Source organism: Paenibacillus sp. GXUN7292 (assembly GCF_050864975.1).
GTDB lineage: Bacteria > Bacillota > Bacilli > Paenibacillales > Paenibacillaceae > Pristimantibacillus.
In genome coordinates, this window is sequence record NZ_JBOZWO010000036.1 from 1 (window position 1) to 57,671 (window position 57,671).

At 45.4% G+C, this 57,671-nt stretch carries 38 protein-coding genes (1 of these 38 running past the window's edge); 35 read left to right on the forward strand and 3 right to left on the reverse strand.

Translation table 11 applies throughout. The annotated features are described in order from the left end of the window. Positions 1-268 precede the first annotated feature (268 nt). The 16 genes from ACRRU2_RS22490 (at position 269) to ACRRU2_RS22565 (ending at position 27,112) form a co-directional block, all read left to right on the forward strand. Positions 269-400 carry a hypothetical protein gene (locus tag ACRRU2_RS22490; protein ID WP_432505158.1) on the forward strand — a complete coding sequence of 44 codons (132 nt, stop codon included), beginning with the start codon at positions 269-271 and terminating at the stop codon, positions 398-400. Positions 401-799: 399 nt separating this feature from the next. Beyond that, complete coding sequence (locus ACRRU2_RS22495; RefSeq protein ID WP_432505160.1) at positions 800-1,699, forward strand: carbohydrate ABC transporter permease; 900 nt, start codon at positions 800-802, stop codon at positions 1,697-1,699. 11 nt (positions 1,700-1,710) lie between these two features. Next, positions 1,711-2,553 carry a carbohydrate ABC transporter permease gene (locus tag ACRRU2_RS22500; protein WP_432505162.1) on the forward strand — a complete coding sequence of 281 codons (843 nt, stop codon included), beginning with the start codon at positions 1,711-1,713 and terminating at the stop codon, positions 2,551-2,553. Positions 2,554-2,610: 57 nt separating this feature from the next. Then, entirely contained in the window at positions 2,611-3,957 is a 1,347-nt protein-coding gene (locus tag ACRRU2_RS22505) for an ABC transporter substrate-binding protein (protein WP_432505164.1), read from the forward strand. Positions 3,958-3,978: 21 nt separating this feature from the next. Continuing rightward, the gene (locus ACRRU2_RS22510; protein WP_432505166.1) at positions 3,979-7,137 is read left to right on the forward strand and encodes an S-layer homology domain-containing protein; all 3,159 of its coding nucleotides are present in this window, start codon (positions 3,979-3,981) and stop codon (positions 7,135-7,137) included. A gap of 62 nt (positions 7,138-7,199) precedes the next feature. Next, positions 7,200-10,154 (forward strand): hypothetical protein, encoded by a 2,955-nt coding sequence (locus tag ACRRU2_RS22515; protein WP_432505168.1) that lies wholly within the window; start codon positions 7,200-7,202, stop codon positions 10,152-10,154. Positions 10,155-10,226: 72 nt separating this feature from the next. Further along, positions 10,227-12,932 (forward strand): family 78 glycoside hydrolase catalytic domain, encoded by a 2,706-nt coding sequence (locus tag ACRRU2_RS22520; RefSeq protein ID WP_432505170.1) that lies wholly within the window; start codon positions 10,227-10,229, stop codon positions 12,930-12,932. A gap of 339 nt (positions 12,933-13,271) precedes the next feature. Further along, positions 13,272-15,074: a sensor histidine kinase gene (locus ACRRU2_RS22525; protein WP_432505172.1), complete on the forward strand. Its 1,803-nt coding sequence runs from the start codon at positions 13,272-13,274 to the stop codon at positions 15,072-15,074. Further along, entirely contained in the window at positions 15,049-16,647 is a 1,599-nt protein-coding gene (locus ACRRU2_RS22530; protein WP_432505174.1) for a response regulator transcription factor, read from the forward strand. Before ACRRU2_RS22525 ends, ACRRU2_RS22530 begins: the two co-directional genes overlap by 26 nt. Positions 16,648-16,670: 23 nt before the next feature. Further along, complete coding sequence (locus ACRRU2_RS22535; protein WP_432505176.1) at positions 16,671-18,389, forward strand: extracellular solute-binding protein; 1,719 nt, start codon at positions 16,671-16,673, stop codon at positions 18,387-18,389. A gap of 285 nt (positions 18,390-18,674) precedes the next feature. Then, the gene (locus ACRRU2_RS22540) at positions 18,675-20,342 is read left to right on the forward strand and encodes an extracellular solute-binding protein (RefSeq protein ID WP_432505178.1); all 1,668 of its coding nucleotides are present in this window, start codon (positions 18,675-18,677) and stop codon (positions 20,340-20,342) included. A 123-nt stretch (positions 20,343-20,465) separates the two neighbouring features. Next, positions 20,466-21,371 carry an ABC transporter permease gene (locus ACRRU2_RS22545; RefSeq protein ID WP_331698961.1) on the forward strand — a complete coding sequence of 302 codons (906 nt, stop codon included), beginning with the start codon at positions 20,466-20,468 and terminating at the stop codon, positions 21,369-21,371. A gap of 40 nt (positions 21,372-21,411) precedes the next feature. Continuing rightward, positions 21,412-22,296 (forward strand): carbohydrate ABC transporter permease, encoded by an 885-nt coding sequence (locus ACRRU2_RS22550; protein ID WP_331698962.1) that lies wholly within the window; start codon positions 21,412-21,414, stop codon positions 22,294-22,296. A 38-nt stretch (positions 22,297-22,334) separates the two neighbouring features. After that, positions 22,335-24,068: a sensor histidine kinase gene (locus ACRRU2_RS22555; protein WP_432505181.1), complete on the forward strand. Its 1,734-nt coding sequence runs from the start codon at positions 22,335-22,337 to the stop codon at positions 24,066-24,068. Positions 24,069-24,091: 23 nt separating this feature from the next. Next, a complete protein-coding gene (locus ACRRU2_RS22560; RefSeq protein ID WP_432505183.1) occupies positions 24,092-25,765 on the forward strand; it encodes a response regulator transcription factor in 1,674 nt (557 codons plus the stop codon). Between the two features lie 90 nt (positions 25,766-25,855). Next, on the forward strand, positions 25,856-27,112 hold the full coding sequence (locus tag ACRRU2_RS22565) for a Gfo/Idh/MocA family protein (RefSeq protein ID WP_432505185.1): 1,257 nt from the start codon (positions 25,856-25,858) through the stop codon (positions 27,110-27,112). A 1,100-nt stretch (positions 27,113-28,212) separates the two neighbouring features. Here the strand turns inward: ACRRU2_RS22565 and ACRRU2_RS22570 are convergent. Together ACRRU2_RS22570 and ACRRU2_RS22575 are read right to left on the reverse strand one after the other, a co-directional pair. Beyond that, positions 28,213-28,986 carry an endonuclease/exonuclease/phosphatase family protein gene (locus tag ACRRU2_RS22570; RefSeq protein WP_432505187.1) on the reverse strand — a complete coding sequence of 258 codons (774 nt, stop codon included), beginning with the start codon at positions 28,984-28,986 and terminating at the stop codon, positions 28,213-28,215. 1 nt (position 28,987) lies between these two features. Then, positions 28,988-29,845 (reverse strand): metallophosphoesterase family protein, encoded by an 858-nt coding sequence (locus ACRRU2_RS22575; protein ID WP_432505189.1) that lies wholly within the window; start codon positions 29,843-29,845, stop codon positions 28,988-28,990. 275 nt (positions 29,846-30,120) lie between these two features. Here ACRRU2_RS22575 and ACRRU2_RS22580 point away from each other — a divergent pair, with 275 nt between their 5' ends. The 15 genes from ACRRU2_RS22580 (at position 30,121) to ACRRU2_RS22650 (ending at position 53,302) form a co-directional block, all read left to right on the forward strand. Next, positions 30,121-34,674, forward strand: a complete 4,554-nt coding sequence (locus tag ACRRU2_RS22580) for a discoidin domain-containing protein (RefSeq protein WP_432505191.1) — start codon at positions 30,121-30,123, stop codon at positions 34,672-34,674. Positions 34,675-35,615: 941 nt separating this feature from the next. Beyond that, complete coding sequence (locus ACRRU2_RS22585; protein ID WP_432505193.1) at positions 35,616-37,613, forward strand: alpha-L-fucosidase; 1,998 nt, start codon at positions 35,616-35,618, stop codon at positions 37,611-37,613. Next, complete coding sequence (locus ACRRU2_RS22590; protein ID WP_432505195.1) at positions 37,600-38,622, forward strand: glycoside hydrolase family protein; 1,023 nt, start codon at positions 37,600-37,602, stop codon at positions 38,620-38,622. Before ACRRU2_RS22585 ends, ACRRU2_RS22590 begins: the two co-directional genes overlap by 14 nt. Then, complete coding sequence (locus tag ACRRU2_RS22595; RefSeq protein ID WP_432505197.1) at positions 38,606-38,776, forward strand: hypothetical protein; 171 nt, start codon at positions 38,606-38,608, stop codon at positions 38,774-38,776. Before ACRRU2_RS22590 ends, ACRRU2_RS22595 begins: the two co-directional genes overlap by 17 nt. 10 nt (positions 38,777-38,786) lie before the next feature. Further along, positions 38,787-39,239 carry an SGNH/GDSL hydrolase family protein gene (locus ACRRU2_RS22600; protein WP_432505233.1) on the forward strand — a complete coding sequence of 151 codons (453 nt, stop codon included), beginning with the start codon at positions 38,787-38,789 and terminating at the stop codon, positions 39,237-39,239. Between the two features lie 9 nt (positions 39,240-39,248). Continuing rightward, positions 39,249-40,202: an ABC transporter permease gene (locus ACRRU2_RS22605; protein ID WP_331698972.1), complete on the forward strand. Its 954-nt coding sequence runs from the start codon at positions 39,249-39,251 to the stop codon at positions 40,200-40,202. A 16-nt stretch (positions 40,203-40,218) separates the two neighbouring features. Then, complete coding sequence (locus ACRRU2_RS22610) at positions 40,219-41,088, forward strand: carbohydrate ABC transporter permease (protein ID WP_432505199.1); 870 nt, start codon at positions 40,219-40,221, stop codon at positions 41,086-41,088. 112 nt (positions 41,089-41,200) lie between these two features. Further along, positions 41,201-42,805, forward strand: coding sequence for an extracellular solute-binding protein (locus ACRRU2_RS22615; RefSeq protein ID WP_331698974.1), 1,605 nt, complete (start codon positions 41,201-41,203; stop codon positions 42,803-42,805). A 337-nt stretch (positions 42,806-43,142) separates the two neighbouring features. After that, a complete protein-coding gene (locus tag ACRRU2_RS22620) occupies positions 43,143-44,165 on the forward strand; it encodes a response regulator (protein ID WP_432505201.1) in 1,023 nt (340 codons plus the stop codon). Further along, entirely contained in the window at positions 44,162-46,027 is a 1,866-nt protein-coding gene (locus ACRRU2_RS22625) for a cache domain-containing sensor histidine kinase (protein WP_432505203.1), read from the forward strand. The genes ACRRU2_RS22620 and ACRRU2_RS22625 overlap by 4 nt, the downstream gene beginning before the upstream one ends. After that, positions 46,024-46,980, forward strand: coding sequence for an aldo/keto reductase family protein (locus ACRRU2_RS22630; protein WP_331698977.1), 957 nt, complete (start codon positions 46,024-46,026; stop codon positions 46,978-46,980). The genes ACRRU2_RS22625 and ACRRU2_RS22630 overlap by 4 nt, the downstream gene beginning before the upstream one ends. After that, positions 46,977-49,361: a glycoside hydrolase family 95 protein gene (locus ACRRU2_RS22635; RefSeq protein ID WP_432505205.1), complete on the forward strand. Its 2,385-nt coding sequence runs from the start codon at positions 46,977-46,979 to the stop codon at positions 49,359-49,361. The genes ACRRU2_RS22630 and ACRRU2_RS22635 overlap by 4 nt, the downstream gene beginning before the upstream one ends. A gap of 15 nt (positions 49,362-49,376) precedes the next feature. Next, complete coding sequence (locus tag ACRRU2_RS22640) at positions 49,377-51,599, forward strand: alpha-galactosidase (RefSeq protein ID WP_432505207.1); 2,223 nt, start codon at positions 49,377-49,379, stop codon at positions 51,597-51,599. Continuing rightward, complete coding sequence (locus tag ACRRU2_RS22645; RefSeq protein WP_432505209.1) at positions 51,596-52,543, forward strand: Gfo/Idh/MocA family protein; 948 nt, start codon at positions 51,596-51,598, stop codon at positions 52,541-52,543. Before ACRRU2_RS22640 ends, ACRRU2_RS22645 begins: the two co-directional genes overlap by 4 nt. An 81-nt stretch (positions 52,544-52,624) precedes the next feature. After that, positions 52,625-53,302, forward strand: coding sequence for a ThuA domain-containing protein (locus tag ACRRU2_RS22650; protein WP_432505211.1), 678 nt, complete (start codon positions 52,625-52,627; stop codon positions 53,300-53,302). Between the two features lie 458 nt (positions 53,303-53,760). On the opposite strand, the gene ACRRU2_RS22655 is transcribed toward ACRRU2_RS22650, so the two are convergent. Continuing rightward, on the reverse strand, positions 53,761-54,189 hold the full coding sequence (locus tag ACRRU2_RS22655) for an SRPBCC family protein (protein WP_432505213.1): 429 nt from the start codon (positions 54,187-54,189) through the stop codon (positions 53,761-53,763). Positions 54,190-54,549: 360 nt separating this feature from the next. Here ACRRU2_RS22655 and ACRRU2_RS22660 point away from each other — a divergent pair, with 360 nt between their 5' ends. From ACRRU2_RS22660 to ACRRU2_RS22675, 4 genes are all read left to right on the forward strand, one after another. Then, positions 54,550-55,434, forward strand: a complete 885-nt coding sequence (locus tag ACRRU2_RS22660) for a LysR substrate-binding domain-containing protein (RefSeq protein WP_432505215.1) — start codon at positions 54,550-54,552, stop codon at positions 55,432-55,434. A 111-nt stretch (positions 55,435-55,545) separates the two neighbouring features. Then, entirely contained in the window at positions 55,546-56,052 is a 507-nt protein-coding gene (locus ACRRU2_RS22665) for a GNAT family N-acetyltransferase (RefSeq protein WP_432505217.1), read from the forward strand. A gap of 19 nt (positions 56,053-56,071) precedes the next feature. Beyond that, complete coding sequence (locus tag ACRRU2_RS22670; RefSeq protein ID WP_432505219.1) at positions 56,072-56,935, forward strand: transporter substrate-binding domain-containing protein; 864 nt, start codon at positions 56,072-56,074, stop codon at positions 56,933-56,935. A gap of 34 nt (positions 56,936-56,969) precedes the next feature. Then, positions 56,970-57,671, forward strand: the 5' portion of a protein-coding gene (locus tag ACRRU2_RS22675; RefSeq protein ID WP_432505221.1) for an amino acid ABC transporter permease. Its footprint extends 84 nt past the window's final position; 702 of the gene's 786 nt are visible here — the first part of the coding sequence; its start codon is at positions 56,970-56,972; its stop codon lies off the right edge, out of view.

Below are 57,671 nucleotides of genomic sequence, written 5' to 3' on the forward strand. Positions count from 1 at the left end.
CCAAAAAACACAAATGTATATGAAATTTCATACACAATACGCTGAAATGCCCCAAAAAACACAAATGTATATGAAATTTCATACACAATACGCTGAAGTGCCCCAAAAAACACAATTATATATGAAATTTCATACACAATTGGTCGGTGCCACCTCAAATCGGCGCTTCCACAAAATAGAGTTTGCCATCGTTGCAAAGTACTTGTTTCGGTTTTTTAACAGCCTGGAAATATTACCCTTATATCGATTTCATAAAGGATGAGGGGACATGTTTGAATTTTCGATGGAAGCTGAGGGTCAAATGTTATTTAGAGCGACAGCAGCATTTTGTGTGCTGCTTACTTTGGCTCGCGTACTAGGCAGAAAGCAGCTGAGCCAGCTGACTTTTTTTAATATATAAGAAAGTACAAGTTTTTGTAACCTTATATCTGTTCTTATATTTCATCGGTAAACGCGCCTGTCCAAAGGAGGGCGGAGCCGTTTATCCTTGATTATGTGATGGGTATTACGATCGGTTCAATCGCAGCGGATTTAGCCGGCGAAATAGAGCCATCTTTTACGAATGCGATGACCGGGCTCATATGGTGGTCGGTTCTTTCCATAATTTTTGAATATTTCGGCTTAAAGTCAGCTAAAGCAAAAGTGGTGCTTGTCGTTATACATTAATTAAAAAACAAGTAATGAGAAGATAACGAATCTAGAAAATGTGAAATAGAGTATTCATACGGTGTCTCCTATAATTTTTTATATAGACCAGATCAAATTCGTCGCACATCGGATGGCCACGAAAGGAGCACACATGAGAAGCCGATTATCTAACACATTACCCGGGTATCTATTTGTACTGCCTTATTTAATTGGGGCGTGCGCATTATTTATTACACCGGCTGTTATTTCACTCTATTATTCATTTACTAGATTCAAAGTCATTTCCGCTCCAACCTTTAACGGCTTGGACAATTTTCGCATGCTTTTAAAAGATCCTCTATTTATTACCGCCTTCAAAAACACCTGGTATTTCGCTGTCATTTATGTGCCGATTCAAGTTGTTCTAGCTTTAATATTTGCAGCTATGCTGCATAGTGCAGGCACTTATATTAAAGGGAAATCTGCGACGGTTTTAAGAGCGATTTACTATTTTCCGGCCATTCCTTCCTGGTTCATTATTGGCATGGTATGGATTTGGCTGCTGGCTCCCGGTGTCGGCATTTTTAATCTAGTCCTCAAATGGTTCGGGTTATCCGAAATTTCTTTTCTCGGAATCAGTTCCCCTACGCTAATCCCGACGCTAGCGTTTGTAGCGATATGGAAAGGGCTCGGTTATGCCATGTTTATTTATTATATCGGGCTGAGAAATATTCCTGAAAGTTTATATGAATCTGCTGATATAGATGGAGGAAGCAACTGGGCCAAGTTTCGTTATATTACGATGCCGATGCTGTCACCTACAACCTTTCTAATACTAATTATTTCAATTAACAGTGCCTTTCAAAACTTCGACCAGCAATTTACGATGGTGTTCGATCGATACGGAAAATATTCCGAGACACATTTGATGGTTTATCTATATGAAAAAGCTTTCCGTTTTCTTGATATGGGATATGCCTCTCTCATCGCCTGGGTGTCATTTTTAACTATGATCGCTGTAACGCTTATCGTTTTATGGGGTCAAAAAAAATGGGTCCATTACGAGGAATAGGAGAGATAAACTTGATCAACAAACGAAATGGTTGGGAAATCGCAAGTGTGATCGTACTGCTGGCAGGCGCAGCGAGCATGCTGCTGCCGTTCATATGGATGATTCTCGCATCATTAAAAACAAACAGTGAGTTTTTGAATGCTTTTAAATGGCTGCCGGCCAAAGCGCAATGGGAGAATTACCGGGTGCTTCTGTTCCCGGAGAAGGGGCATAGTTTTTTTCTCTATTTTTATAATACGTTCAAAATAACTGCTTTCGGAGTGATCGGAACTGTATTATCCTGCAGTCTCGTCGCATTCGCGCTGGCGCGCATACCGTTTCCAGGCAAAGAACTGATATTCGGATTTGCTGTCATCTCCATTTTTTTACCTTCACAGGTTACGATGATTCCGCAATTTATAATTTTTAAGCATATGGGATGGTTGGGTACGCATTACCCATTGATTGTACCGCCCTTTCTCGCTACCGCCTTCGGTATCGTGCTGTTAAGACAGTTTTACCGCTCCATTCCGAAGGATTTTGACGAAGCAGCGAAAATGGATGGGGCCGGCTGGTTCCGCATTTATTGGAATATTCATTTGCCGCTTATGATATCGCCTATGGTTACATTAGGCATTCTAGTTTTCCAGGAAAAATGGGGCGAAATCCTGTTCCCAATGATATTTATCGGGAAAAACAGCGAGCTGTGGACGATGGTATTACGCATTCTTGATATTTCGACAGGACAATATAATTCGAGGCCAGAGCTGGAAATGGCCGGCAATGTTATTTTGGTGATGCCTGTTATTCTATTGTTTATTTTTGCACAAAAATATTTTGCACAGAGCGTCGTTTCATCTGGTGTTAAAGGCTAACCGCTTACTTGGTTCCTTTAATATATAAAAATTTATAGAATTTGAGGAGGTCACATCATGAAGAAAAGGGTAAGACTGCTCCTGCCCGTTGTTTTGGCAATCGTATTATTATTATCCGCATGCAGCGGCGGCGAAGGAGGCAACAGCGGCAGCAAAGCAAGCAATGACGGGGGCAATAATCAGGAATCTGCTTCGCCGCAGGAAACGGATAAAGGAAAGGACCCAGTCAAGATCAGGGTAGCTTACTATGCTGATGAAACAGCTAGAGAAACATTCAATAAAATTATAGAAAATTTCATGAAGGAATATGACTACATTGAAGTAGAAGATACAGGCACAGACTGGACTAGCCATTACACGAATCTGAAGGTCGACCTGGCAGCGGGTCAAGGACCTACTGTGTTTTTGCTGGATGGCCCTTATATTCCGCAATATGCCAGTGAGAATGCGATTGTTGATTTAACCGATTATTTGAAAGAGATCAGTATGAATGATTATTACGGATTTGAGGAAATCCGCAATCCGCAAGGGCAATATTTTGCAGTGCCGCAAGGGATTCAGGTGAATGCTTTGTACTACAACAAAGATATGTTTGACGCCGCACAGGTTGAATATCCGACGAGTGACTGGACAACAGAGGATGTCTATCAGGCTGCTCAAAAATTGACGAATAAGGAAAAGAAGCAGTATGGCATCGGGCTGGGCAATCATTTCCGCTATGGATGGTATACGATGATCCGTCAATTTGGCGGGGATTTGCTGGATAAGGATAGAAAAATAAGCACTTTTGCAAGCGATCCTAAAGTTAAAGAAGCAGTCGAATATATGAAGAAGTTTTGGGATGAGGGCTTGACGCCGAGCTTTATTGAAATGGAAGGCGAGCTAACTTTAGACCCTGGCTCATGGTTCCCGCGGGGCTATGCGGCTATGTTCTATGATAATTTCTCGAGACGTTTGGCTAACGATAAGGAAGGTATAAATTACGACGTCGCTCTCATGCCGAAAGGGCATAACGGAGGCGTCAACTATAGCGCATTTGTAGCAAACTCATGGGTGCTGAACGACAAGGCTTCAGACAAGGAAAAGGAAGCCGGCTGGCTGTTTATGAAATACTTCTTGGGTGAAGAGCCGCAAAGATTAAACGGAAGCCTTGGTGAAGCGCTTACGGCTAACAAAGCGATTGCCAAAGAAATACTGTCGAGCCATACAGGAAATCCAGAGCATATCTTGGCATTTCTTGATAACTTAGAGCATGCGGGAGATGTAGGGGACAGCCCGGTATGGGAGGAATGGCTGGGCGCGGTTGGCACTGTTTTTGGCGAATATTTTGCCGGCACGATTACCATTGATGAATTGCTGACGAAAGGCGACAAAGCTGCACAAGCTGTCCTTGATAAACAATAAACCGAAGAGGTGAATGGAGAAATGGTGCGAAAACTGGGCACTGCACTAATCGTAATATTTATGCTGCAAGCTTCTCTAAACGCATTGTTTGCAAGTCCGGATTCTGTTGTCCATGCCGATACAATCAAAACTGTATATGAAACTTCTTTCGACGATCCGAGTGATTCGGATTGGCTTATGCACGCGTCATCCTATGATACTGCCGAGAAACGTACAGGAACGCATTCGTTAAAATATATCACGCCGCCTGGACCTAATAATCCTGGTGAGGAGGGAGCAGAACGAGAGGGGCCGTCTATCCGTTTCCCTGCTAATCCTGGTTCCGCTTATGAAGCAAGTATATGGACAAAAACGACCGGGTTAAAAGGGGAATGGGCCGGAGCTATGTTTCGAATCGCGTTTTTTGACGGTAAAGGAAAACGCATTGACAAAGTAAACAACAATCCTCTTAATTCACTAGGTAATTGGCAATTGATAAAGCTGCCTACCCTTGTAGCAAGCGAAGAAGCGAAATGGGTGGAAATTACGTTGTTTGCTTACGGCGGTGAAGGAACGATGTGGTTTGACGATCTCCTCGTAACCGAATCCCAGCCGCCGCTGTTCACATCCAAGCTGGACACGCCTAACTACCGCGGCTATCTTATTCCAGGCGGCAATCCTGAAGTAAAAGTAGTCACTAGAGGTACAGTTGGCATTCCAGCGAGCCTTTATACGACAACGGTCCAGCTAGTTGATGCCAGCGATCAAGTCGTTGAGGAGCAAATATTTGCAGGTCAATTAAGCGTTGGAGCTGTGTTTGATACGTCAGATCTGCCGGTCGGCAAATACGAAGTACTTATTTCAACTGGACGGACTGATGATAGCGAAAATGTTCTCTACTCGGAGCAGTGGTTAATTGAAAAAGTGAGTGATATAGAAAGCTTGCCACAATCTTTTGTAGATGATTTCGGAAGGTTTTGGAAAGACGGAGAATTGCATTTTCCTATTGGAATCTATACGCATCATGTTTTAAAAAATGAAATGGAAGATTTGCTAGGCAGTGCTATTAATATGGTCATGCCTTATAACTATCCGGACACGGAAAGTCTAGATTTAGCTCATGATTATGGAATAAATGTTATTTTTTCATTGAAGGGATTTTTCTATGAAATGCCTGGGACGCCAAGCTTCATTCAATCTGAAGAAGATGAGGTTTATTATATTAAGCAATTTGTTGAACAGTACAAGGATCATCCAGCTCTCTTAGCTTGGTACTTAAGCGATGAGACGTCAATTGACAAACGATTGCCTGCCCATTATAAGGCAGTGGTAGAAACCGATTCGGATCATCCTGCTTATATGGTAGATTACCGAAAGGTAGATCCTTTTATTGTAAATAACGCTGCGGATCTTTATGGAGTAGATATGTATCCCGTCTCTGGAAAAGAAAATGATAATCTTAAAAGAGTAAGTGATATGCAGCAGGCAATGACAGCAGATTTGCTTAATAAGGGACAGTGGGCGGTTGTGCAAGCCCATAATTTAGGAAATTATGAACCGGAATGGGGAGTCAGTAGAGGACCGACTGTTGAGGAAATGCGCAATATGTCCTGGCAGTATATTGCTGAGGGAGCAAAAGGGATTATGTTCTACTCGTTGTTTGATTTAATGGAAGATGTCAGCGGCAAAACATATGAGGAAAATCTCGGCGATGTAAAAGCTGTAGCGCAGGAGCTTGAAAATATGGCGCCTGTCATTCTATCGGTAGATGAAGCACCGCAGGTAGACTATTCCGCTGGGGACTGGCTGAATGTGATGGTAAAAAGCTACAATGGCAATTTGTATATCGTAGCTGTGAACAACAGCAAGCAAGAGCAGTCTGCAACTTTTACGGCAGCAGAGGCAAGCGGCATGCCAATTCAAGTATGGAATGAGGATCGGGCACTTGATTGGAACGGCAATCAGTTCACCGATACTTTCGCACCGCATGCGGTCCATATTTATGAAATTGGTACGGGGGAGTCCATCCCCTTACCTGAAGTGCCGGAATGGGCAGCTGAAAGCTCACTGACGATTTCTGATGTTAGCCAGTCCAGCGTCAAGCTGTCCTGGCCGGAAGCGACAAATGATGCTGCTTCGTATCGCATTTATGTTGATGGCAAGCAAAAAGGCGAAGTGAGCGGTGCCGAGCAGCAATTTGTTGTCAGCGGTCTTACTGCAAATACAACGTACACGTTTACCGTAACGGCAGTAAATACGCATGACAATGAAAGCAGAGGACTGTCCAAGGAAGCAACTACTTTACGGGTTCCGAGCAGCAGCGGGGTCGGCTGGATACCATCAGGAAATGCTGATTTGAAGAGCATTGCAGTAGTTGTTGATGAGAAGGAGCTAACATTGACTCCATCGTTCAGTACAGAAAGAAATGAATACTATGCAGAAACAGAGTCGGATTATGCTGAGATTTCGGCACTTCCATCACATGCCTCAGCAAAAATAACTTTGCAGGGCAAGGAGCTTGAAGCAGGCGGCCGGGTAGAGCTTGTTCCAGGACAAAATAAGTTTGAGCTCGTTGTAGAAGCAGAAGACAAAACTAAAAAATCGTTCTTTATCATTATTAATAGAATAACAAAAGAGAAACCTGATCCGATTCCCGATGATGCTGGGAAGCTTCTATCAGATATTAAAGGGCACTGGGCAGAGGCAGCTATACGACAAGCGGTTCATGCGGGAATCGTAAAAGGATACCCGGATAACAGCTTCAAGCCGAATAGCAGCACAACGCGGGCCGAGTTCATCGTTATGCTCATGAATCAGCTGAAGCACTTTAATCAAGAGGGCAAGCTCGCCTTTACCGATAAGCAGAAGATAGGCGATTGGGCAATACCAGCTATCGCCAGAGCTGTTGATGCCGGCATTATTAACGGTTATGCCGATGGTAGCTTCCGTCCTAATGAAGCAATTACAAGAGCCGAGATGGCTGCTATACTAAGCCGGGCATTGCAATTAACCGAGGCCGAGACGTCTGCCACAGGCTTTGCTGACGACAACGCTATTCCTTCCTGGGCTAAGTCGGCTGTGCAAGCCGTCCAGCAGCTTGGTCTCATAGAAGGCCGTGACGGCAACCGATTTGCGCCAAACGATCGATTAACTCGTGCAGAAAGTGTTGTAGTTCTTTTAAGATTGCTTTCTAATTCATAATAAGCTGTGCTGGATTAAGCTGAATAATAGTGATTGCCATTCGATAAAGAGGTGAAGGTGAAATGATACGAAAAATGAGTATCGCGATTTGCGCAATTTTTATGCTGCAAGCTTCTCTCTATTCCCTGTTTTCGAATCAAGCTCCTGTTGTTTATGCAAGTACGTTTAGCACTTTATATGAAACTTCTTTTGAGAATAGTAATGATTTGGATTGGCTGATGAGCGCTTCATCCTATGATACCAGCCAGATGCACTCCGGAACGCAGTCGCTAAAATATGTTACTCCCCAGGGCCCAAACAACCCCGGGGAGCAGGGCGCTGAAAGATCAGGTCCATCCGTCCGTTTTCCCGTAAACCCTGGAGATGCCTACGATGTCAGCGTCTGGGTAAAAACGACGCAATTATCCGGTCTTTGGGCTGGGGCTATGGTGCGAATAAGTATGCTCGACAGCTCTGGCAATGTGCTGGTGCAGAAAAATAACAATCCGTTTAATTCAGAAGACAAATGGCAGAAGGTGAAGCTTCCTACTGTTATTGCTTCGCAAAGTGCGGCCGAAGTTGAAATTACACTGTTTGCATACGGCGGTCAGGGAACGATCTGGTTCGATGATTTGCTTATCGCAGAAACAGCCCCGCCGCTTGATGCCATCAAGATTGCCTATGAATCCTCTTTCGAGGACAGCAATGACGCTGCTTGGCTCATGGCAGCGTCATCCTATGATACTGGTGAAAAGTATACAGGAGCAAAATCGCTAAAGTATGTGACGCCGCAAGGACCTAACACACCAGGTCAGCCGGGAGCAGAGCGAGAGGGGCCGTCCATTCGTATACCGGCAAAACCGGGCTATGCTTATGATGTCAGCGTCTGGATCAAAACGACGCAGCTGGTCGGAGATTGGTCCGGTGCGATGGTGCGGATAAGCTTTCTGGACAGCAACAATCAAGTCATTGAACAGAAAAATAATAACCCGCTTAACACGCTGGGCAATTGGCAAAACTTGCAGCTGCCATCCCTTACCGCTGCTGAAAATGCAGCGGAGGTTCAAATTACATTGTTTGGATACGGCGGTCAGGGTACGATGTGGTTCGATCATCTGGTCGTTACTGAATCTGTTCCACCGCAGACCAAGACGATTTATTCGACCTCCTTCGAAGATACACAAGACTCGGCTTGGCTGATGTCCGCGACAACTTATGATACTAGTGAGAAGTATACTGGGCTGCGATCCTTGAAGTATGTAACGCCGCAGGGACCTAACAATCCCGGACAGGAAGGCGCCGAAAGAGCAGGCCCGTCGATCCGTTTGCCGGCAAAGCCTGGCTATGCTTATGATGTGAGCGCATGGATCAAAACATCGCAGCTGTCAGGCCTATGGGCTGGAGCAATGGTGCGGATCAGCTTCCTCGACGGGAACGCTAATGTAATCGAGCAAAAAAATAATAATCCGCTTAATACATTAAATAATTGGCAGCATTTAAAGCTTCCGACACTTATAGCGAATGAAAATGCAGTGGAGATTGAAATTACGATTTTTGCATATGGCGGCCAGGGCACGATGTGGTTTGACGATCTGGTTGTCACAGAATCCCGCCCGCCGTTATTTACTTCTAAGCTGGATACGCCCAATTATCGCGGCTACTTGATTCCTGGGGGTAATTCACAGGTTAAAGTGGTGACAAAAGGGGCAACGGGCATACCTGCCGCTTCCTATACGACGGTTGCTCAACTGGTAAATGCAAGTAATCAGGTTGTTGCGGAGCAAGTTTTTTCAGGACAATTAAGCATTCAAGCTGTTTTTAATACGGCTAATTTGCCTGCCGGAAAATATACAGCAGTCATTGCTGCGAAACGAACAGGCGAGAGCAGTTATCGATATTCTGAAAAATGGCCGGTTACGAAAGTAAATACAGTCTCGGAGCTGCCAAAATCTTATATTGATGATCAAGGAAGGTTCTGGAAGGACGGGGAGCTGTTTTTTCCAATAGGCATCTATACGGATCATACGTCTCAATCGGATTTGGATGATTTGCAAGGCAGTGCGATCAATACGATTATGCCTTACGGTTATCCAAATTCAGCGGAGCTTGACCTGGCCCATGATTATGGAATGAATGTCATTTTCTCATTAAAAGACTTCTTTTACAATTTTCCATTTACTCCTTCCTTTATTCAATCGGAGGAGGATGAGGTGCACTTTATTAAACAGCATGTGCAGGACTACAAAGATCATCCGGCGTTGTTAGCCTGGTATTTAAGCGATGAGACGCTGACGGATAATCGTCTGCGGGCCCACTATCAGGCCGTGCTGGAATCAGACCCGAATCACCCGGCCTATGTGGTTGATTTCCGCAAGCCAGATCCTTTTACGATTCATCATACTACCGATATATTTGGGTTTGATTTGTATCCGGTGTATGGGAAGACAACCGACGATTTAAGTGCAGTTGGTTCCATGCAAAAAGAAATAACAGCGGGTTTGTTGAAAAAAGGTCAGTGGGCAGTTGTTCAGGCACATAACCTGGGCAATTACGAACCGGAATGGGGAGCTGTACGACCGCCAACTAAACAAGAAATGCAAAATATGTCCTGGCAGTATATTACGGAAGGGGCAAAGGGGATTTTATTTTACTCGCTGTTTGATTTAAAGCAGGATGCAAGCGGCAAAACTTATGGCGAGCTTTTGGGCAATGTCAAGGCAGTTGCACAGGAGCTGGAAAATATGTCTCCTGTCATACTTTCTGAATCTCAAGCGCCGCAGGTAAGCTATCCGGCACAGAATTGGCTGCATGTGATGACTAAGAACTATAATGGCAATACCTATGTAATCGCCGTGAATAACAGCACGCAATCCCGCCAAGCTGCTTTTACAGCACCAGACATCAGCGGATCGCCAATTCATGTTTGGAATGAGGGACGTTCGCTGTCCTGGTCAGGCAATCAATTCAGCGATACGTTTGCGCCTCTGTCCGTTCATATTTACGAAATTGGAACAGGGAATCCTATACCGATTCCTTAATAAAGAAATAGCCTGAATTTCTAGCAGATGTAGAAATCAGGCTTTCTTTTTTAGTTTAGGAGGCTAATTTAGATGATCATTATAAACTTGCAAACGGAATACTTGACTGAACCGCTTGCTATAGATACGCTCAGTCCAAGGCTAAGCTGGCAGCTGGAGGCAGGATCGGAGGTCCGCCAGAGAGCTTATCAAATTTATGTTGCGACGACTGCCAAGCTGCTGGAGGAAGACTATGCAGATATGTGGAATAGCGGGATAATCGAGTCCTCACGCCACAATCAAATGCCATATAACGGGAAGAAGCTTCAGTCCGCTGCAACGTACTATTGGAAGGTGAAAGTATGGTTTGCGGGCAGCGAGGAGACAGTCTGCAGCGAAATATCCTCATGGACAATGGGGTTGCTTGTGCAGGAAGATTGGCAGGCGAAATGGATAACTGCAGCCGGGGTTTCTGAGAATCTTCATGAAGGTCAAGAGGAAAGGCCAGCTTATGCTGCGCCTTATTTGCGTAAAGCGTTTACGACGATCAGGCCTGTTAAAAAGGCTATAGTCTTCGTTAGCGGATTAGGTTATTACGAGCTTTTTATGAATGGTATAAAAATAGGGGACCATGTCCTGGACCCAGGCGTAACCAACTATGAGAAGACCGTACTATACACGGCATATGATGTGACCGAGGCTTTCGTTGAAAACAGCTATACTGCTGCGACCCAAACCCATGTTATCGGCATGCTGCTCGGCAGAGGCAGGTTCTCGCAGCTGACAAAGGATGTATGGCGGTGGGAGCAATCTCCGTGGCATGATGAGCCGGTGGGCATTGTACAGCTTCATCTCGCATATGCGGATGGAACAACGCAACTGATTGGCAGCGACGAAAGCTGGAAAACAGCAGATAGTCCGCTTCAGTCGGACTGTTTGCTGGCAGGCGAAATTTATGATGCAAGGAAAGAAATAGCGAATTTATGGCAGGCTGGTTTTGATGATTCCTTGTGGAAGCAGGCTCGAATCGCAAGAGAGCCGAGAGGAAGACTGAGCGCACAAATGCTGCCTCCAATTAAAGTAATGAACACCTTTTCTCCATCAGCAATCACCGAATTGGGAGCAGGGCATTACTTAGTTGATTTCGGCCAGATGTTGACAGGCTGGACTGCCTTGCAGGTACAAGGCAGTGCGGGAACGGCGGTTGAATTGTGCTATGGCGAGGAATTGGACGGCAGCGGCCGAATCCATGTCGAGCATCCTGATATCGAAGGGGTGCTGCAGCGGGATAAGTATATATTGCGCGGGGAAGGCGTCGAGAAGTGGGAAGCCAGATTCAGCTACAAAGGCTTCCGCTTTGTAGAGGTGAAGGGATATCCGGGCGAATTAAGGAGTGAAGCATTGACAGCAAAGCATGTTTATTCCTCGGTAGCGCATACCGGGTCGTTCACATGTTCGAATGAAAGATTGAATGCGATTCATCATAACTCGATCATGTCGATCGTTAATAATCTGCACAGTATTCCAACGGATACGCCTGTTTATGAAAAGAACGGCTGGACGGCAGATGCCATGCTCTCTGCGGAGGCTGCCATCTATAATTACGATATGGCCGCTTTTTATACCAAGTGGATGCGCGATATAGAGGAATCGATTACGGAGCAAGGGGAATTGGCCCCGATCGTTCCGACTAGCGGATGGGGATATGAAGAGTCGACCTTTGGCTGGGATTTGGTAAAGGGGCCGGTGCCCGCATGGGATGCTGCTTTTTTTGAAATATGCTGGTACTGCTATGAAAGCTACGGCGATGTCCGAATGATGGAAACACATTTTGCTGCGATGAAACGCTATTTATTATACATGGAAACACATTTGGAGCAAGGCATTATGAAAAAGGGGCTTGGAGATTGGTTCGCTCCGGCAGGCGAGGCTTGTCCAAGCATAGGCAACAGCCCGGAGGGGGCAAGTCTAGTATCGACGGCCTATTGCTTCAAAATGACAGATACGTTCGTAAAGATGGCAGAACTGTTGAATCGAAAAGAGGAACAGACTTATTTTGCCGATCTTCGAGCAAAGCTGAGTACGGCGTTTCATGCTAATTTTTATAATCCACATGCTCAAGTGTATGAGACAGAGATTGCAGCGGGATATCGGCAAACCTCAAATATTTTGCCGCTTGCCTTCGGACTTGTTCCAAATACAGAGAAAGCTGCTGTGCTGCAAAATTTGGTAGATCATATTCAGAATCAATGCAATGGCCATTTGGACACAGGAATTATCGGCACAAAGTTTATTTTGCATGTGCTGTCCGATAATGGTCATCATGAACTGGCCTATGAGATTGCCAATCAGTCTACCTATCCTAGCTGGGGCTATTGGATCGAACAGAGCGCTACTTCGCATTGGGAAACATGGGAGAAGCAGGGACGTTCGCGCAATCATCATATGTTTGGCTCGATAGACGATTGGTTCTACAGGAAGCTTGCTGGCATATCGATGCTGAAGCCGGGCTATTGTAAAGTGCAAATTAAGCCTTATGTGCCTCGCTTGCTGGAAGCCGCCGCCGCCGCTATCCGTATTCCTGCAGGGAAGCTGCATGCAAGCTGGAAGCAGGATAATAGCCGGTTTAAGATGACCGTCCAAATTCCAAGCCATACATTGGCCATTATTTTTGTTCCTAAGCTGTTTGGGCAGGTCGTTGAGTCATCGGCAAGAGCGAATTACGTGAAGGATGAAGACGGCTACGCCGTATTTGAAGCAGGTCCAGGGGTATATAATTTTGTATCTACAGGCGATTAGAATCGGTTTGCCTTTATTTTATGGTATTATATGCACATAAATCATGGTTCAATCTTATAGTCAGCGCTTGACTGATGTCGCGCGATTTCTAACGAAGCAGAGAAGCCTTATTCTACGAAATTCGATCTATTTTAGATTCTAACGAAGACTGGTTTCGTTAGGAGTGCATTTTACTCTCTTCTGAGTGATATTGGGGCAAATAAGGCCATGAGGATTCGTTAGATTTCAAAACGGCACCTTTTAGGGGCTGTAACGAAATCAGGATTCGATAAGCACTGATTTCTGTTTTGAGCCTAAATTATAGTCGGGATAACATTTCAAGACAAGGTGGCCTATACAATGAAGCGTTTCAAGATGAAGGTTCCTGAAATGTCCATTTATACGAAGCTGGTGCTGGCCTTTCTTATTGTTCTTGCGCCTTTATTCACCTTAAGCTTGAGTATGAATTATTCAGGCTCCATTAACGTCCGAAAAGAAATTTCCAATTCGATGCTATCGAGGGTCGAATATTATTTGAGCTCGCTTGAAACCGAGTTTGAGCGTATTAATGGGATTAAGATGGAGTACCTTGAGGATGAGGATTTAGGGAAGCTTTCCATTGCATCTGCCGCTATGTCGGATATCGAGAAAATACAAGCTGTTATTAGAGTGACCAATCGCTTGAAGCTGTTGCAGACATCCAGTGCATATATTGAACAGGCAAGTGCGCATATCCCGGATATCGATCGCTCCATATCCATCTCGTCTACTTCGCGCGAATATTATGACCGGATGCTGCAAGACGAGTATAAGGGGCTGCTCGCTGCAAAAAAGAACGAATTGTCGCCGCTTGTACATTGGGAGGACAAGCTATTTTTAATGGTGTCATCGCCATATCCGGATTCCGTATTTACCGAGAAAACAAAAATGAATTTTATGATCAGTATCGAACTATCAAAAGCACGTATTGTGGAATCACTGCTTAAATTTGTGGGCAGCGGGCAAGGCGGGGCATTTCTGATCAGCGATGACGGCAGCTGGCATGTTTCCAGCGGGCAAGAGGTGATGATTGACCCGTTTACGAAAATGTACACCAAACAGAAAGGGGAGGCAGCAGCATATGATGCCGTTGACTCACTTACTGTTGGCGGAGAAACGTATTTATCTACAGCCAGAATATCGGAAAAATTTGGAGTCGTTTTGATTACTTATGCCCCCGAACGCGAGATTTTAGGTCCTATTAAGCAGTACAATTTATGGTACTGGGCGTTAACCATTTCATCATTATTTGTTATTATCATTTTCTCTTCTTTCATTTACCGAATGATACATAGGCCTCTCAAAAGTCTTCTATTTGCATTTAAGCAGGTTGAGATCGGCAATTTGCGCGTCCATTTGAAATATAACTTTTCCAATGAATTCAACTATTTATATGTCCGGTTTAACGACATGGTCAACCATTTGAATGTTTTAGTTCATGAAGTATATGAGCAGAAATATCGTGCAAGATCCTCTGAGCTGAAGCAGCTGCAATCGCAAATCAATCCTCATTTTTTGTATAACAGCTTTTTTATTATTTATCGGATGGCCAAAATTCAAGATTATGATAATGTGACGCGATTCACCAGATATTTAGGCGAATATTTTCAATATATAACACGCGATCATAATGAGAATGTAAATTTGCAGACTGAAATAAAAATGACGAGAACGTATGGAGAAATTCAAGCGCTGCGCTTCTCGAATCGGATTACTGTGCACATAGAGGAAGTCCCCGATTCCTGCGAGCACTTGATTATTCCGCGGCTAACTCTGCAGCCTATTGTTGAAAATGCATTCAACCATGGTTTGGAGGATAAGCTTGCAGATGGTCAAATTATAGTTTCGTTTACGATGTTCGAGGAATATTTGCAAATTATAGTAGAAGATAATGGGGATGATCTTACCAATCAAGCGATCACAGATATTAACCAGATGCTTCGAACGAATGATGCCGATGCCGCAACAACGGGCATGATCAATGTTCATCGCCGGCTTCAAATCAAATACGGGGAGCAGTGGGGGCTTCAATGTATGCGCAGCAGGCTCGGCGGTTTTCAAGTGAATATCCGTATACCATTGAAAGGTGGAGAGGACCATGTGGCGTCTTTTGATTGTGGATGATGAACCGTATATAGTGGACGGCTTGATTGAACTATTTCATGAAATGCCTGAGCTGGAGCTGGAGCTTTTTAAAGCCTATTCAGCAATAGAAGCAATGGAATGGATGAATCGCACTAAGATCGATATCGTATTATCCGATATACGCATGCCGCATACGAGCGGCATTGAATTGCAGCAGGCTGTAGGGAAGCAATGGCCATACTGCAAATTTATCTTTTTGACAGGCTACGATGATTTTGACTATATCCAGGCCGCACTGCGCAGCGGCAGTGTTGATTATGTACTTAAAACCGAATATGACGAAGCGATTGTCGGTGCAGTAGAGAAAGCAATTGAAGCGCTTAAGGAGGATATGCGCAGCCATCACTTTATGAAGCAGGCGCGTGAGAGGCTGAATATGGCGCTTTCTGTACTGCAGAAAGAATATTTGCTGCCTCATTTGGAAGGAGATATTACAGCAGCCCAGCTGAAGAGCAGCCAAATGCAGGAGCTGCAAATCGAGCTCGATCTGGGCACATCGTATTACCTGGTCATCGGAAGAGTTGATCATTGGGAGGACAAGCTTTCCTATGCGGACCGCACCTTGCTTTTATTTGCCGTACAAAACATTGCAGCAGAATACTTCCAGGGCGCAGCTTCGCAAGTATGCCAGCAGCTCTTAATCGATTCACGAAATTTGCTTTGGTATATCCGAAGCGAACGCTCGGGCCAATTTATGATGGCCATACTGGAAACCATTCAGAATACGTGCAGAGAGCTGCTAGCGCTATCGGTTTCCTTTGTAGTCAGCAGCAAGCCGGTGGAATGGGAGGAGATGCATCTTGTCTATTACCGGTTGAGAAAATTGTTAGGGTTAGGCTTTGGACAGCATCAGGAAATGCTGCTGACGGATGACAGCAGTACGCTAAGTTCATCGGAGCTAACAGATGAGGAAAAGGAAAGTGATGTGCGGAGACAGCTTAAAAAGCTCGCTTTGCTTGCGGATTGTCTGGAGAATGGCCAGCAGCAGCAATTTAATCAAGTCTACTCAGAAATGTTTGCTTTATTTTCATCCAATTTCTCAGGAAAGCTCGAAATGTACTACACAACTTGTTCGTTGCTGCTATCCTATACGAATCGATGGGGACTCGATATAAATCTTGATTTTGCCTTGCTGCACACACGCGAGCCGGAGCTGGATGCAGTCATGCTGGAGCTGCAGCAGGCAGCCAATCAGTTGTTTGAGATGAAGCAAACAGAGCTGGCTGAACGTACAATGGGGGTCGTTGAGAAAATCAATCAATATATTGAGCAGCAGCTTGATGGGGATCTGTCGTTGACGCAGCTTGCTGAGATCGTGCATTTGAATCCATCGTATTTATCCCGGCTCTACAAGATTAGCTCGGGCATCAGTTTGTCTGAATATATTAATGAAGTAAAGCTTAACAAATGCAGAGAGCTGCTTCGTCAGCCCTATTTGAAAATACATGAGGTTGGAAGCGCGGTCGGCTTCTATTCACCACCGTATTTTACGAGATTTATAAAGAAAATGGTCAATATGACGCCGCAGGAATTCCGCGATTCTCTTAAGTAGAACAGGCAGGAGGAGTAAGCATAATGACCTATCGAATCATATCAAGAAATCTCTTTATACTCGCAATTTTAATGTTATTTGTCTTGAATGCCTGCATCAAGGAAGAGAATAAGGAGAAGGAGCCTGACAGGAGTGATCAGGAAGCTGAGCACAACATGGATAATGAGATAAAGACGCCCGACGAAGAACGCAATGGCCCCGCTGATCCATTAGGCAAATATGACCCGCCTATCGAAATATCAACGGTTCGTATTTTGGGGGAAAGTATTGTATTTCCTGAGGGGCAGTCCGTTCATGACAATGTCTGGTATGAGGATTACAAAAATTCGCTTGGCATTAACTTGAAAAATAAATGGGTAGTCAGTCATCATTCCGGAGAGCAGAAGATGAATATATCGATTGCTTCGGGAGATTTGCCTGATTTTTTTGCTGTGAATGCTAATCAGCTCAAACGTTTAATTGAAGCAGACATGATTATGGATTTGACCGAAATATTCGAAAGCTATGCTTCGCCGCTAACGAGAGAGATTTTGGCACAGAATCCAACCTCGCTTCCATCCGCAACCTTTGGCGGCAAGCTGATGGCCATTCCGAATACCCAGTCAGCTATCGACTATGCCCATTTAGTATGGGTGCGTACAGACTGGCTGGAAGAGCTGAAGCTGCCGGAGCCGAAAACAATGGATGATCTCATCAAAATATCAGCAGCTTTCTCAAAATTTGATCCTGATGGAAATAAGCAAACGAATACGGTAGGGCTAATATTAACGAAGGATTTGATCGACGGTTATGGCGGATATGAAGGATTTATGCATGGCTATCATGCCTATCCAATGTTTTGGATTAAAGATGAAAAAGGCAAGCTTGTGTATGGAAGCATTCAGCCGGAAGTAAGAACGGCATTGCTGCAGCTGCAAAAAATGTACAAGCAGGGGCAAATGGATCGGGAATTTGGGGTTAAGGATATGGCGAAGGCGGCGGAAGCTGCAGCAGCAGGAAATAATGGAATTGTTTTTGGGCAAATGTGGAATCCGTTATGGCCGATCTTGTCCAGCAAGGAACACGACAGGACGATTCAGTGGCAGGCGTATCCGCTTGTTTCGGCTGACGGCAAGCCGGCGCGTCCGGGAATTAAAGCGGCAACTACAGAGTATTATGTGGTGAATAAAGGGGCCGCCCATCCAGAAGCGCTTATTAAAATGCTGAATTTGTTTGTAGAACGGATATGGGGCGATCATACAACGTTTGAGCAATTTGAGAAGCTGTATTCCAGCAATGGAATTGAACATCATAACTACGCGGCTGTGCAAGCATGGCCATCACGAAAAAATCTGGACATTTATTTAAAAGTAACGGAAGCGCTGCGAACAAAAGATACATCGAAGCTGAATATGGAGCAATTGCATACCTACAACAGTATTCAAGCTCATCTTAATGGAACAGGCGAAGCGATGGAGTGGGCCTATGAACGTGTATTTGGCGAACAGGGGTCATTTTCAGTCATTAATCAATATCTAAAGGATGATTTACTCGTTTACGACGAGTTTTATGGGTTGCCGACTCCGACGATGGCTGAGAAAAATACAATTTTAGAAAAGATCGAAATCGAAGTGTTTACGAAAATTATTATGGGAGATCCTATCGAAAACTTTGATAAATTTGTTCGCGATTGGTGGGAAATTGGCGGCAGCCAAATCACCAAGGAAGTAAATGAATGGCATGATTCGATGCAAGGATCCTAGAAAAGAAGTGTGTCCGCCAAGGTTGATAAGTCAACCTGGGGGCACGCTTCTTTTTAAATTGTTCTCCAGTCCCAAAACTGCTCTCCGTTACCCTTTTCTTTTGCGTACAGGGCATCAAGCAATATACGTGTGTTTTTGTGTATACTGAAACCGTGTGTCAACAGGTGTATACGAAAGTAAAAACTAGTATCTAGATGAGCCGGGGACTACTTTTTATACTAGAAATATGAAAGGCAGCTGCACAGTTTGCAGCGAAAACTACAACAAACATGATGGAGGGGTAATATGTTGAAGAGCAAAAAGGCACTTGCGATTGTCTCATTGGCGCTGACCTTAGCGCTTACAGGCTGCGGAAGTAAAACAACGCCTGAGTCAAGCAGCACGCCGGGGACTTCCAAGGAGCCGGTTCAAACAACAGATACGGGAAGCAGCAATGAAGTATTAGAGGTTTCAACGGTTTCGCCAAGCGATCCTTACTTGAAGTTTGATGAAGGGGAAAGCTTTGACAAAAACTCGGTTTATGATGCTTACGAAAAAGATATTGGCGTAAAAATTACAAATAAATGGGTGGCCGATATAACCCAATTTAAAGAAAAAGTAAAAATTACAATCGCATCCGATGACCTTCCGGATTTCTTGCTAGTCAATGCTACACAGCTTAAAGAGCTTACTGAAGCTGATATGATCATGGATTTGACAGAGCTTTATAACGAGCATGCAACGGAAGAAACAAAAAAGTTTCTGACGATGGACGGCGGCATGCAAATGAAAACAGCTACTTTTGACGGAAAAATGATGGGGATTCCAAGCTCCTACAATCCATTCCAATATCAAACCTTGTTTGTTCGCACAGATTGGCTGAAGGAGCTTAATCTTCCTGAGCCTAAAACGATGGACGACTTTATGAAAATTGCCGAGACGTTCAAAGCTAAAAACCCTGGCGGTACAAAAGAAGCTTTCGGTATTGCAGTAAGCAAAAATCCATTCAGCAATGAAACTGGCGTAACAGGGCTTAAAGCATTTTTGAACGGTTACCATGCCTACGAAAACATTTGGATGGAAGATGGCAATGGCGGACTGATGAACAGTGATATTCAGCCTGAAACGAAACAAGCGCTTGCAGCTTTGCAGGAGTGGTTTAAAAAAGGCTTGATTGACCCTGAATTCGCAGTAAAAGATGTTGAGAAAGCAGCTGAGCTTATTTACGACGGCAGCATCGGTATGGTATTTGGAGCTTCCTGGACGCCGGCACAGCTGGCGCAAGGCGCAGTTAAAGACGGCAAGGTTGTTCAAGAATGGGGTGCATTCCCGATCCCTTCTGCAGACAATAACCCTACATTAAACCAAATTGGTATTGGCGTTGACGAATATTATGTCATTTCCAAAAAAGCTAAACATCCTGAAGGCGTTATCCGTTTGCTTAACCACTGGGTTCAAATGACTCTAAATCCTACAGAGGATCAGAAAGTTTATGAATATGGCAAAGACCGTGTGGAGAAAGGCGCTAACTACTGGCTGCTCAATCCGCTTCGCGTAGGCAGACAGATTGATAATAACGGTGAAATTTTACCTAAAGCAATTGAGAATAAAGATGAAAGCATTCTTGAAACGACAGATCAAAAAGGACGTTATGCCCGCGCGATGCAATATTTGAACGGCGATGCATCTATGTGGTGGGAAATTTTGATCTCCGGTCCAAAGGGAGCATTCTCGCTTGCGCCAGAAATTCAAAAGAATAAGCAATATTTGCAAAACAAATTCTATGGCGCGCCTACTCCAACGATGGCCGACCGCCAAGAAATTTTAACTAAAAAACGTGATGAAGTATTTTTCAAAATTATAATGAACCAAGTGTCTGTTGACGAATTTGATAAGTTTGTTGAAGAGTGGAAAAAGCTTGGCGGCGATGAAATTACCAAGGAAGTTAACGAGTGGTACAAATCGGTTAAATAGCAGATGACAGAGCCGGGGAGGGATTGGTTTCATGCAATCCCTCCTTTTTTCAAAAAGCAATCTGGCGCGGAGCAACAAAGTAACAAATGCTTAGCATGCAAGTGAATCAGCGAGGTGAAAGGTATGAATGGATTAGCACGCCTATGGAAGAGGGAATGGCCGCTTCATTTGATGCTGCTGCCAGGTTTGGCATTTATTATAATTTTTAGCTATGTGCCGATGTCAGGCATTATCATGGCTTTTCAGAAATATGTACCGAATAGAGGCTTATTCGGATCTCCCTTTATAGGCTGGAAAAACTTTAAGTTATTGATGGATTATCCGGATATCGGCCGTATCTTCTTCAATACGGTATATATTGCTGTTATGAAAATAATTGCGGGGTTGTTCGTACCGATCACAATCGCGATTTTACTTAATGAATTGCGCAGAGAGTGGATTAAAAGGACGTTCCAAACGTTGGTATACTTGCCTCACTTCCTGTCGTGGGTTTTGCTGAGCGGTATTTTGGTTGATATTTTATCCCCGTCTTCGGGTGTTTTTAATCAGCTGCTCGGTTTTTTCGGAATCAAGCCAATCTTCTTTCTGGGAGATAATAACTGGTTTCCTTATGTTATGGTCGCTTCGGATGTATGGAAAGAATTCGGTTTTGGAACGATTGTATATTTGGCGGCATTGACAGGTATTAATCCAACGCTTTATGAAGCGGCACAAATTGACGGTGCTGGACGCCTGAAGCAAACCTTTCATGTGACGCTGCCTGGGATGATGCCGATTATTATTTTGATGCTGACGTTAAATATCGGTAACGTGCTCAACGCCGGCTTTGATCAAATTTTCAACCTGTACAGCGCCCCAGTGTATGAAAGTGCCGATATTATCGATACGTTTGTTTATCGAATGGGTATTCAGCAAGCTCAATTCGGTTTTGCAACAGCTGTCGGCTTATTGAAATCAGTCGTATCCTTTATATTCATTTCCGTATCATACGTAATGGCTTACCGGATAGCGAATTACCGCATATTCTAATCGCGGTTAGAACAGCGGGGCTACAGAAAGGAGAAACATCGTGGCGATTAAACCTACGTTTGGGAGAAAAGTTTTTATAGCTTGCAACTTTTTATTTTTAGCATTTATTTCATTTCTTTGTTTAATGCCTATTATCCATATATTAGCAATTTCATTCAGCTCCGGCCCTGCTGCAGCAGCGGGAAAGGTAGCATTATGGCCGGTTGAATTCACGACGGCTGCTTACGATAACGTGTTCGGGAAGCCTGAATACTTGAAGGCTTTCAGTGTTTCGATTCAGCGTGTAATAATTGGTACTATTTTGAGTATGGCGCTTACCATTATTACAGCGTATCCTTTGTCTAAGGATACGAACGCTTTGCGTATGAGAACGGTTTACGCATGGATTTTTGTATTTACGATTTTGTTTAACGGCGGACTTATTCCGACTTATTTGACTATTAAGAACCTTGGACTTATCGATTCGCTGGGCGCGTTGGTGCTGCCGATTGCGATCAATGTTTTTAACGTCATTTTGCTGTTGAATTTTTATCGTAATTTGCCCAAAGAGCTTGAGGAATCTTCACGGATCGATGGAGCCGGACATTTTACTACACTTTGGAAAATTTATGTACCGCTGTCGTTGCCTGCGCTTGCGACTACAGGACTGTTTACGATGGTAGGGCATTGGAATAGCTGGTTTGACGGTATGCTGTATATGAATCATCCTGAAAATTATCCGCTTCAAACCTTCCTGCAAACGGTTATTATCAAAATGGACTTCCGTTTTATTAAGTCGGAAAATGTAGAGCTGATGCTGAAGCTTTCGGACCGAACAAGCCGGGCGGCGCAAATTTTCGTTGCAGCCTTTCCGATATTGATCGTCTATCCATTTTTACAGCGGTTTTTTATTAAGGGGATTGTAATGGGAAGCGTAAAGGAATAAGATAAAGTTCCCTAACTCTTCGCATAGGAGAATGAGACATGAAAAGTGTATTCTTTTTAACGGACTCCTCTATATTCAAAAAAATTATGGCTGCCTTTTTGGCAGCCTTGCTTCCGCTTATGGCGATCACATGGATGATTAATGAACAGGGAGCAAAAAATATAAGAAATGAAATATCCGGTTCTATTATGAATACGACTCGCTTTTATTTGGATTCCCTAGATAAAGAAGCCGATCGTATTAACCGGTATTTGCCTATTTATGTGATGGACCGTGATTTGATGGAGCTTGCGGCTACAGGTGGAGAGATGAGCTCCTACGAAAGGTCGCGCAAAATATTAGATATACAGCACCGACTGGATTTGATGAAAAACTCAAGTCCTTTTATTCGTGAAGCAAAGGCTTATGTCCCGCTGCTTTCTAGAACGATACTAAGCGCCGGTTACGAACCGTCTATGGACGAGGTTGAATTTGAGGCCATGCAGCCTAACAAAAGGCTTTATACAGAACCGTTTACTTATTGGCATGAAAAAATATTTATTACGATGCAGTATCCTGCCGGCAAAGCGAAGGATCCGCTATATATTGTCGGTGTAGAGCTTTCGGATAATAAAATTAAAGAGACACTTACGCAAATCGGCAACAGCCGGGGCGGACAGACGGCGCTCTTCAATCTGGAGCGCGGCTGGGAAATAAAAAGCGGCTACGATACTGGATTATATGAGCAAATGAAGCAGCTGGCGGAGAGCAAGCAGCTCAAAGAGGATCATGAGGGATATGAAACAGTAACTTATGATGGGAAGCGTTTTCTGACGGTATATAAATATTCAGCGGTATGGAACTCTTATGTCATTACGAGCATTCCAGAGCATATGATACTGGGCTCGCTGCAGGTCTATCAGAAGCTGTTCTGGTGGGCATGCGCGCTGGCTGTGCTAATTGTATTATTTTTTGCTTATTTCTTAATCAGGCTTATCTACCGTCCGCTTATGAGGCTCGTTCATTCCTTCAGAAAAATTCAGCAAAACAGGCTGGAGCCGATTGTAGCCAGTAGCGGCAAGGATGAATTCGGCTATTTGTATCAAGCTTTTAATGATACGGTCAAATCTTTGAAAACACTGATAGAGGAGAATTACGAGCAGCAAATACGCAATCAGCGGTCAGAGCTGAAGCGTCTGCAATCACAAATTAATCCTCATTTTTTATATAATTGCTTTTTTGTACTGTGCCGTCTGATTAAATCCGATAAGCAGAAGGAGAAGGCTTATCAATTTTGTTTATATATCGGGCAATACTTTCAATTTATTACAAGGGATAACGACGATGACATTACGCTTGAGCAGGAGCTCAGCCATTCCCGCACTTATGTAGAGATGCAGCGGATTTGCTACGGTGACCGGATCGATGTACTGTTCGAGGCGGAAGATGGGCCGATTGTAGTGCCGCGCTTAATTTTGCAGCCGATTATTGAAAATGCGTATAAGTACGCGCTTGGTAACATGCTTGGCGCCGGCGAGCTGTGGGTGCACAGTAAACAAGCGGATGATGCATTCTATATTTTTGTAGAAGATAACGGAGAAAGCATGACCGATGAACAGATAGAAGCGCTTGATAAGCGTATTCGTTACGGGGCAAACCAATTGGAAGAGATGACAGGGCTTCTCAATGTGCATCGCAGAATTCAGCTTCGTTATGGAGAGGGATTTGGTATAACTTTGGCACGTTCGGAGCTGGGAGGCTTGCAAGTCATTATAAAGCTGAGCATGAATTGAGCATGAACTGAGGAGGAAATGCCGTGTACAGATTGTTGGTTGTTGATGATTTGCCTGTTATTGTAGACGGTATGCTGGAGCTGTTCGAGCAAACCGAGCATTTGGATTTGGAAGTCATGAAGGCTTATTCTGGTGAGGAAGCACTGGAGCTGCTTGCCTTGTACCGGATTGATGTCGTGCTGTCTGATATTAAAATGACAGGCATCGAGGGCATTGAGCTTTTAGAGGAAATTAAAAAGCAGTGGCCTGCTTGCAAGGTCATTTTCCTGACCGGCTATAATGATTTTTCTTATGCGAAAAGTGCTATAACATTAGGAGCCTTTGATTATTTGCTCAAAGTGGAAAGCGATGACAAAATTGTAGATGCAGTAGAAAGAGCCATTAAAAAGATCGAGGAGGAACAGGATCAGGCGCAAATGATAATACGTGCTCAGTCCAAGATGAGAAAGGCGCTGCCTTCTTTGCAAAAAGAATATATGTGGGGAATGTTTCAGGGCCGCCAGCTTACGGAGGAGCAGCTGCGGGAAGCCTTTGCCGAGATGGACATTCCGCTTGATGTCAATTTGCCTGTATACTTGCTGATCGGCAGAATTGATGCTTGGAAGGAAATGGTCACAGCGCCTGACAAAGCGCTTCTAGCCTATGCTTTTCAAAATGTCGGAGATGAATACTTAAGCGCTCATGTTCGCTCCTTTTCCCTTGTTTTTGAAATGAGCAAGATCGTATGGATTATTCAGCCGAAGGCAGCTCAAGAGCTGTCTGATCATACATCACCAGCATGGGGCCGTACACATCGGTTCACAAGCGGCATACTGGAAACGATTCAATCTACCTGCAGCAGACTGTTAAGTCTGTCGGTATCCTTTATGCTTGGCAGCCAAACTGTGCCGTGGAAGGAGCTTTCTGACCGGTTTTATACACTGAAATACGGGCTGACGCAAGGACATGGCTTGTTTCATGAAGTGATAATGACTGATGCCGATATTAAAAAGTCAGAAACTGCCGACAAAAGCTATAATGACAGTTATTTGCAGGCTCGTATTCAGCTTCTGTCCAGCTGTTTGGAAAACAATCACCATGAGCAATTCAATCAGCTGTTTTCGGAGCTTACACAAATATGGAGCTCTGCTGAAACCTCAAGTGAACGCAAGATGGAGCTGTATCACTCGTTATCGGCTGTATTTTTGTCCTATCTTCATAAAAATAATGAATTGCGCGAATATTTGAATACGCACATGGATTTGGATTTGCTGTTCAGGCAAAGCGATTCAGTCTCATGGGATGAGCTTGTGGATGATTTTTGGCAAATTGCCAACAGTTTTTTGGAATGGCAAACGCTGAAAGGGACAGAGCTGCCTGCAGAAGTCATTAATAAGGTTCATAAATATATTGAAGAAAATATGTCCGGCGATATTTCCTTGACAGCCATTGCCGATCACGTCAGCTTGAATCCTTCTTACCTGTCTCGTTTATACAAGCAAATGACCGGTATAGGCTTATCGAAATATTTGAATGATTATCGTAATGTAATCGCCAAGGATTTGCTGCTTAACAGCTCACTAAAGGTGAATGAAATAGCGTTCAAGCTGGGCTATAACTCAGGGCTGGCCTTTATCCGCTTTTTCAAAAAGCAAAACGAGATGACGCCCCAGGATTTTCGGTCGATGCGCAGCCATGCATCAAGCAAAGGTCAATAATTGTATATGGAATGTAAGCAATGATCTATTTTTCTTCTCTCTGCCCGCAAGTACAATTAATAGTACTACATGTATTTGGAGGGAAACACATTGAAGAAATTGACAGCTGTGCTGCTTGGTGCGGGAAGCAGGGGCAGATTTATTTATGGACCTTATGCCGAGAAGTTTCCTAACGAGCTGCAGTTTGTAGCAGTGGCCGAGCCGGATCAACAACGACGGGAGAGCTTTGCCAAGCTGCATAACATCGATGAACAATTTGTATACGACTCTTGGGATAAAGCTTTCGAGCAAGGAAAGATAGCGGATGTTATGATTATCGCTACCTTGGACAGAATGCACTATATTCCGGCTATGAAGGCGATGAAGCTGGGCTATCATGTCATGCTGGAGAAGCCGATGTCTCCTGATCTTAAGGAATGTGTGGAGCTGGAGCAAGCCTCGCTTCGCCATAAACGGCTGCTTGTTGTTACGCATGTGCTGCGTTACTCTCCGTTTTGGTCGGGCATTAAGAAATGTATCGAGGATGGTGAGCTGGGCAAGGTTGCGACGATTCAGCTTACCGAAAATGTAGGCTATCAGCATATGGCCCATAGCTATGTGCGCGGCAATTGGCGCAAATCCGAGGAATCCAGCCCAATGATTTTGGCAAAATCCTGCCATGATCTTGACATTATTTCTTGGCTAATGGATCAGCCTTGTACGACTGTAAGCTCTTTCGGTTCTTTGATGCACTTTCGGCCCGAAAATGCGCCTGCTGGATCTACTGAACGCTGCATCGACGGCTGTGCGGTGGAGCGGGAGTGTGCTTTTTCTGGCATTAAAATGTATCTGGAGCAGCCGGCGGATAATTGGGCGCGCTACATGACCAGTGATCTTACCCAAGAGGGGATTATCCGCGCGATGAAGGAAGGGCCTTTTGGACGCTGCGTGTACCGCTGCGATAACAATGTGGTGGACCACCAAATTGTTAATATGGAGTTTGCGAACGGTGCCAACGCTTCATTTATTATGTCTGGTCTTACCCAAAGCGGAACACGCCGCGTACAGGTAATGGGAACCGAAGGCGAAATTATCGGGGATATGGATAAGGGAGCATTTACACTCTACCGCTATGTAAGCGGAGAAGAGATCGAAATCAAATGCAGCGTGAAGGGTGACGGCCACGGCGGCGGCGATCATCGCATGGTCCGCTCCTTCCTGCAAAATGTGCGCAAATTCGAGGAAAATCCGGGGCATGGACTCACATCTGCGACCGCTTCCTTGCAAAGTCACTTGATCGCTTTTGCATCAGAGCAGTCCCGTCTTGATTCGGGCAGAAGCATTAAGCTTTCGGAGTTCAATGGATAAGCTTTCGTGAAAGGCAAGCATTTGAGTAGGACAAATTAATTTCTCGTTAGCAGGGTATCCCTTGCGGCCGCTGTTGTCTTCGCCAAATTTTTGTTGAAATCAACAGATTAGCGGATATTTCGCGCAGACAAAGGCGGACGCTTTCGCTCCTCCAGTGGATACCCTGCCCACGTCTATTTGTCCATTCTTCTCTGTGTAGTTTTCTCAAATGTGAAATGCTCCCATGAGGGGAGCATTTTTCATCTCTAGAGCAGAACCGCTATTGGTTCAAACAGCAGAGGTCCAAGTTTCGTAGATACGCGTTCCTCATTCGGCCCCAAACTATCATTTGCCAAGTTTCGCATATGTTACGTTCCACATTCGACCCCGAGTCTCCTATTTTCCAAGTTTCGTGGTCACACGTTCCGCTATTTGCTCCAAAACCGCTGTTTTTCAAGTTTCGCGGACACACGTTCCGCTATTGGCGTATTTGCAGCCCTTTTTTACGAATTTTTCGTGCAATAGCGGAACGTCTGTCACTTTAGTCGGCCAAATGGAGTACTTTAAGCGAAATAGCGGAACCACTGACCAGGTTACTTTTACAGATACACGTTGGATCTATAGCGTTAAGGTTACTTTGCAGATAAACTTCTCATCATTAGCCCCAAGCTACGATTTTCCAAGTTTTGTAGATACACGTTCCACATTCGGCCCCAAACTATCATTTGCCAAGTTTCGCATATGTTACGTTCCACATTCGACCCCGAGTCTCCTATTTTCCAAGTTTCGTGGTCACACGTTCCGCTATTGGCGTATTTGCTGCCCTTTTTTACGAATTTTTCGTGCAATAGCGGAACGTCTGTCACTTTAGTCGACCAAATGGAGCATTTTAAGCGAAATAGCGGAACCACTGACCAGGTTACTTTTACAGTTACACGTTCGATCAATAGCGATAGGGTTACTTTTACAGATACACGTTCGATCAATAGCGTTAGGGTTACTTTTACAGATACATTTCTCGTCATTAGCGTTACTTTTGCAGATACACTTCTCGTCATTAGCGTTACTTTTGCGGACACACTTTTCGTCATTAGCCCCAAGCTTCCGGGTTACTGGCACGCCTAGCTGCTCCAAGTGCACACTATCGGATAATGGTCCGAGATAAGATCAGTTTCTTGATCATAGCAAATGGATGCGGCAGGATTCCGCTGCAAAAGAGCTTTATTGATAAGAACATAGTCAAGCCGCAATTTGGCTGCATGCATTGCATCCTCATTCATTTGAGTCGGAACGGAATGCTGGAAGCCGTGGCTCGTACCCACATCCGTTAGTCCGGAATCGAGCAATATTTGCATCGGCTTATAGTTGATCGTTCCATGATGGCAGAACTTCAAGCTCAGCTTTTCATTGCCATTCAGCAGCTGCAGCATATTCGCTTCCGTATAATACCTGCTGTCATGAGCAGACAATGTATTCATATCTCCCATCAGCAGGGCTGGCTCGTTTTGCATATTGACCATATGAGCGGCTATTGACGCAGCTTCTTTTTCCCTCGACACCGATTCGGCAGGAGACAGATGTGTAATCATAATGTTAATGCCTGCTGTTTTGACGTGGATCACACCGTGCCAAAAATGCTCCGTTAAGCAGCCTTTATACTCAATCGGCGTTTTGGACATAAGGCCTATGCGATATTTGCTGGGCTGGTCTTCAAACAGATAGGAATAGGAAAAGTATGTCTGCTCGGCAAAGTCAGCCAGTGATTCCTTCGTCCAATCATTTAATTCATTAAACCCTACAATGTCCGCTTGCTGATTGGCTATCCAATTTTTAAGCAGGGAAAGCCGCCCGGGCTCCTGGCATCCATCCAGCACATTATACTGTATGATTTTCATTTTAAAACCTCCATGTGCATGCACGATGCTTTTCTTGTCCTTGAACATAGCTTTTTTCTTCATTATAGACAGGCTCAAAGGATACCGGGATGCTGAGCGCCCTCGTTTCGACTGAAAGCGAGTGCTGCGTCAGCTCGACAATTTTATATTCAAAAGGAGTCTCAGAGAAGGCGCTGCCCGTTACAAAAACGCCCTGCTCCGTTTGCTTTAACGTATTGATGTGGTTATGTCCTGACAGCACACCTTTAATGCTAGGAAAACGGCTCAAGCGGCCCAGCACCAACTTTGAAAATTCGTCCGATACACCATGAATGATTTGATCCTTGCCGCTCTGCTCCATCGGTACGCCATAGATCGGATTATGTATGGACAGCAGCTGTGGCTGATGCCTATATTTTTCAAGAGCAGAATCCAATTGCAGCAACTGATCCTCTTCAAAAAATACATCTTGCGCGCTTTTCCAATAGTAGGAATAGCCGGGCTCCCATTGATTAGGAACGACATGAATGAAGCAGTCCCCACCATCGATCGTATACTGCGGTTTGTTGCCGATAAAAAATTGCGGTGTAATACGAAGCCATTTATCCAGCGCATCCTCGCAATCAAGATCATGATTGCCAAGTGAAAGATAGACAGGAACAGGCAAATCGAACAGGCGTGCAGCTTCCTTTAATGTTTCTTCTGTACATTTGTCCACCATATCGCCGCCATGCAGCACAAAATCAATTTCCCCTTGCTCTGCCAGTTTTTTAATTTCCTGTATAAGCTGCTCCATATGCTCCGGGTATGCCGGCTGCTGATGAAAACCAATTGGCGAAGCGCCGATATGAGTATCGGTTAAAAATAAAAACTTGGCCACGTTATATCATCTCCTGTAGTTTATAAGCTGTCATTCTATCAATTTTATCATATCCTCACGAGTATGAAATGTCTTAAACACTTATTTATCTGTTGAAAATAGATTGGTAGACATATTGAACGCGGCACTGCCTAACACGATAGTTGAGATCTCTTTAGCGTAAGTTACAACAGGTGGACCGTAAGTTATTCCATATACTGCATAACAGGTTGTGTCTACAATTTAAAGTAGGGTTGAAAGCGATTCCAAAATACTAGGAAAGGATGTGCTTTATTTTGCAGAGTTACCGATCAAAGTTTTTTGTGATTTGTCTCGTTTTTTTAATAGCAGGACAGCTTGTATCAGCAGGTTTTTCCAGTCAAGCTGCTGCAGCAGAGGAGGGATCAGCAAGCTCAGCTTCACCAGTAAATGTATTGGAAGGGGCGACCATTCACGATAAGAGCAGCGACACTTCAAATGGAAGGGCGGCTAATATATTAAGTGCAGGTACGGAATCTTACTGGTCTGCACTTGCTTCGGATCGATTGGATGATCTGAATGTTTGGATTGCGGTTAAGCTTGAGGCTCCAAAGAAATTCGATAAGGTGAGCATTCATGTAAACAGGGACAGGTATATATCAAATATTAAAATCCAATATTCCAGTAACGGCGAAGATTGGAATGTTGCCTATGACCAAGCCTATTCCGGCTCAAGCAGCACTGCGAAGACAATTGCAGCTGCTTTTGATGAGGTGACAGCTCTGTATATGCGAGTTGATTTTTCAATGGTTCCGAACACTAACGTGGGAAGTGCCCCGAATGATACTCAGTATTATGAGCTGCAAGCCTTTTTAACGGAATCAGAAGAGCCTGGCACAGGCGAACCTGAACCGCAACCGGAACCGCTGACGGGCAATTTGGTGCTGGGGCAAACGAATGTGAAGCGAAGCAGCGATTTGTCATCGGCAAAGGCGGAATATGCTTTTGACGGAAATGCTACGACGGTTTGGCAGCCGCAAAAAACAGACCGCGAAGATGATAAAAATGTTTGGATGAGCGTTGATTTGGGGCAAACCGTTACGTTCAATCATATTGTTATTACTTTTAATGCCGGAGCAATTGACAAGTATCAAATTTTATATTCGAATGATGGCGTGAACTGGCAGGAGGCGTTAGTCCGGGACCGCAATGTCAGACCGATTCAAGGCATTGAGGATGTCATTTTCGATGCTGTGTCCGGATCGCATATTAAGCTGAATGTCGATCTCGCAGCTACATCAAATTTTCAGGTGGCGGAATTTGAAGTGTATCATACAACAGGCGTAGTACCGGCTCCGCAAGATTTGGAGAGCATTTATTTGGTTAAGGAGGATGGGACTCCTTACGCTTTAAATGAGCAAGTTGTACTGCAAAAGGGGCAGGCCTTTGACTTGCAGCTGAAGGGCAAGCTTGCAGGAGGACAGGAGGATGAGCTGACAGGTGTAAGAAGGTCATTCGTAGGTTCTTCAGGCTCAATATCGATTAGCCAGTCAGGAACAGTTACAGCTTTAAAATCAGGAGCCAATCGTGTATATGCCTATATATTGGTAGGCGATCAAATACTGATGACACCAGATTTTTGGGTGGTGGTTGAGGATGAGGAGAAGTTTTTGAAGGAAGCCATCGTTGCTAACACGTCGTTGACGCATCCAACGATGGCGGTCGAAATTGGAGAGCCAGCCGTTATTGCGCCTGGTGCACAGTATCCGGTCGTTTCGGTTCAGTCGAATGTTAATGGGATACTTCATGCACAGCTGCTGCGTGATGGTGCGCCTGTCAATATTGCAATAGATGACATTCAGTTAACGAAGGGGACAACGAATCATACGATTGCAATACCTGGAAATGTTACGGAGAAAGGCAGCTATGAAATTCGCTTGACGATCGAGCCGAACAGCGAAAACAATAATCCGGCATTGCAGCCCGTATATGATTCCTTTTATTTTACCGTTATGGAGGCAGGAGATGTACCGGCGGGTCAAAGCAAAATCGCTTATTTGAACAGTGCTGATAAGCTGGAGTATGTGCCAGACTTCAAAGGCAATCAAATTATTGACTTTTCCAATGTAGGATATAAGGGGCTTGGAGGTACAGCGTTGCCAGATGTACAGGCGAAGGTAGTCGTTGAGCCAGGACCTGGGGATGATACGGCCCGCATTCAAGCAGCCATCGATCAAGTATCGGCTATGCCGCTTGATGCGAATGGCTTCCGCGGTGCTGTTGTTCTGAAGGTAGGAACGTTTGAAATTGCGAGCACGCTTTATATTAATCAAAGTGGCGTCGTGCTGCGTGGAATGGGTGAGGACGAGGATGGCACGATTTTGCTGGGGACAGGAACCAGTCGGAGAAATCTGATTGAAGTAGGCCCTAAATCTGCTCCAGTGTTAGTTGAAAATACTAAGACTGAGATTAGCAATTTGTATGTGCCATCTGGCGCAACTGTTTTCCGTGTAGAGGATGCAAGCCAATATCAGGTTGGCGATACCGTTATGATAAGACGTCAGGGTAATGAAGATTGGATTCACGAAATAGGTATGGATCATATTTATATGCGCCCGGGCACAACGAGCGGAACACTGCAATGGACGCCGTTCAATCTTGATTTTGATCGAGTTATAACAAAGATAGAAGGCAACACGATTACGATTGATGCACCGCTTGCTAATGCGATTGAACGCAAGTGGGGAGGCGGACAGCTTTATAAGTATACGGATGTAAATCGGATCGAAAATATCGGTATCGAAAAGATTAGCGCCGTATCCGAATATGATCCTTCCATTACAGATACTCAAATGGACAACGAGTTTTTAGATGAGCCTTATTTTGCCGATGAAGATCATGCGGAACGTTTTGTTATGCTGAATGCTGTAAAGAATGCATGGGTGCGCAATGTTTCTGGTCACCATCTATCTTACGCGCTAGTCCAAATTGGGCGCGAAGCAAAATGGGTCACGGTACAGGATGCGGAAGTATACGACATGGTCAGCATTATTACCGGCGGCCGCAGGTACAGCTTATTTATTCAAGGACAGCTTAACTTTGTACAGCGTATTTATGCAGAAACGTCTAGACATGCATTTGTGTACGACAGCCGCGTACAAGGACCTAACGTTGTATACGATAGCCTGGCAGTAAAAGAATACAATACAAGTGAGCCCCATCACCGCTGGTCTGTTGGCGGATTATTCGACAACGTCGATGCGAGAATCAACATTCGCGATCGTGCGTGGCTTGGAAGCGGGCATGGCTGGTCAGGCGCCAATTATGTATCGTGGAATACGAAGGGCGGATTAGTATCGCAGCAGCCGCCAACCGCGCAAAACTATGTAATCGGACATGAGCCTCATAATATTGGGAAAGTGGTTGAAGCGCTCGTTCCTAACGAGTATGATCCGCGCCCGCGCAGCAATGGCTATTGGGAATATGCAACCACTAGCGTGAATGGCCCGGAAAGCTTATATGTACAGCAGCTGGCTGAAAAGCTGCAAATCAGCTATGCAGCGACTGAAATCAAAATGGCGAAAAAGGCAGTAGGAGGAGGCTCTCTTGATAATCCGGATGGCATAACTGAAGGGGGGCATCATGGCGGCAACGGTGGCTCGTATGTCGTTACAGAACCGCAAGGCATCGCCCGCAAGCAAGGCGATTATGAGACTACGCTCACATTAAATCAAGAAGCAATTGAAGCATATGCCAAAAAGCATTTGGTTGAAGGCACTTTATCTATCGATGCGTCAGCTGATAAAGGTAACTTAATCATTGAGCTTTCTTCAGCAGTCGTTAAGTATTTGCAAGAAAGAGTTGCCCAGCCGCGTATTCAAGCCATAACGCCGTTTGGTGCAGTAGAGCTGCCAATCGACAGCCGTGCATTGCAGCGAGCTGCAAATGAAATGCAATCGGATAATATTATTTATCAGCTTCGTATTCAAGAAGTATCCGCTGCTGTTCAAGAGCAGATGTCGGCATTTGCGGCCGCAAATCAATTCACTTCTAATAGAAGCTTGCTGCTTGTACAATTCAGCGCTTCTTCTGACGGTCGCAGTATCGATTTGTTAGATAACGGAAGTCTTACAATCTTGCTTGGCGATATTGCACTGGATCCATCTAATTCGACAATTGCAGCATTTGATTCGGCCGCGAACGTGATTAAGTTTAGACCGGCTATATTTGAAAAGACGGATAAAGGCTGGCAGGTACGGATTAGTCGTGCGGACAGCAATAATTACATGCTAATCACACAGAATAAAACATTTGCCGATCTTGCAGGTCATCGCGATGAGCAAGCGATTAGATTACTTGCGAACAAAGGAATACTGCAAGGCAAGTCAGAAAATATATTCGCCCCGGATCATGCTGTGACTCGTGCGCAGCTGGCAGCGCTTGTCGTACGCATGCTCAATCTTAAGATGAGTGAAAACAGCTTGTCGTTTGCAGATGTAGCTGACCAAGCATGGTATGCGGGCGATGTAGCCGCTGCTGCATCCCATAACCTGATCCAAGGCTACAGCAATGGTGATTTCAGGCCAAATCAAGCCGTTACCCAGGAAGAAGCAGCTGTTATTTTACATCGCGCGCTGCTGCTGATGGAAAAAATGAATCAAATCGAGCAGCCCGCCGCATCTAATGCAGCCTGTGCTAGCGGTCAGAACGCGGCTTCATGGGCTAAAGATGCAGTGTGCCAGCTTGGTGCAATCAATGTGCTGGGCAGCGATGCTGCAAATCCGTTCATGGCAAAAAACCATATGAATCGCGGGGAATTTGCGCTAGTTGCTATGCGTCTGCTGGCTTACATGGAATTCATAAATAAATAAAAAATAAATTCATAAAAAAGCACATACCCATCTTAATTATCACTCTACTTGATGACGAATTCGTTCTCCTATAATGAATGTAACGACTGATAGACTGCAAGCTTGTCGGTTCATTACATTCAGGAGAGCGAATTCTTTTTTTTGTACCTAAATAGCTACTTTTACGACTATGACTACTTCCGATGATACTGCTTCTGATGAAACCGTTGCGACTGATGGAATTGCTGAACTGCTGAAATTGATGGAACTTATGAAACTGGTCTACCTGCTGGAATAGCTTTAGCTGATGGATTACTGAAACTGATGAATCTACTGTAATTGCTGAAATTCCAGTAACTATCCCAGTAACAAATGTAACCTCTCCTTAAATACGAGGATGTTGTTTCAATGTGATAACCATTAGTGAACACGACAGCCTTGGACAGCGTCTTAATTTGTTAAAATTGCGCTAACGGTTGCCATTGACGCTATTTCGATTATTTTAGCCCGTTTGAAAATGTAACGGTTGCCATGAGCGTTATTGTACCATTTTTCGAAGAAATCAACGGTTTATTGGGTAATTAAGCACGATAGCAACCGTTAGAAAAATTAATCCGCCATTTTAGCTTGAATAGCGTTCGTAGCAACCGTTAAAAAATAATCATTTGAGAAAAAACGGAGGGCAAGGTTGGAGCTGGAGAAGCGATAGCGTCCGCCTTTGTCTAGCTATTGTAACGTCTAAAGATTTTAATCGAAACAATAGATAGACAACACGGTCATAAGACCAATCTTGCACGCAGTGACTGATCTCATAAGAAATTACCAAGTTATCTTGCACGGAGTTACAACGTTCATAAGAAACTAGCAAAGTTAATGTGCAAAGTGAATACTCTCGTAAGCGGTCAGTAAAGTAATCGTGGACACTACACGAAACATATTAAGCATCAGAAGGAGTGAGCGGAATGAAAGCTGAGGATATGCTGCTCGACAATGCAGAAGCCGATGCGAGACAAATGCCGCAGACTGCCCTAAATGAAACCGACGAGTGCGATCCGCGCATGCAGTGGTGGAGAGAAGCGCGACTCGGCATGTTTATTCATTGGGGACCATACTCAGTGCTGGGCGGAGAGTGGAACGGCAAAGAAGTTGAAGCGACATATGCCGAGCATATTCAGTTAAGGGGCAAGATTCCGCTTCGTGACTATGAGCAAGTAGCGGCAAGCATGGATTTATCCTCATTTCATGCGGAACATTGGGTACAGCTGGCGAAGCAAGCCGGCATGAAATACATCATTATGACAGCGAAGCATCATGATGGCTTTGCCATGTATGATTCGCAGGTTTCAAATTACAGCGTTACAAAATGGGCGAACACTGGACGCGATCCTGTTAAGGAGCTGGCAGACGCCTGCGCAAAGGAAGGCATCAAGCTTTGTATCTACTACTCGCACGCGATGGATTGGCATCATCCTGATTCGCAAGGCAATACGCTTGATTACCCGGGCAATATCGGCGCGTGGGATTCGCTTGACACATGGATTGACGATGAAGATAAGCGTCAACGCTATGAACGGTATTTGCGAGAAAAGGCATTTCCTCAAGTCGAGGAGCTGCTGACCCGGTATGGCGATGTTGGCATTATGTGGTTTGACTGCGGACATAAGATTTCCGATGAGCAAGGGCATCAATTTATTGAACTTGTTCATCGGCTTCAGCCAAGCTGCCTCATTAACAAACGGGTGCGTGGCGACGGTTTTGGCGATTATGGCAATCCTGGCGACAACCAGCTAAGTGTAAAGGTTACACGAAAAGACTGGGAATCGATCCATACATTAAATGACTCATGGGGCTATCGCCACTCAGATCATAATTGGAAAAGCGCCAATGAGCTAATTCGCCACCTGATAGATGTCGTTAGCATGAACGGTAACTATGTTCTGAATATAGGTCCTATGGGAAGTGGTCAGCTTGATGCTCAATCAACGAAGCTGCTCGAAGCAATCGGTCAATGGATTAGTGTGAATGGCGAAAGCATTTACGGCACAACGGCAAGTCCGATTGGCAAGCCGCAATGGGGGAGATGCACAGCTAAGCTGCAGGAAAAGCTTTTGTATTTGCATCTATTTGAATGGCCAAGTGATGGCCAACTAATCGTGCCAGGCATTAGGAATTCGATTGTGAAAATGGAGCTTTTTTGCGGAGCTGCGGCGGAGGAGCTTGAGTATGAGCGGCTCAATGATCAGGACTGGCTAGTTAAGCTGCCAGAGTCTGAACGACGTTCTAATGGCGAAATCGTTGTAATCAGACTTCGTTTTGAAGGCGAACTGCTGGCTAATCCAATCCCAAGATTAATAGAGTCTCAATCCAATACGCTTGCTGCTTTTGATGGAAAGCTGGAAGGTCCTTCGCTGCGCCTCGATACCGGCAAGAAAGGCAGAGAAAATATAACCAATTGGGCGAGTGAACAAGACAAAATATCATGGCAAATTCGCGTTGCCTCTCCCGGTTCTTATTCAGTTCAAGTCAACTATGGGGCTGATGAGGAAAATGCAGGCGCAAAATATTGTCTGGAAATAGTGAGGCAAACAGCAGAAAGTACAGCTGGTAAAGCAACGGGTCAGCATACTGAAGAGTCGGCTAGTCATGAAGAAGGTAAGCTACCACTCGGAGCAGCCGAACAAACTGCTGACCGACTAGCCGAACGAACCGCTGAACGGTCAGCCGACCAATTATCCATCCAAACTGCTGCACAAACAGCTCAATTGACCGCCGTTACAACCAACACTGGCGGTGCCTACGAATTCCGCCAAGAGGACATTGGCACTATTCAATTCCATGAGCCCGGCATCTATACACTTACGATTCGGCCTGTGCATATTCCTGGACAGTATTTACTGAATTTGGCAGCCGTTGCTTTGAAGCAGGTAAAGAAGGAGGAGATGCAGCATGTTTCGCTTTGAACCGGCGCCTGTAAATGGCGGTTTTCGAATGGAAGGCTATTGGGTGTGGTGCGGTTCGGTTATACGGGGCGAGGATGGCCGCTATCATATGTTTGCATCGCGCTGGCCGACAAGCCTGCCTATGCATCCCGGCTGGCTTGTCGCCTCTGAAATTGTTCGCGCAGCATCGGATACGATTGAAGGGCCGTATGTGTATGAGGAAACTGTACTGCCTGCGCGGGGAGCTGAGTATTGGGACGGACGCAGCACTCATAATCCGCATATCGTCAAGTACAACGATAAATATGTTCTCTTTTACATGGGGACAACTCATCCATTGCCAGAGCCAGACGCCTCGCTCAAGCTAGATGATCCGCTTACGATAGTAGCCCGTTCCAATAAACGAATCGGAATAGCCACTTCATCCAGTATCTATGGACCTTGGGAGCGAAGCGATCAGCCGATTTTGGATGTCCGGCCAGGCAAGTTCGACAGCTATTTGACCTCGAATCCGGCGCCGTGCATTCAGGAGGATGGCTCGGTGCTGTTAATCTACAAGGCGCGCCGATACGAAGGCAACCGTCATGGCAAAATGACGATCGGAGTAGCAAAGGCGCCGCATTATGGAGGACCTTATCGCACCATTAGTGAGGAGCCGATCTTTCCTCCGCAATATCATATTGAGGATCCATTTATTTGGAAGTCGGGCAATGGATTTGAGATGATTGCCAAAGATATGGACGGAAGTATATGCGGCGAGAAATATAGCGGCGTACACGCCAAATCTGCAGATGGCGTTCATTGGTTTATCGACGACAAAGAACGAGCATATTCTCGTTTGATCGAATGGGATGATGGCAGCACGCGGCTAATGGGAAATTTGGAAAGGCCATTTCTCTATTTTGAGAATGGCGAGCCGACACATCTTTTCGCGGCTACTTCAGATGGCAGCAACGGATTTCATGATTGCACGGAGACCTGGAACATGGTTATTCCGCTGGAAGGGAAGAAGAATGATGGAGATTCATGATCATGAGGTCATATTGTTTATCGGCGACAGCATAACAGATTGCAAACGCGATAAAACAGATGCAGCTGATTTGGGAAGAGGCTATGCATTTTTAACGGCTGCACATATCGCGGGGCTGCATCCTGAGAAGAAGCTTACGTTACAAAGGCATTAATGGAAACCGTATCGGTAATTTACAGGAACGCTGGCAAAGCGATTGCATTGATCTATCGCCAACAATTGTATCGATATATATCGGAATTAACGATACGTGGCGCAGATTCGACCGCAATGATCCAACGACAGCGGAGCAATTCGAGGCTGGCTACCGTGATATTTTGGAACGCACCCAAAAGCAGCTTCAAGCGCGCATCATACTAATCGAGCCTTTTGTACTTCCAGTTCCAGAGGATCGCCGATCATGGAGAGGGGACTTGGATGGCAAAATCGCTGTCATTCATCGCTTGGCAGAGGAATACCGGATTCCGCTAGTGCAGCTTGACGATGCATTCGCAGAAGCAGCTAACAAGGCATCATACGAGCAATTAGCGCCGGACGGCGTACATCCTACATTGGCCGGCCACGCTTTGATTGCCAAGCGCTGGCTGAATACGGTAGGCATCAATTCTTTCAATTAGGAGGCAGCCATGGCTAGTAAAATTCAAGCATCAGATCGCATTAAGTACGCTCGTACAAGGCGGGAAATGTGGACGATATTCCGTAAATACAAAGCTATTTATTTTATATCGATTCCCGGCATTCTTTATTTTATCGTGTTCAAATATATTCCGCTTGGCGGAAGTGTAATGGCTTTCCAAAACTATAATTTGTTCAAAGGACTTATGAACAGCCCATGGGCAGGGCTGGAGCATTTCCAACGCATGTTTGAGTATGACGAGTTTATGCAAATTTTCGTAAATACCGTATTAATAGGCTTGTACAATCTAGTATTTGCTTTCCCGATTCCAATTATTTTAGCACTGTTATTAAATGAAGTCCGGCTAATTTTTTATAAGCGATTGCTGCAAACCGTTGTGTATATGCCGCATTTTCTATCCTGGGTCATTATCGGGGGGATCGCAATCGGTCTTCTGTCTCCTACTACCGGCGTTGTTAACAAAATAATGGAAGCGATTGGTTTAAGTAAAATCTATTTTCTTGGTGAAGAATCCTATATTCGGTCGATTATTGTTAGCTCCGGCATTTGGAAGGAATCAGGCTGGGGTACCATTATTTATTTAGCTGCTTTGGCTGGAATAAATCCAGAAATGTATGAGGCAGCAAGAATCGATGGTGCGAACCGCTGGAAGCAAACAATTGCAATTACGATTCCGTCTATTTTACCGACTATCGTTATTTTATTCCTGCTAAACATCGGCAACTTCCTTGATCTTGGCTTTGAGCGTGTCTATGTATTTTTGAATTCCTTGAACTCATCCAATGGTGAGATATTGGATACGTATATTTATCGAGCAGGTCTATTAGATAAGCAATACAGCTTTACAACAGCAATTGGGCTGTTCAAATCCATTATCGGGCTTGCCCTTGTTATGATCGGCAACATGCTGAGCAAGAAAACAACCGGCGAATCTCTCTACTAAGGCAGGTGAACAATAGATGCAAAAGTTGACAAGTGGTGAAAAAGTATTTCAAGTTTTCAATTACATCTTCTTAACGATCATTTCATTAGGTATGGTGCTGCCGCTGCTGCATATTGTCGCCCAGTCGCTGAGCAGTGATCTTGCGATCAATGCAGGCAAGGTCGGCATACTGCCTGTCCAATTTACATGGGACAATTATGCAGTTGTTGTGCAGGATTCCTCGGTATGGCGTGCGTTTGTCGTAAGCGTCATTGTAACGGTAGGTGGAACATTCGTCAATTTGATTGCAACGGCGAGTCTTGCCTATCCGTTATCGCGCCCTGAATATATCGGCAGAAAATACATTTTGCTGATGGCGCTGATTACGTTTATTTTTAGCGCTCCGCTTATTCCGAATTATCTGCTCGTACGTTCACTGGGGCTGCTCGATTCCTTATGGGCACTTATTATTCCTAGTGCGATCAGCGCGTACAATTTGTTCATTATGCGATCCTTTTTCTTGAATTTGCCTAACGAGCTTGTCGATTCGGGAAGAATTGACGGCTGCGGCGAGCTGCGCCTAATATGGAGCATTATATTGCCGCTGTCTAAACCGGTTATGGCGACGATGGGATTATTTTATTCCGTCATTCATTGGAACTCGTATTCATCCGCATTATACTATATCAATACACGTGCATTGTATCCGCTTCAAGTGCGGCTCAGGGAGATCGTAATTACCGATCAGTTCGGAGAAATGGACACGTTCAATTCGCTGCTTAATATTTCGCCTGAGGGGATGAAGATGGCTGTTATTGTGGTGGCAACACTGCCTATTATGCTGGTCTATCCGTTTCTGCAAAAGTATTTCATCAAAGGGATGTTAATAGGATCTATAAAATCGTAAAAGAACACAGATAGATAATAATTTTACCAATACCGCTAAAAATAGGATTAATTTAATCTAGTAACAAGAGCAGCGCTCTTACACTATTTGCACAATAAGAAAGGGAGATCGTATGAAAAAGATAACGAGTATTGCGCTTACAGCGGTGCTGTCTGCGACATTGCTGGCAGGCTGCGGCGGCAAAGCCGATCCTAAGCCGGCGGCAAGCAACAATCCGTCTGAGTCAAGCAACCCTAGTCCGGAGGCTACTGATCAGAAGAAAGAGCCTACCAAATTTTCAATCTCTTTCTCAACAGGCGGAAATAAGTATTTCGAATCTTCAGCGGATATTAACAAGGACAAGTGGGTGCTGGAGCTTGAAAAGCTGACGAACACAGACCTTGATATTATTCCGATTCCGCACAAGGAATTTGATCAGAAGATGAGCCTGATTTTTGCCGGCAACACCGTTCCTGATGTAGTGGGCAATTTACGTGGAGGCCCTACTACACCGTCCATGTCCGGCTCGGTTGAAGCAGGCGTGTTCATGCCGCTGGATGACTTGCTCAAAGAGCATGCGCCTAACCTGATGGCACAAGTGACAGAGGATGCCTGGGAGTACGTGAAGCATGATGGCAAAATTTATGGTATTCCTTCCTGGCTGGAAAATCCGGCTAGACGTGCTACTTTCCTAAGAATGGATTTGCTGGAGAAGACGGGACTGCCGCTTCCAAAAACGGTTGATGAGTATATGGACGTACTGCGCGCATTCAAGAAGCTTGGCGTAGAGAATCCGTACCAGTACCGTGAGAATTTCAAATATGCGGACACGTTCTTCGGCGCTTATGATGTTATGCCTTACCAGCTGGAAGTTGTCGGAGATGAAGTATTGCCGAAATTCTTCGATGTCGAGAACATGACGAAAGCTTTGGAAGCGTATAAAACGATGTACGACGAAGGCCTCATTCCAGCTGACTTTGCATCGGTAACGCAAGCGGACTACAATCGCAATCTATCAGCGGGCAAGGCAGGCATGTGGACTTCCAATGCAGATGGTTTGCTCAACTGGAGATCAAAAGCAAGAGAAGCGGATCCAAATGCTAAAATCGATATTGTGCCTTCACCATCAGGCTATGAAGGCGCAGGCGGACATTTGCTGGCATCGCCAATCTCCACAACATATTTTATCAACAGCAAAGTACCTAAAGAAAAAGCAATTGAAATTATTAAGTTTTTTGACTGGATGCTGACAGAAGAAGCGGATATGTTCTTTACTTTCGGGATCGAAGGTGAGAATTATACGAAGGAAGGCGACAAAATCAACTACAAGCTTCCTGAGACAGAAGGCGGCGTGGATGAGCAAGGCTTCCGCCAATCACAGCTATGGTTCGTGCATGAGCTGACCTATAATAAGAAGTTCGTTGAGCTTAACCCGGATGGCCCGGACCTCATTGCTGGCTTTGACAATATCCTTTCCAAAGAAGGGGTAGGCACAATCGTCTTTAATCCAAACCTTGAGAGCTATAACAAATATCCAGATCTGGCAGCTGGCGGCGACACTGCTTCGAAGTTTATCGTAGATAACATTATTAAAATTATTTACGGCAAGGCTCCTGTATCCGACTGGCCAAAGGTAATCGAGGAATGGAAGAAAAAAGGCGGAAATGAAATTATTAAGGAAGCGACAGAGCGCTACCGCAACAATGACGGCGTCGTTTATCAGGGCAGAAAGCAATAAATTATTGTATAATGAAATAACTTGAATGTAAACGTTCTCACTAAGTGAAAATACGCGACTATTCCGATATCGGCTCCTCTGCCGGCATCGGAATAGAACCGTTTTTTTTTAAATATAGGAAAGTATAAGTTTTCACTTTATACATGTTCCTATATTTCACCGAGAAACGGCACCTCCTTAGCCAAGGACGCGCAGCGTTTCTTCTTGATTATAAGAATTTATAAGTTTTTTCTATAAACTTGTTCTTATAATTCATCGGTAAACGCGCCTTTTCAAAGGATCGGCGGAAGCCGTTTATCCTTGTTTCGTACGAGTTTGAGAATAGGGGGAGAAAGTTATGCGGCTTTTAATTGTAGACGATGAACCAGTCATTAGAAAAGGGCTTGTCAAAATGGTCGATCAAAAGAGATACTCAATTACTGAAATCCGCACGGCGAGCAACGGGGAGCAAGCCATCGAAATGCTGAGGGAAGCTGAGGCGGATATTGTGCTTACTGATATTCGCATGCCCAAAATGAGCGGTTTGGAGCTTTGCGAGCATATCCACCAACACTATAAGCATATTCAAATGGTCGTGATATCCGGTTATGACGATTTTGCTTACGCCCAAAAATGTGTTACTTACGGTGTGAAGCATTATTTGCTAAAGCCGCTTACTTCGGCTGACTTGAATAAAATTATCGGCGACCTGATTGATCAGCGCGGGAATGAAGTTATTTCATTATCGCCTTATTTGGCATGGATCGAACGGGCAGAGCAAAGCATCTGGCTGCTTCACGAGCAGGAGCTGGATTCCCTTAATTCCTACTGGATTCATATGATCGAAACGTCTTCATTAAATGCTGCGCAGCTTAATACCTTAATACAGGATTGTCTTGGATTGCTGAAGGGCAGGCTGCAGGAAAAAGGCTTTGAAGCACAGACAATTCCTTTAACTAACAGCACCCCTCGCACGAAAGCGGAAATTATACAATATATATCGCAATATTTGCAGTTTCTATATGACGAGCTGACGAAGCAGCGAACAGGCTATTACAAAAACCCTCTGGAAGAAATAAAAATGTATATCGATGAGCATTTGGCGGAGGATATTTCACTTGTCGAGGTGGCTGAGATGGCAGGCTTTACGCCGACCTATTTCAGCGCCATGTTCAAAAAAATGAGCAATGAAACGTTTGTGAAGTACCGCATTAAAACAAGGATGATCAAAGCGAAAGAATTGCTGGCGATTCCGCATATCCGCATCGTAGACATAGCAGCGACAGTCGGCTACGAGGATTATCCGCATTTTGCAAAAATGTTTAAAAAGACGACAGGCTATACTCCTTCCGAGTATCGGCAAATGATAGGCATCAAATGATGAGAGGCTCACTGGTCAGCCAGCTCTTTTTTTACTTTCTTGTTGTTATTTCCCTGTCGCTTATATCGCTTGGCTTCTTTACGTACTCCAAATCCTCCAAGGAGCTGGAGACATTGAATGATCAGCATCTGGAGCAGATCGTCAACAATGCGCTTAATCATACCGATTTGTACGTAATGGCTTATGAGCGTTCGATGCTGTCGCTGCTTACGGATAGAAACATGAAAAAATTTATCGATCTGCCGTCTTCACCGGATCCCTATGATTACTATCATTACAGTAATGAATTGAAGGACGTGGGGTTTAGCCCGATCTTTATCCGCGATCTCGAGGTCAATTCGATTTATGCGATCAGCTTTAGCGGGAATGGGGTTTACGGGTTTAATAACGGTATGAATGTCGAAACCTTTTCTGCTAAAACGGTGCAAAGTCATTTGCGGGAGCTGCTGGATATTACGAAAAAGGATGGCAGCGTCAGCTTTGTCACAAGCAGTATATTTCCAAGCAGCAACAATCATGTCGTCAGGCTGGCCAGGCAAATCAAGGGCTTGGCCTCGCCAGAGTACCGGGGCGTGCTGGCCATTGAAATTAACGCCGATGAGCTGTCTACGCTATGGCATGGCATCGATCTGGGAGAGAACGGTTATTTCTTTATTACAGACGAGCGCGGCCGAATTGTATATCACCCGCAAAGCAGCAAAATGGGGCAGCAGATCGATAGCTCATTAAGCGTGCAATTGTCTGATCGGGCTGTACTTTCCTTTACGGACATAGATGAGGAAGGCGAGGAGAGGGTGTATGTCAAGCGCACATCCAATCATACGCAGTGGAGCCTTGTCGCTTCGGTTCCAGTCGGCGATTTGAAGAAGCCGATTTCCAATATTCGCATGACAACGATACAGATTGCGGTTTTGACCCTAATATTTGCACTATGGATATCCTATCAATTCGGACGCTCTATTACGCGCCCTATTAAAGTATTGAAACGCGGTATGACGTACACGGAGAAAGGAAACTGGTTCACGATTCCGCTGCCGAAGCGCCGCAACGAAATAAGCGAGCTTATGGAGCGCTATAATGTCATGGTGCGCAGGCTGTCGGAATTGGTGGAGCAGGTGTATGAGAGCGAGCTGCGCCAGAAGGAGGCCCAGTACGTCAGGCAGAAAACAGAATTTCAATCGCTGCAAATGCAAATTAATCCGCATTTTTTATATAACACGCTGGAGACGATAACGTGTTATGCGGCGATTCAGGATTCAGATGAAATTCAAGAAATTGTGAAGTCAATGGCTTATATGCTGCGTTACTCGGTACAGACGAATATTGAGGAAATAACGGTAGCCAATGAGCTGAACCATGTGCTTAACTATATGGTTATTTTGAAGCACCGCACGGAGCGGGAGTTTGAGCTGGATGTAGCTATCCCGCCGCAATATTTGCTGAGAAAGATGGTGCGTCTGACGCTTCAGCCGCTGATCGAAAATGTATTCCAGCATGCCTTCCCGGATAGCATAGAGGAGCATCATTGGGTCCGAATCGATGCCGGCGAGCAGGACGGCATGTTCTGGCTTAGCGTCGAGGACAATGGTGCAGGCATATCCGAGGAGAAGCTGCGGCTATTGGAGCAGCGTTTGCAGCATAAGGAGAATAGCGATGAGATGAGCGAGTCTTTGGAATGGACCGGGGGCATCGGCCTTGCCAACGTTCATCGCAGAATTCAAATGGTTTTTGGCGAGCAATGTGGCCTAAAAATAGAGAGCAAGCATGGAGAAGGTACGAAAATGACGATGATGATGCCAATCGCATCGATGCCGATCAAGCCGAAGCGATTGCAGCATCGATCTGAGGAGGAGAAGCTGTGAAGTACAGAAGACTTGGCCATTCCGGATTGAAAATTAGCGAGATCGGGCTGGGCAGCTGGCTAACCTACGGCGGCTCAGTTGCGGAGTTGCAGGCAGAAGCGGTCATTGACCGGGCTGTAGAGCATGGCATTAATTTTTTTGATACGGCCAATCAATATTTGGATGGCGCTGCGGAGCGGGTTGTCGGCAAGGCGCTGTCCAAATATAGCCGCGATTCGTACGTGCTGGCGACTAAGGTGTTTTTTCCAATGGGTGAAGGGCCCAATTCACGCGGCTTATCACGCAAGCATATTATCGAGCAATGCGACGCCAGCTTGAAAAGACTTGGCATGGATTATATTGATCTGTATCAATGTCATCGGTTCGATCCGGAAACCCCGGTGGAAGAAACGCTGCGCGCACTGGATGACTTAATTACGCAGGGCAAAATATTATATGCAGGCGTTAGCTTATGGAGCGCTTTGCAGCTATCTGATGCAGTTTCGATTGCAAAAGAATTCAATCTCGATCGCATTATATCCAATCAGCCGCAATACAGTATGTTTGTAAGAGATATTGAAAAGGACGTTATTCCGCTCAGCGAGCGGGAAGGCATTGGCCAGGTCGTATTCTCGCCGCTGGCACAGGGCGTGCTTACGGGCAAATATAAGCCAGGAGCAGCCTTGCCGGAAGGCTCGCGCGCCACCGACCCCCAGTCGAATAAGTTTATGCCGCGTTTTCTCAATGAAACTAATTTGAACATCGTCCAGAAGCTGGTTCCTATTGCAGAGCGCAATGGATTGACAATGGGGCAGCTGGCATTGGCATGGATTTTACGCCAAAGCAACGTAGCAAGCTGCATTATTGGTGCATCCCGGCTGGAGCAAATCGATGAGAATGTAAAAGCGGCAGGTGTTGAGTTAAGTCTGGATGACCAGTATGAAATCGAACAGATTTTGCAGGGGAAAATATGATGGCTAACCGTTTATGGTATCGCCAGCCCGCAGCGCGCTGGACGGAAGCTTTGCCGCTCGGCAATGGTCGATTAGGCGCAATGGTGTTCGGCAAGGTTGAAGAGGAGCTTATCCAGCTCAATGAAGACTCTGTATGGTATGGCGGCAAGCTGGATCGCAGCAATCCGGATGCTGCAGCGGCGATGCCGCGCGTGAAGGAGCTAGTTATGGAGGGCAAGATTGCAGAAGCACAGCATCTTGCCAGGAAGGCCTTTACTCCCATACCCAAATATGCGGGGCCTTATCAGCCGCTTGGCAATTTCAATATGTGGTTTACCGGTCAGAACGGTAAAGTGTCGGACTATGAGCGAAGTCTTGATTTGGAAAAAGCTGCAGCTTCGGTATCCTATCAGATTGATGACAAAGTGTATCGCAGAGAGCTGTTTATTTCTGCTGTTGATCAGGTGCTCGTTATCCGATTAACTAGTGATCAGCCAGGCGCTGTCTCCTTTTACAGCCAATTAAGCCGCAGGCCATTTGATCCTGGCTCGCAGCCGATCGGACAGGATGGCATTCTTATGAGCGGGCAATGCGGTCCTGAAGGCGTCATCTATGCGGCGGCCTTTCGGGTTGCTGCCGAGGGCGGTCAAACAGAGCTGACCGGTGATTTTGTATCGGTTGAGGGCGCCCATACCGTCACGATTTATATAGCGGCAGCAACATCGTTCCGCCATGCGGACCCGGTAACACGAGCGAAGAAGCAATTGAGCGATGCGATTCAAAAGGGCTATGAGCAAGTGAAGCGGGATCATCTGGCCGATTACGCCCGCTTGTTCAGCCGTGTATCGCTGCAGCTCGGGGAAAAGCAGGAGTATATCGAAAGCTTGCCGACGGATGAGCGGCTGCGGCGGATTCAGGCAGGGGAAGCGGATGCTTCTCTCGCTGCATTATATTTTCAATACGGCAGATATTTGCTAATATCCAGCTCGCGGCAAGGCACGCTGCCTGCCAATTTGCAAGGCATCTGGAACGATAATTACCAACCGCCCTGGGAATGCAATTATACGATAAATATTAATTTGCAAATGAATTACTGGATTGCAGAAGCAGGCAATTTGGCGGAATGCCATGAGCCGCTCATAGATTTCGTAGAGCGCCTATGCGAGAACGGGCGCAGGACAGCGTCGGAGCTTTACGGCTGCAGAGGCTTCGTAGTCCATCATAATACAAATATTTGGGCGGACACGAACATTAACGGCATGATCGTGCGCGCCAATACGTGGCCGATGGGCGGCGTATGGCTGGCGCTTCACTTGTGGGAGCATTACCGTTACGGGCTTGATCGCTCATACTTGAACGATAGAGCGTACCCTGTTTTGAAGGAAGCTGCGCAATTCGTGCTTGATTATGTAACGATGGATGCTGCAGGGCAATATGTAAGCGGCCCTTCCGTGTCGCCTGAAAATAAATATATGCTGTCTAACGGTGAAGTTGGTTATTTATGCATGGGGCCCGCTATGGATACGCAGCTTATTCAGTCCCTGTTCGTTGCGGTGCTAGAAGCTGCGCGAGAACTGGAAGATGAGGGCTTGCTGAAAGCAACAGTAGAACACCAAACGTTTATTGCGAGCATCCATGAGGTGGCTAGCAAGCTTCCAAGGCCACAGATTGGCTCTAGTGGCCAGCTGCTCGAATGGCAGCAGGAATATGAGGAGCCGGAGCCGGGGCATCGCCATATTTCACATTTGTTCGCCCTGCATCCAGGTGAATTAATAACTAAGCATCATACGCCTGAGCTGGCTAATGCCGCGCAAGCAACTTTGGAGCAGCGGCTTGCTGCAGGAAGCGGCCATACGGGCTGGAGCAGGGCATGGATCGTGAATTATTGGGCTCGTTTACATGAAGGTGAGGAGGCTCATCGGCATTTGCGTGCCTTATTAAGCCTGTCCACAAACCCTAATTTGTTTGCCGAGCATCCTCCTTTTCAGATCGATGCGAACTTTGGCGGTGCGGCGGCTATTGCTGAAATGCTTCTGCAATCCCATAAGGAGGAGCTGCAGCTGCTGCCGGCGTTGCCTGCCGAATGGAGCTGCGGCATTGTAACTGGATTAAGGGCAAGAGGCGGCTTAACTGTGGATATAAAATGGTCTAACAATAAGCTAATGAAAGCCTCTATTACTGGAACAGAAGATCGTGAAATTTGTATGCGTTCGGCTGAAAGATTGTATATTTCGCTCGATAGCGCACTGACAAATATACCGGCAGGAGATAGGGCAGAGCAGACTATGATTTCGGGCGGTCAAGCTTTGAAAGGAATAGAGAGTGCAGACGGCGCGAGCTGGCTTTATAAATGGAGTTTAGCTGCAAATTTATGCTATACGGTTCAGATAGCTAATGAATGAAGTGGGTGATCACAGATGGCAATAATAGTGGATGAGCAGCGGATGCTCTTTCATTTGCAGGGCAGCAAAAGCAGTTATATTTTTCGAGTAGTAGAAGAGGGCATTCTAGAGCATGTATATTGGGGCGCAAAACTTCATGATATGAATGCTGAGCATTTGGTGCAGTACCGGACGCGTTCCTCGTTCAGCCCGCCTTTTGCCGGCAATCGCAAACGATCCTTTGATACGCTAATGCAGGAGTTTCCCGGCTATGGCTACGGTGATTCACGCCAGCCAGTATATGCTGCGCGGCTTGCAAATGGAACCGGGATTACGAGGCTGACGTACCGTTCCTATCGTATTTTGCAAGGAAAACCGTCGCTTGATGGACTTCCTGCTACTTATTCGGAGGCCGATCATGAGGCGGATACGCTGGAAATGGAGCTGTTTGATGAGCATTCAGGCTTAGCAGTATGGCTGAGCTACAGCTTATTTCATGAGCATAATGCGATTGCCAGGTCTGTCAGATATGAAAATCGCAGTAAATCGAACATGACGTTGGAGCAGGCGCTTAGCGTAAGCGTTGATTTCGCCCATTCCGGATTTGATATGCTGCAGCTGTCGGGAGCCTGGTCGCGCGAGAGAAATTTAGACCGCCGCAGCTTGGCGCCGGGTATTCAGGGGATTGACAGCAGGCGCGGCTCGAGCAGCCATCCATTCAATCCGTTTATAGCCTTGCTATCCAAAGGAGCGGATGAGGATGCTGGGGAGGTGTATGGTTTCAGCCTGGTATATAGCGGAAGCTTTAGCGCACAGGTTGAGGTTGATCAGTACCGGACAACAAGAGTTGTCATGGGCATTCAGCCTTTTCAGTTCAATTGGCTGCTGGAGCCGGGCCAAAGCTTTCAAGCGCCGGAGGTTGTGCTCGTCTATTCTAGCCAAGGCATCGGCGGGATGTCGCGCGCCTATCACCGCTTGTACCGTACAAGGCTGTGCAGAGGGGAATATCGTGACCAGCTGCGACCGATCGTTGCGAACAACTGGGAAGCTACCTTTTTTAATTTTAATGAAGAGAAAATTACGAGTATTGCAGAGGCAGCGGGCGAGCTTGGCATTGAGCTGTTCGTGCTTGATGACGGCTGGTTTGGAGCGCGTGACAATAGCTCGAGCTCGCTTGGCGATTGGACGGTGCATCAAGGCAAGCTGCCGGGCGGGCTTGCCAGCTTGGCAGACCGTATTAAGCAGCAGGGGATGCAGTTTGGGCTATGGTTTGAGCCGGAGATGGTCTCTCCCGACAGCGAGCTGTACCGCAAGCACCCTGATTGGTGCTTGCATGTGCCGAACTATGAGCGTACTGAGGCGCGGCAGCAGCTTGTGCTCGATTTCTCACGCAAGGATGTGCGGGAAGCAATCGTGGCAATGGTATCAGACATATTGACCAATGTACCAATCAGCTATGTGAAATGGGATATGAACCGCAACATGACGGAAATCGGTTCGGCGCTGCTGCCTCCTGACAGGCAGGCAGAAACGGCGCATCGCTATATGCTTGGCTTGTACGAGGTTATGGAGCAGCTGACGACTGCTTATCCTCATATTTTGTTTGAAAGCTGCTCTGGAGGCGGAGGGCGCTTTGATCCGGGAATGCTCTACTATATGCCGCAAACGTGGACAAGCGACAATACCGATGCTATTGAACGTCTAAAAATTCAGTACGGGACAAGCATCGTTTATCCGGTCAGCAGTATCGGCGCTCATATATCAGATGTTCCCAACCATCAGGTAGGAAGGCTGACTTCGCTGGAAGTGCGCGGTCATGCGGCCATGTCAGGCAATTTCGGCTATGAATTGGATTTAACAAAGCTTGACGACCAGGAAAAAGCGCAAATGAAGACGCAGGTGGTGCTGTACAAAGAGATACGGCCGCTCGTGCAGCAAGGTGATTTCTACAGGCTGAGCAGTCCTTTTGAAAGCAATGAAACCGCATGGATATTTGTAAATGAGTTGCAAACGGAAGCTGTGTGCATGTGGTTTCGCGTTTTGAAAACAGCTAATGACCCGATTGTCCGCATACAAATGAAGGGTCTTGACCCTAATCAGAAATACAGCGTTACAGAAGCTGGCTTCGCAGATCCGGAAAGGGTGCCGGTGGAGTTTGTATGTGGCGGCGACGAGCTGATGCACTACGGGCTTACGATTCCTGGAGACAAGGGTGATTTTAAAAGCGGGATGTGGCGGTTTAAGGCGGTGCCTGAATGAAGGAAATGAAGGCTATTCTTGTAGGGCTGGGTGAGGCTGGCTTCGGATGGTATCGCATCGTGCAGCGCTTTGGCAAATTATCGCTGGCAGTCGTTGATACGAATATTGCGATGAAGGATAAACTGGCTGCTTATAGCGTTGAAGCGGCGCCGCCCTTCTATACTTCTCTAGAGAAGGCTATTCAAAAAGAAAAGCCGCAATTCATCATTAATGTAACCCCTCCGCATATTCATGCTGCAGTGAATAAGGCAGCTTTTCAGCACTGTTTGCCTGTATTAAGCGAGAAGCCTATTTCCTACAATTATTATGAAAGTGTGCAAATAACAGCAATTGCTGAGCAGTGCAGCGTACCATTTATGATAGCGGAGAACTATCGCAACCAGGCGCGGATGCGGAAGCTTAAAAATTGGCTGGACGAAGGTACGATAGGAAAACTGAAAGCCGTTCATATTGAATTTGGCAGAAACGGGCTGGAAGGAAGAACGTATGATGTCCGTCTACTCCATGACATCGTTGTGCATCATATGGATTTGCTGCGTTTTTTGACGGGGCAGGAAGGCTTGAAGGTTTTTGCAGAAAAACCGCTGGATAACGAACATATTCATATTATAGTAGAATTGAGCGGGGATATATCAGCTGTCTATACGGCGAGGGTTCATGCAAAAGCAAAGGAAACGCCATGGCACGGCTATTGGACCTTGGAAGGAGATGGCGGAACGGTCAGTCTCGGCGCTGATGGCCTGATTCTGAAGGCAAGCGGAAAAGAAACCGTAAAAGTCAATGATTTCACTGATATACAGCATCCTAATTGTTTGGAGCAATTCGTTAACTTCTTGCAGGGCGGTCCTGTACCCGAAACGATGGCCTATGAATATTTGAAAACAGAGGCATTAGTATATGGAGCTGAGAGATCAGCAGAGCAGGGCAAATGGGTGGCTATCTAGCAGATTATATAAGCGACTACCAGGCAGATCATATAGGCGACTATCTAGAAGATCATATAATAGTAGAAAGGAAGCAGGCTTGTGGCTTTAAGAGTAACGATTTGGAATGAAAACAGGCATGAGCAGACGGCACCCGAAGTTCGCAGCATTTATCCGAATGGCATCCATGGAGCAATTGCAGAGGGACTGCTGAGCAATGGTGAATATACGATTACTACAGCTACCTTTGATCAGCCTGAGCACGGGTTGACGAAGGAAGTATTGGATCAGACCGATGTGCTTATTTGGTGGGGACATATACTGAACAGCAAAGTAAGTGATGAGGTAGTCGAGCGCGCATATAGACGCGTACTGGACGGCATGGGCTTTATTGCGCTGCATTCAGCTGCAGGCTGCAAGCTGTTCAAGAAGCTGATGGGCACGACCTGCCGCTTTAAGTGGCGGGAAGCCGATGATAAGGAAAGATTGTGGATCGTCAACCCGGGACATCCTATTGCAGCAGGCTTGGGCGAATATTTCGAGCTGGAGCAGGAGGAAATGTACGGTGAGCACTTTGATATTCCTGCTCCGGACGAGCTTGTGTTTGTCAGCTGGTTCACAGGCGGCGAGGTGATGCGCAGCGGCTGCGCTTACTACAGAGGCTGGGGCCGGGTCTTTTATTTCCGGCCTGGGCATGAAACTCACCCAACCTATTGGAACGCTGACATTAGGAAGGCAATTGCGAATGCTGTGGATTGGGCAGGAAAAAGGAAGCAGTAGATAGCTAGATTAGATAAAGTGTGAGATAAGGCAGCAGCAAGCGGCGATACGATTGCATTTTGGACAGCAATTATCCCGGTTTGCTGGCTGCCTTTTTTTGAGTGCTGTTTGTGAAGAGGTAATACTGTTGAGGAGAATGTCAATCATTGTGGCAACCATTTGTAAGCAAAAGGGATAATGCAAGATTGGGACTGAAAAGGGGCAGCATCCCTAGCTAGCTGGTCACTCGTTCCGTTATTATGACCAAAATCGCAGTTTCGAGGCAGTAAAGTGACACACGTTCCGCTATTGATCTATAAATCGCAGAAAAAGCCTCATTTGGACCCGAATAGCGGAATATGTGACCGCGAAAATGAAAAAATGACGGTTATTAGGCAAATAGCGGAACGTGTGACCGCGAAACAAGGATAAACGACTCCGTTGTCTTTGGAAAGGCGCGTGTTAGACTATGCTAATTATTAAAACTTACGTTTTTGATAGGGGATACCATCGCCATCTTCACAATAGGACTTGAGACTATAAAGGAAAATAGCCCAGTTGTAGTTACAGGAGCGATAAAATGGCGTTACTTCTTTCCAGTTCGTATGGCGCAAAGTAATAAAAGACTTCCCGTTCTTCTCTTGAATATCAAAGGAAATAATCGTACCAATCCATTCTGGATCTGAATCTATACACTGCCAAACGATTTTTTGATTAGTAATCAATTCCTCTATTCTCATCTTAGTTGTGTCATTGCTGCCAAATCGAAATTCATTAATAAAGCCAATCTGATTATTAACAATGAGTTCATTGGTCCATATTTCCGACAGTCCTTCAGCGGTGGTTAAAGCTTCATACACCTTCGACGCCGGAACATGAACGGTTTGCAAGTGCTCGATATTTGCCATGTCTTACTCCTTTCTAACTGCAATCTTTATGTTTGATGCTTAATAAAACATAAGATGAATATAATAGTTTCTTTTGGGTTGCTAGGTTGCAGTAACATATTTTTCTTATTCGATGAGGTATTCTTATATTCCTTGTTGTCTATAACGAAACCAAGCCAAATTAAGGTTGAAGATATTTAAAATTCACCCATTCACTGCACAAACGTCCAAAAGTTAGGATGAAATGCGTTGACAATAAATGTGCATATGAATAATATAAATACACAATTACCGCAAAGTATAAAAGCTTTGCGCTTACAATTCATTGTAATCCTATAGAAATTATTAGTTTAAAAATAATGGATGAATGGGGGAATAAAAGTGAACATCGAAAATATTGAGGCCTTTGTCTACATTAATCACTATGGCAGCTTCAACAAAGCGGCGGAGGTGCTGTTTATTTCTCAGCCTACTGTATCAGCGAGAATCCAGTCGCTGGAGCGTGAGCTGGACAGTGTGCTGTTTGACCGGCTCGGGAAGCAGGTCAGCTTGACGGATAAAGGAAGACAGTTTCTTCCCTACGCTCAGCAAATATTGCAAACCTTTCAAAAAGGAAAGCATCAGCTGCAATCCAAGGCCAGAATTTTGCATGAGCTGAAAATTGGCAGCACGGTTTCTGTATCTAATTACTTATTGCCTCAATTGCTGACTCATCTTAAGCAAAAATATCCCCATATGCTATTTAAAGTGACAACCGAGCCTACCGACGTTTTGATTGAAAAATTGAAAGCTAAGGAAATTGATGTGGCTTTTATTCGTAAAGTGATGAATCCCGCTTTCCAATCTTACTTATTTTATGAAGACCCGATTTCGCTGTATGTTTACGAAGGTCACCCCTTAGCTAAGGCTGGCCATGCATCTATTCTTGATATTCAGTTTGAGCCTCTCGTATTTTTTGAATGCGGCTCCTTGGACTGGATGAGGCTGCAGCGCGTGTTCAAAAGCTTGGAGCAGCCGCCTCAAATCGTGTATCAGGTGGATAATTTGGAGACAGCCAAGAAACTTGTTGTCCAGAAGGCAGGCATTTCCTTCCTGCCTGCGCTTAGCGTGCAGGATGAAGTTAATGCAGGCCGATTAATTCCAATTTCGATTTCGGAGACTGCGGGCATTTCATTAAGAACGAGTCTTATTGCGCTTAATGGCGAAAATGCGGAATATATTACTGCTCTGCTCGAGCATGAGTCCAGCGGCAGCGAGATTGATTAATACTATGGTGGAATAGAAAAACTCTATTAGCGCACAGACGAATGTGGTGATAAAGTTAATTACAATAAAACCAACTAAATCTATAGGTATTATGCAAATTGGAGGTGGATGATGAGCGAAGTATTTAGAGTGGCAGATCCGAAGGACGCGCAGAAACTGCAGGATATTATTTTTCGCGCCTATCAGTTAATCAGAGAGCTTGGTCTTCACTGGCCGGCAGCAACTGCTGATGTGGCTGTTGTTGAGGACAACATTGTGAGCAACGATTGTTATGTATTGGAATACGCAGGCGATATTGTAGCAACTGTCACGCTATCCAGGCAGGATGAAGTGAAGCAGCTGACAGAGCATCCATTTCTGAAATGGTTTGCCTTGGACCCGGATTACAAGGGCCGGGGATTAGGCAGCAAGCTGTTAAGCTGGGTGGAGGAGCATGTCATTCGCGGCAAGCTTGGCGCTTCGGCGGTTACGCTTGCTACAGCTGAGAAGCATCCATTCCTTGTCCAAATGTATGAGCGGAGAGGCTATGAGCGTATTTTGGAGATCATGCCCCATCCGGATGATGGCATTTTATATTTAATGAAGAAACAGCTCATATGCGAAGCAAGCACAATATAAAAGATAAGGGGATAGCAGGATGAAGAGGACAATTGTACTGGTATTTACTTTGATAATAGCGGCTGCGATTGCTGGATGCGGCGCAAGCGGCAATAAAGGCAATGAAAAAAGCCCGTCTCAAACGGCATCCAGCAAATCGGATAATGGATCAGGCCAAGTTGAAAAGCCAAGCAAAATCATTATAGGAACTGGCACAGGTTTTCCGAAAGTATGCTTTCTCGACGAAAACGGCAAGCTGACTGGATTTGATGTCGAGCTTCTAAAAATTATCGATGAGCGATTGCCGCAGTATGAGTTTGAATTCCAGACGATGGAGTTCGGCAACCTGCTGCTTAGCTTGGAAACGAAAAAAATTGACATGCTGGCCCACGTCATGGAAAAAAATCCTGAGCGTGAACAAAAGTATTTATTTAATAAAGAGGCTTATGCTCATTGGAGAAACCGGATTGTTGTCGCTAAGGACAATGATTCGATTCAATCGCTGGATGACCTGAAGGGCAAGAAGGTGCTTGTAGGCGCAACAAGCGCGCAAGCTCAAATATTGGAGAACTATAACAAAGAAAATGATAACGCCATAAACGTCGTTTTTTCGAACGGTGCAGCTAATGATACGGTAAGCCAGGTTACAACTGGGCGCGTGGAAGCAACTTTGCTTGCAGACTTCGTGCTTCCGGTTATTGATCCGGAAAGCAAGCTGAAAACAACTGGGAAGGAGCTTTCTTCCGCAGATATATTGTATGTTTTCCGAAAGGATGATGAAGCGTCCCAGAAGCTGGCTGACGCTGTCGATGGCGTAATTAAAGAACTGAAGGCAGACGGCACGCTTGGCAAGCTAAGCACGGAATGGCTTGGGGCGGATGTGACTGCGGACACAGCTGAATAAATGATTTTCGTAAAAATGAGGGGAGGGTTGATTAATGGGGAAGCCGTTTGAATGGAGCTTTGTGTTCTATTCTTTTTCAAAGCTGCTGTCTACGCTAAGCACAACGCTGGTAATAGTTGGCGGCTCGCTTGCTGTTGCTGTTATCGTCGGTTTTCTCATTGCTCTTCCCCGATTGTATAAGGTGCCGGTATTAAAGACAGCTGCAGAGGTTTATATATCTTTTTTTCGCGGAACGCCTATTCTTATTCAACTGTTTTTATTTTATTACGGATTGCCCGAGGTGTTGAAGCTGCTCCATCTGGATGTGACAAGAGCGCCCGTACTGCTGTTTGTTGTTTTGACCTATGGGCTTCATACAGGAGCCTTTATGTCTGAGATGATTCGCGCTTCTGTGCTTGCGGTTGATAAGGGGCAGGTTGAAGCGGCATATGCGATGGGAATGACAGGGCCGCAGGCTTTTACGCGGGTGGTGCTGCCGCAGGCGCTGGCTATAGCTGTACCGGTATTTTCCAATTTATTACTTGCTTTGCAAAAGAATACCTCGCTTGCCTTTACGCTAGGGGTTATGGAAATGACAGGCAAGGCGCAGACGCTTGGCACTTTGACACAGCATTTTATTGAAGCTTATCTGGCGCTTGCCCTTATTTATCTCGCTATCAGCTTTATTCTCGAGCGGCTGCTGCTTGCGGCAGAACGGCGGTTGCTGCGTCATGAACGAATAGATTATGCATCGCGC

Bases quoted from the DNA above. Each gene is read 5' to 3' on its own strand.
- ACRRU2_RS22490 (WP_432505158.1), top strand. From the start codon at position 269: ATGTTTGAATTTTCGATGGAAGCTGAGGGTCAAATGTTATTTAGAGCG.
- ACRRU2_RS22495 (WP_432505160.1), top strand. From the start codon at position 800: ATGAGAAGCCGATTATCTAACACATTACCCGGGTATCTATTTGTACTG.
- ACRRU2_RS22505 (WP_432505164.1), top strand. From the start codon at position 2,611: ATGAAGAAAAGGGTAAGACTGCTCCTGCCCGTTGTTTTGGCAATCGTA.
- ACRRU2_RS22510 (WP_432505166.1), top strand. From the start codon at position 3,979: ATGGTGCGAAAACTGGGCACTGCACTAATCGTAATATTTATGCTGCAA.
- ACRRU2_RS22515 (WP_432505168.1), top strand. From the start codon at position 7,200: ATGATACGAAAAATGAGTATCGCGATTTGCGCAATTTTTATGCTGCAA.
- ACRRU2_RS22520 (WP_432505170.1), top strand. From the start codon at position 10,227: ATGATCATTATAAACTTGCAAACGGAATACTTGACTGAACCGCTTGCT.
- ACRRU2_RS22525 (WP_432505172.1), top strand. From the start codon at position 13,272: ATGAAGCGTTTCAAGATGAAGGTTCCTGAAATGTCCATTTATACGAAG.
- ACRRU2_RS22530 (WP_432505174.1), top strand. From the start codon at position 15,049: ATGTGGCGTCTTTTGATTGTGGATGATGAACCGTATATAGTGGACGGC.
- ACRRU2_RS22535 (WP_432505176.1), top strand. From the start codon at position 16,671: ATGACCTATCGAATCATATCAAGAAATCTCTTTATACTCGCAATTTTA.
- ACRRU2_RS22540 (WP_432505178.1), top strand. From the start codon at position 18,675: ATGTTGAAGAGCAAAAAGGCACTTGCGATTGTCTCATTGGCGCTGACC.
- ACRRU2_RS22545 (WP_331698961.1), top strand. From the start codon at position 20,466: ATGAATGGATTAGCACGCCTATGGAAGAGGGAATGGCCGCTTCATTTG.
- ACRRU2_RS22555 (WP_432505181.1), top strand. From the start codon at position 22,335: ATGAAAAGTGTATTCTTTTTAACGGACTCCTCTATATTCAAAAAAATT.
- ACRRU2_RS22570 (WP_432505187.1), bottom strand. From the start codon at position 28,986: ATGAAAATCATACAGTATAATGTGCTGGATGGATGCCAGGAGCCCGGG.
- ACRRU2_RS22585 (WP_432505193.1), top strand. From the start codon at position 35,616: ATGAAAGCTGAGGATATGCTGCTCGACAATGCAGAAGCCGATGCGAGA.
- ACRRU2_RS22590 (WP_432505195.1), top strand. From the start codon at position 37,600: ATGTTTCGCTTTGAACCGGCGCCTGTAAATGGCGGTTTTCGAATGGAA.
- ACRRU2_RS22595 (WP_432505197.1), top strand. From the start codon at position 38,606: ATGATGGAGATTCATGATCATGAGGTCATATTGTTTATCGGCGACAGC.
- ACRRU2_RS22605 (WP_331698972.1), top strand. From the start codon at position 39,249: ATGGCTAGTAAAATTCAAGCATCAGATCGCATTAAGTACGCTCGTACA.
- ACRRU2_RS22610 (WP_432505199.1), top strand. From the start codon at position 40,219: ATGCAAAAGTTGACAAGTGGTGAAAAAGTATTTCAAGTTTTCAATTAC.
- ACRRU2_RS22615 (WP_331698974.1), top strand. From the start codon at position 41,201: ATGAAAAAGATAACGAGTATTGCGCTTACAGCGGTGCTGTCTGCGACA.
- ACRRU2_RS22620 (WP_432505201.1), top strand. From the start codon at position 43,143: ATGCGGCTTTTAATTGTAGACGATGAACCAGTCATTAGAAAAGGGCTT.
- ACRRU2_RS22625 (WP_432505203.1), top strand. From the start codon at position 44,162: ATGATGAGAGGCTCACTGGTCAGCCAGCTCTTTTTTTACTTTCTTGTT.
- ACRRU2_RS22635 (WP_432505205.1), top strand. From the start codon at position 46,977: ATGATGGCTAACCGTTTATGGTATCGCCAGCCCGCAGCGCGCTGGACG.
- ACRRU2_RS22640 (WP_432505207.1), top strand. From the start codon at position 49,377: ATGGCAATAATAGTGGATGAGCAGCGGATGCTCTTTCATTTGCAGGGC.
- ACRRU2_RS22645 (WP_432505209.1), top strand. From the start codon at position 51,596: ATGAAGGAAATGAAGGCTATTCTTGTAGGGCTGGGTGAGGCTGGCTTC.
- ACRRU2_RS22655 (WP_432505213.1), bottom strand. From the start codon at position 54,189: ATGGCAAATATCGAGCACTTGCAAACCGTTCATGTTCCGGCGTCGAAG.
- ACRRU2_RS22665 (WP_432505217.1), top strand. From the start codon at position 55,546: ATGAGCGAAGTATTTAGAGTGGCAGATCCGAAGGACGCGCAGAAACTG.
- ACRRU2_RS22670 (WP_432505219.1), top strand. From the start codon at position 56,072: ATGAAGAGGACAATTGTACTGGTATTTACTTTGATAATAGCGGCTGCG.